At 51.6% G+C, this 57,405-nt stretch carries 53 protein-coding genes (1 of these 53 only partly in view); 13 read left to right on the top strand and 40 right to left on the bottom strand.

All coding sequences use genetic code 11. The annotated features are described in order from the left end of the window. The 4 genes from fusA to AC5OW4_RS01510 form a co-directional block, all read right to left on the bottom strand. On the bottom strand, positions 1-1,478 hold the 5' portion of the coding sequence (gene fusA / locus AC5OW4_RS01525) for an elongation factor G (protein WP_072685389.1). Its footprint begins 601 nt before the window's first position; only the first 1,478 of its 2,079 coding nucleotides appear in the window; it begins with the start codon at positions 1,476-1,478; its stop codon lies beyond the left edge, outside the window. Between the two features lie 39 nt (positions 1,479-1,517). Beyond that, a complete protein-coding gene (gene rpsG / locus AC5OW4_RS01520) occupies positions 1,518-1,988 on the bottom strand; it encodes a 30S ribosomal protein S7 (protein WP_006058545.1) in 471 nt (156 codons plus the stop codon). Positions 1,989-2,002: 14 nt separating this feature from the next. Then, positions 2,003-2,422, bottom strand: a complete 420-nt coding sequence (gene rpsL / locus AC5OW4_RS01515) for a 30S ribosomal protein S12 (protein WP_039864122.1) — start codon at positions 2,420-2,422, stop codon at positions 2,003-2,005. Between the two features lie 515 nt (positions 2,423-2,937). After that, complete coding sequence (locus AC5OW4_RS01510; RefSeq protein WP_195397579.1) at positions 2,938-3,960, bottom strand: MerR family transcriptional regulator; 1,023 nt, start codon at positions 3,958-3,960, stop codon at positions 2,938-2,940. Between the two features lie 216 nt (positions 3,961-4,176). On the opposite strand from AC5OW4_RS01510, the gene AC5OW4_RS01505 reads away from it, so the two are divergent. Then, positions 4,177-5,625 carry an FAD-dependent oxidoreductase gene (locus AC5OW4_RS01505; protein WP_072685387.1) on the top strand — a complete coding sequence of 483 codons (1,449 nt, stop codon included), beginning with the start codon at positions 4,177-4,179 and terminating at the stop codon, positions 5,623-5,625. 301 nt (positions 5,626-5,926) lie between these two features. On the opposite strand, the gene AC5OW4_RS01500 is transcribed toward AC5OW4_RS01505, so the two are convergent. The 15 genes from AC5OW4_RS01500 to AC5OW4_RS01430 form a co-directional block, all read right to left on the bottom strand. Next, entirely contained in the window at positions 5,927-6,325 is a 399-nt protein-coding gene (locus tag AC5OW4_RS01500) for a metal-dependent transcriptional regulator (RefSeq protein WP_072685386.1), read from the bottom strand. A gap of 363 nt (positions 6,326-6,688) precedes the next feature. Then, a complete protein-coding gene (gene feoB / locus AC5OW4_RS01495; RefSeq protein WP_072685385.1) occupies positions 6,689-8,683 on the bottom strand; it encodes a ferrous iron transport protein B in 1,995 nt (664 codons plus the stop codon). Then, the gene (locus tag AC5OW4_RS01490) at positions 8,683-8,910 is read right to left on the bottom strand and encodes a FeoA family protein (RefSeq protein WP_072685384.1); all 228 of its coding nucleotides are present in this window, start codon (positions 8,908-8,910) and stop codon (positions 8,683-8,685) included. Before AC5OW4_RS01490 ends, feoB begins: the two co-directional genes overlap by 1 nt. A 437-nt stretch (positions 8,911-9,347) precedes the next feature. Further along, on the bottom strand, positions 9,348-10,364 hold the full coding sequence (locus tag AC5OW4_RS01485; protein ID WP_308560107.1) for an HD domain-containing protein: 1,017 nt from the start codon (positions 10,362-10,364) through the stop codon (positions 9,348-9,350). Then, positions 10,361-11,215, bottom strand: coding sequence for a DMT family transporter (locus AC5OW4_RS01480; RefSeq protein ID WP_308560108.1), 855 nt, complete (start codon positions 11,213-11,215; stop codon positions 10,361-10,363). Before AC5OW4_RS01480 ends, AC5OW4_RS01485 begins: the two co-directional genes overlap by 4 nt. Further along, on the bottom strand, positions 11,212-11,919 hold the full coding sequence (locus tag AC5OW4_RS01475) for a YaaA family protein (RefSeq protein ID WP_308560109.1): 708 nt from the start codon (positions 11,917-11,919) through the stop codon (positions 11,212-11,214). The genes AC5OW4_RS01480 and AC5OW4_RS01475 overlap by 4 nt, the downstream gene beginning before the upstream one ends. Continuing rightward, positions 11,916-12,263 carry an arsenate reductase family protein gene (locus AC5OW4_RS01470; RefSeq protein ID WP_308560110.1) on the bottom strand — a complete coding sequence of 116 codons (348 nt, stop codon included), beginning with the start codon at positions 12,261-12,263 and terminating at the stop codon, positions 11,916-11,918. Before AC5OW4_RS01470 ends, AC5OW4_RS01475 begins: the two co-directional genes overlap by 4 nt. Positions 12,264-12,342: 79 nt before the next feature. Next, the gene (locus tag AC5OW4_RS01465; protein ID WP_308560111.1) at positions 12,343-14,118 is read right to left on the bottom strand and encodes a flavocytochrome c; all 1,776 of its coding nucleotides are present in this window, start codon (positions 14,116-14,118) and stop codon (positions 12,343-12,345) included. Further along, positions 14,115-14,867 carry a response regulator transcription factor gene (locus tag AC5OW4_RS01460; protein ID WP_308560112.1) on the bottom strand — a complete coding sequence of 251 codons (753 nt, stop codon included), beginning with the start codon at positions 14,865-14,867 and terminating at the stop codon, positions 14,115-14,117. The genes AC5OW4_RS01465 and AC5OW4_RS01460 overlap by 4 nt, the downstream gene beginning before the upstream one ends. Further along, positions 14,864-16,582, bottom strand: coding sequence for a sensor histidine kinase (locus tag AC5OW4_RS01455; RefSeq protein WP_308560113.1), 1,719 nt, complete (start codon positions 16,580-16,582; stop codon positions 14,864-14,866). Before AC5OW4_RS01455 ends, AC5OW4_RS01460 begins: the two co-directional genes overlap by 4 nt. Before the next feature lie 164 nt (positions 16,583-16,746). Further along, the gene (locus AC5OW4_RS01450; protein WP_308560114.1) at positions 16,747-17,991 is read right to left on the bottom strand and encodes a M28 family metallopeptidase; all 1,245 of its coding nucleotides are present in this window, start codon (positions 17,989-17,991) and stop codon (positions 16,747-16,749) included. Further along, positions 17,988-18,503, bottom strand: coding sequence for a GNAT family N-acetyltransferase (locus tag AC5OW4_RS01445; protein WP_072685375.1), 516 nt, complete (start codon positions 18,501-18,503; stop codon positions 17,988-17,990). Before AC5OW4_RS01445 ends, AC5OW4_RS01450 begins: the two co-directional genes overlap by 4 nt. 91 nt (positions 18,504-18,594) lie before the next feature. After that, positions 18,595-19,776: a DNA glycosylase AlkZ-like family protein gene (locus AC5OW4_RS01440; RefSeq protein WP_308560115.1), complete on the bottom strand. Its 1,182-nt coding sequence runs from the start codon at positions 19,774-19,776 to the stop codon at positions 18,595-18,597. A 73-nt stretch (positions 19,777-19,849) separates the two neighbouring features. Continuing rightward, positions 19,850-20,278 (bottom strand): flavodoxin domain-containing protein, encoded by a 429-nt coding sequence (locus AC5OW4_RS01435; RefSeq protein WP_072685374.1) that lies wholly within the window; start codon positions 20,276-20,278, stop codon positions 19,850-19,852. A gap of 189 nt (positions 20,279-20,467) precedes the next feature. Continuing rightward, positions 20,468-20,791 carry a cyclic-di-AMP receptor gene (locus AC5OW4_RS01430; RefSeq protein WP_006058515.1) on the bottom strand — a complete coding sequence of 108 codons (324 nt, stop codon included), beginning with the start codon at positions 20,789-20,791 and terminating at the stop codon, positions 20,468-20,470. 209 nt (positions 20,792-21,000) lie between these two features. Here AC5OW4_RS01430 and AC5OW4_RS01425 point away from each other — a divergent pair, with 209 nt between their 5' ends. Continuing rightward, on the top strand, positions 21,001-22,011 hold the full coding sequence (locus AC5OW4_RS01425; RefSeq protein ID WP_493676570.1) for an AraC family transcriptional regulator: 1,011 nt from the start codon (positions 21,001-21,003) through the stop codon (positions 22,009-22,011). A gap of 119 nt (positions 22,012-22,130) precedes the next feature. On the opposite strand, the gene AC5OW4_RS01420 is transcribed toward AC5OW4_RS01425, so the two are convergent. From AC5OW4_RS01420 to dtd, 5 genes are all read right to left on the bottom strand, one after another. Continuing rightward, positions 22,131-24,413, bottom strand: a complete 2,283-nt coding sequence (locus AC5OW4_RS01420) for a bifunctional diguanylate cyclase/phosphodiesterase (protein WP_493676569.1) — start codon at positions 24,411-24,413, stop codon at positions 22,131-22,133. Between the two features lie 240 nt (positions 24,414-24,653). Beyond that, complete coding sequence (gene ychF / locus AC5OW4_RS01415) at positions 24,654-25,754, bottom strand: redox-regulated ATPase YchF (protein WP_072685371.1); 1,101 nt, start codon at positions 25,752-25,754, stop codon at positions 24,654-24,656. Between the two features lie 128 nt (positions 25,755-25,882). Continuing rightward, positions 25,883-26,086, bottom strand: a complete 204-nt coding sequence (locus tag AC5OW4_RS01410; RefSeq protein WP_072685370.1) for a DUF951 domain-containing protein — start codon at positions 26,084-26,086, stop codon at positions 25,883-25,885. A gap of 3 nt (positions 26,087-26,089) precedes the next feature. After that, positions 26,090-26,944 carry a bifunctional methylenetetrahydrofolate dehydrogenase/methenyltetrahydrofolate cyclohydrolase FolD gene (folD, locus tag AC5OW4_RS01405; RefSeq protein ID WP_072685369.1) on the bottom strand — a complete coding sequence of 285 codons (855 nt, stop codon included), beginning with the start codon at positions 26,942-26,944 and terminating at the stop codon, positions 26,090-26,092. Between the two features lie 85 nt (positions 26,945-27,029). Continuing rightward, entirely contained in the window at positions 27,030-27,479 is a 450-nt protein-coding gene (gene dtd, locus AC5OW4_RS01400; protein ID WP_072685368.1) for a D-aminoacyl-tRNA deacylase, read from the bottom strand. Positions 27,480-27,761: 282 nt separating this feature from the next. Between dtd and AC5OW4_RS01395 the strand changes: the two genes are divergently transcribed. From AC5OW4_RS01395 to AC5OW4_RS01385, 3 genes are all read left to right on the top strand, one after another. After that, a complete protein-coding gene (locus tag AC5OW4_RS01395; protein ID WP_072685367.1) occupies positions 27,762-29,024 on the top strand; it encodes a replication-associated recombination protein A in 1,263 nt (420 codons plus the stop codon). 544 nt (positions 29,025-29,568) lie between these two features. Then, positions 29,569-30,606: a CAP domain-containing protein gene (locus tag AC5OW4_RS01390; RefSeq protein WP_072685366.1), complete on the top strand. Its 1,038-nt coding sequence runs from the start codon at positions 29,569-29,571 to the stop codon at positions 30,604-30,606. A 90-nt stretch (positions 30,607-30,696) separates the two neighbouring features. Continuing rightward, positions 30,697-30,930 (top strand): hypothetical protein, encoded by a 234-nt coding sequence (locus AC5OW4_RS01385; protein WP_493676568.1) that lies wholly within the window; start codon positions 30,697-30,699, stop codon positions 30,928-30,930. Positions 30,931-30,997: 67 nt separating this feature from the next. On the opposite strand, the gene AC5OW4_RS01380 is transcribed toward AC5OW4_RS01385, so the two are convergent. The 10 genes from AC5OW4_RS01380 to mutS form a co-directional block, all read right to left on the bottom strand. Then, positions 30,998-31,813, bottom strand: a complete 816-nt coding sequence (locus tag AC5OW4_RS01380; RefSeq protein ID WP_308560118.1) for an HAD-IIB family hydrolase — start codon at positions 31,811-31,813, stop codon at positions 30,998-31,000. A gap of 102 nt (positions 31,814-31,915) precedes the next feature. Further along, complete coding sequence (locus AC5OW4_RS01375) at positions 31,916-33,154, bottom strand: D-alanyl-D-alanine carboxypeptidase family protein (RefSeq protein ID WP_072685363.1); 1,239 nt, start codon at positions 33,152-33,154, stop codon at positions 31,916-31,918. 92 nt (positions 33,155-33,246) lie between these two features. Continuing rightward, entirely contained in the window at positions 33,247-33,588 is a 342-nt protein-coding gene (locus AC5OW4_RS01370; RefSeq protein WP_072685362.1) for a hypothetical protein, read from the bottom strand. Positions 33,589-33,828: 240 nt separating this feature from the next. Further along, the gene (locus AC5OW4_RS01365; protein WP_072685361.1) at positions 33,829-34,527 is read right to left on the bottom strand and encodes a Bax inhibitor-1/YccA family protein; all 699 of its coding nucleotides are present in this window, start codon (positions 34,525-34,527) and stop codon (positions 33,829-33,831) included. 13 nt (positions 34,528-34,540) lie between these two features. After that, positions 34,541-35,989 carry a phage holin family protein gene (locus AC5OW4_RS01360; RefSeq protein WP_493676567.1) on the bottom strand — a complete coding sequence of 483 codons (1,449 nt, stop codon included), beginning with the start codon at positions 35,987-35,989 and terminating at the stop codon, positions 34,541-34,543. Positions 35,990-36,415: 426 nt separating this feature from the next. After that, on the bottom strand, positions 36,416-37,150 hold the full coding sequence (locus AC5OW4_RS01355; protein ID WP_493676566.1) for a tRNA threonylcarbamoyladenosine dehydratase: 735 nt from the start codon (positions 37,148-37,150) through the stop codon (positions 36,416-36,418). Then, positions 37,111-38,064, bottom strand: a complete 954-nt coding sequence (miaA, locus tag AC5OW4_RS01350; RefSeq protein WP_493676565.1) for a tRNA (adenosine(37)-N6)-dimethylallyltransferase MiaA — start codon at positions 38,062-38,064, stop codon at positions 37,111-37,113. The genes AC5OW4_RS01355 and miaA overlap by 40 nt, the downstream gene beginning before the upstream one ends. After that, positions 38,061-40,064, bottom strand: a complete 2,004-nt coding sequence (gene mutL, locus AC5OW4_RS01345) for a DNA mismatch repair endonuclease MutL (protein WP_072685357.1) — start codon at positions 40,062-40,064, stop codon at positions 38,061-38,063. Before mutL ends, miaA begins: the two co-directional genes overlap by 4 nt. Positions 40,065-40,206: 142 nt before the next feature. After that, positions 40,207-40,560: a hypothetical protein gene (locus AC5OW4_RS01340; protein WP_072685356.1), complete on the bottom strand. Its 354-nt coding sequence runs from the start codon at positions 40,558-40,560 to the stop codon at positions 40,207-40,209. 119 nt (positions 40,561-40,679) lie between these two features. Beyond that, positions 40,680-43,211 carry a DNA mismatch repair protein MutS gene (mutS, locus tag AC5OW4_RS01335; protein ID WP_072685355.1) on the bottom strand — a complete coding sequence of 844 codons (2,532 nt, stop codon included), beginning with the start codon at positions 43,209-43,211 and terminating at the stop codon, positions 40,680-40,682. A gap of 97 nt (positions 43,212-43,308) precedes the next feature. Between mutS and AC5OW4_RS01330 the strand changes: the two genes are divergently transcribed. After that, entirely contained in the window at positions 43,309-43,842 is a 534-nt protein-coding gene (locus AC5OW4_RS01330) for a DJ-1/PfpI family protein (protein ID WP_072685354.1), read from the top strand. A 219-nt stretch (positions 43,843-44,061) separates the two neighbouring features. Here AC5OW4_RS01330 and AC5OW4_RS01325 read toward each other — a convergent pair whose 3' ends face one another. Beyond that, positions 44,062-45,747: an FAD-dependent oxidoreductase gene (locus AC5OW4_RS01325; RefSeq protein ID WP_072685353.1), complete on the bottom strand. Its 1,686-nt coding sequence runs from the start codon at positions 45,745-45,747 to the stop codon at positions 44,062-44,064. Positions 45,748-45,870: 123 nt separating this feature from the next. Between AC5OW4_RS01325 and AC5OW4_RS01320 the strand changes: the two genes are divergently transcribed. Continuing rightward, positions 45,871-46,755, top strand: coding sequence for a LysR family transcriptional regulator (locus AC5OW4_RS01320; protein ID WP_195397399.1), 885 nt, complete (start codon positions 45,871-45,873; stop codon positions 46,753-46,755). Between the two features lie 469 nt (positions 46,756-47,224). Here AC5OW4_RS01320 and AC5OW4_RS01315 read toward each other — a convergent pair whose 3' ends face one another. Together AC5OW4_RS01315 and AC5OW4_RS01310 are read right to left on the bottom strand one after the other, a co-directional pair. Next, entirely contained in the window at positions 47,225-47,848 is a 624-nt protein-coding gene (locus AC5OW4_RS01315; protein WP_493676564.1) for a hypothetical protein, read from the bottom strand. A 259-nt stretch (positions 47,849-48,107) separates the two neighbouring features. Next, a complete protein-coding gene (locus tag AC5OW4_RS01310; protein ID WP_195397401.1) occupies positions 48,108-49,643 on the bottom strand; it encodes a PTS sugar transporter subunit IIABC family protein in 1,536 nt (511 codons plus the stop codon). A 70-nt stretch (positions 49,644-49,713) separates the two neighbouring features. Here AC5OW4_RS01310 and AC5OW4_RS01305 point away from each other — a divergent pair, with 70 nt between their 5' ends. The 4 genes from AC5OW4_RS01305 to AC5OW4_RS01290 all read left to right on the top strand — a co-directional run bounded on the left by AC5OW4_RS01305 (position 49,714) and on the right by AC5OW4_RS01290 (position 53,365). Beyond that, a complete protein-coding gene (locus tag AC5OW4_RS01305; protein ID WP_195397402.1) occupies positions 49,714-50,139 on the top strand; it encodes a GNAT family N-acetyltransferase in 426 nt (141 codons plus the stop codon). Then, positions 50,136-51,332, top strand: a complete 1,197-nt coding sequence (locus AC5OW4_RS01300) for an FtsW/RodA/SpoVE family cell cycle protein (protein ID WP_195397403.1) — start codon at positions 50,136-50,138, stop codon at positions 51,330-51,332. The genes AC5OW4_RS01305 and AC5OW4_RS01300 overlap by 4 nt, the downstream gene beginning before the upstream one ends. A gap of 167 nt (positions 51,333-51,499) precedes the next feature. After that, a complete protein-coding gene (locus AC5OW4_RS01295; protein WP_195397404.1) occupies positions 51,500-52,876 on the top strand; it encodes a S41 family peptidase in 1,377 nt (458 codons plus the stop codon). Between the two features lie 21 nt (positions 52,877-52,897). Further along, the gene (locus AC5OW4_RS01290) at positions 52,898-53,365 is read left to right on the top strand and encodes a hypothetical protein (RefSeq protein ID WP_195397405.1); all 468 of its coding nucleotides are present in this window, start codon (positions 52,898-52,900) and stop codon (positions 53,363-53,365) included. Between the two features lie 137 nt (positions 53,366-53,502). On the opposite strand, the gene AC5OW4_RS01285 is transcribed toward AC5OW4_RS01290, so the two are convergent. Continuing rightward, entirely contained in the window at positions 53,503-53,697 is a 195-nt protein-coding gene (locus AC5OW4_RS01285; RefSeq protein ID WP_195397406.1) for a hypothetical protein, read from the bottom strand. A 342-nt stretch (positions 53,698-54,039) separates the two neighbouring features. Between AC5OW4_RS01285 and AC5OW4_RS01280 the strand changes: the two genes are divergently transcribed. Together AC5OW4_RS01280 and AC5OW4_RS01275 are read left to right on the top strand one after the other, a co-directional pair. Then, complete coding sequence (locus AC5OW4_RS01280) at positions 54,040-54,519, top strand: MGMT family protein (RefSeq protein ID WP_195397407.1); 480 nt, start codon at positions 54,040-54,042, stop codon at positions 54,517-54,519. Positions 54,520-55,064: 545 nt separating this feature from the next. After that, positions 55,065-56,429: an aldehyde dehydrogenase gene (locus tag AC5OW4_RS01275; protein ID WP_195397408.1), complete on the top strand. Its 1,365-nt coding sequence runs from the start codon at positions 55,065-55,067 to the stop codon at positions 56,427-56,429. Between the two features lie 114 nt (positions 56,430-56,543). Here the strand turns inward: AC5OW4_RS01275 and AC5OW4_RS01270 are convergent, their stop codons facing one another. Both AC5OW4_RS01270 and AC5OW4_RS01265 read right to left on the bottom strand, forming a co-directional pair. Next, the gene (locus tag AC5OW4_RS01270; protein WP_195397409.1) at positions 56,544-56,951 is read right to left on the bottom strand and encodes a hypothetical protein; all 408 of its coding nucleotides are present in this window, start codon (positions 56,949-56,951) and stop codon (positions 56,544-56,546) included. 23 nt (positions 56,952-56,974) lie between these two features. Next, positions 56,975-57,184: a hypothetical protein gene (locus AC5OW4_RS01265; RefSeq protein WP_493676562.1), complete on the bottom strand. Its 210-nt coding sequence runs from the start codon at positions 57,182-57,184 to the stop codon at positions 56,975-56,977. Positions 57,185-57,405 lie beyond the last annotated feature (221 nt).

The following is a 57,405-nucleotide window of genomic DNA, read 5'->3' as shown; positions in this document are numbered from 1 at the left end:
TTGCCTTCGCACTCGGCCGCCTGGCGAATCGTTTCACGATAAGCAACCTGCGGCGCGCCGACGTTGCATTCAACCTTAAATTCACGGCGCATCCGATCGACGATGATGTCCAGATGCAATTCGCCCATACCGGCGATGATCGTCTGGCCTGTTTCTTCATCCGTGTACGTCTTGAACGTCGGGTCTTCTTCCGCCAGCTTCGCTAACGCCAGGCCCATCTTATCGGAGTCCGCTTTGGTCTTCGGCTCAACGGACATCTGGATAACCGGTTCCGGGAAGACCATCGATTCAAGGATGATCGGGGCTTTTTCATCGCACAGCGTATCGCCGGTCGTCGTGGCCTTTAAGCCGACCGCCGCCGCAATATCACCGGCGAAGACTTCCGTGATTTCCGCACGGTGATTCGCGTGCATCTGAACGATACGGCCGAAACGTTCGCGCGTATCCTTCGTCGCATTCAGGACGTAAGAGCCTGCCGTTGCCGTTCCGGAGTAAACGCGGAAGTAAGTCAGACGGCCGACAAACGGGTCGGTCATGACCTTGAACGCCAGCGCCGCAAACGGTTCGCTGTCGTTGGCATGACGGGCTTCCTGCGTGCCGTCTTCCAGGTGACCCTGGATGGACGGGATATCCAGCGGGGACGGCAGGTAGTCGATAACAGCATCCAGCATCAGCTGTACGCCTTTGTTCTTATAAGCGGAACCGCACAGAACCGGGAAGAATTCCGACGAGCAGACGCCCTTACGGATCGCCGCTTTGATTTCAGGAATCGTTGGCTCTTCGCCTTCCAATACCTTCATCATCAGTTCATCATCGTAATCGGCTGCTTTTTCGATCAGCTCCGCCCGCAGCTGCTGCGCCTGTTCCAGCATATCCGCCGGGATTTCCTTGACTTCCATCTTGGTTCCCAGATCGTCAGCGTAGAAGATCGCATTCATTTCCAGCAGGTCGATGATGCCGCGGAATGTGTTTTCCGCGCCGATCGGCAGCTGGATCGCCGCCGCTTTCGCGCCTAAGCGATCGCCGATGCTGCGCACCGACATCATGAAGTCTGCGCCGGTCGCATCCATTTTATTACAGAAAACGATCCGCGGAACTTTATAGGTCGACGCCTGACGCCAGACAGTTTCCGTCTGCGGCTCAACGCCGGCTTTGGCATCCAGAACGGTAACCGCGCCGTCTAAGACACGCAGGGAACGTTCAACTTCAACCGTGAAGTCGACGTGACCCGGAGTATCAATGATATTGATGCGGTGGCCTTTCCAGGAAGCGGTTGTGGCCGCAGAAGTGATCGTGATGCCACGTTCCTGTTCCTGCGCCATCCAGTCCATCTGAGAGGCGCCGTCATGGGTTTCTCCCAGTTTATGAGTTTTTCCGGTGTAATAAAGGATACGTTCCGTTGTGGTGGTCTTGCCAGCATCAATGTGAGCCATGATTCCGATATTACGGGTATTTTCTAGCGAAAATTCACGAGCCATAAATTTCTCCTTTCGTAACTCTGCAGATTCTGCAGCCGCTTACCAGCGGTAATGAGCGAAAGCCTTGTTGGCTTCGGCCATCTTGTGGGTATCTTCCTTCTTCTTGACGGAAGCCCCGGTGCCGTTGGCCGCATCCATGATTTCCGCAGCCAGACGCTGTTCCATGGTTTTTTCATGGCGCAGACGGCTGTAATTAACCAGCCAGCGCAGACCCAGCGTCAGTCTTCTTTCAGAAGAAACTTCGATTGGGACCTGGTAGTTGGCGCCGCCGACACGGCGAACCTTCAGTTCCAGCAGCGGCATGATGTTGGACAGAGCCTGTTCAAAGACTTCCATCGGCTGACGTCCGGTCTTCGCTTCGACGATATCGAAAGCGTTGTACAGGATATCCTGAGCGACGTTCTTCTTGCCATCCAGCATCAGCTTGTTGATTAAGCGAGTGACCAGTTTCGAATTGTAAATTGGATCGACCAATACATCTCTCTTCGCAATATAACCTTTTCTTGGCATGTGTTATTCCCTCCTTATTTCTTAGCTTTCGGCTTCTTTGCCCCGTACAGAGAACGGCTCTGATTCCGGTTGGCAACGCCGGCGCAGTCCAGAGTTCCGCGGATGATGTGGTAACGGACACCTGGGAGGTCCTTAACACGGCCGCCGCGGATCAGAACAACACTGTGCTCCTGCAGGTTGTGACCGATTCCTGGGATATAAGCTGTAACTTCCATTCCGTTGCTCAGACGAACACGCGCGTATTTACGCAGCGCCGAGTTCGGCTTTTTCGGTGTCATGGTACCGACACGGGTGCAGACGCCTCTCTTCTGTGGAGATGCGATGGTGGTGGCCTGACGCTGCAGGCTGTTGTAACCTCTGTTTAAAGCCGGGGACTTCGATTTCCAAACCTTGTTCTCACGGCCCTTGCGGACTAACTGATTAATCGTTGGCATGGTTTTTCTCCTTTCGATCTTTTCAAGCACACACTTCCAAGCGTGCCATTCCTTGGCATAAATATAAGTTTCCACGCAGGAAACCCTTATTCGTAGCTAAGCGAGGTTAATTCTAGCGGATATTCAATGAATTGTCAACGAGAAAAGAACAACCTTTTTAGAAATTTCGCATTTCTTTTCCGGTTTCCCGCGCAATCCACTGTTTCAGGCGTTGCATTTTGCGGTTTTCTTCGTTTTCCAGCTCTTTTTGTATACCCTGAATCCCCTCTTTTATACTTTGATAGACACGAATTCCAGAAGATTCCCAATTATTTCCCAGTCTTTAACCCCCCCCCAGAGCCTCAAACATTTCTTTGTTTGCGTTGTTCTGCGTTCGTTGTTTTCCTTGCCGGTCTAAGCGATTGAAAGTTATTATTCCAATCGTTCTTTTTGCTTATCAAAAATCGCTGCGCCGCGGTCTTCGGCCAAGACGAGGTTACTCTTTCGCATACTTTTCCCATCGCAAAGCAAACTGCTTAATATAGCGAAGGCTTCAGCCACTCCCGCAGCTGTTCGACCGGGCAGGAAGAAAACAGGCTGCAGCTGAAGGTATAGACCAGAAACAAATCGGAGTCCAGACCTTGCCCTATTTGAAATTTTCCATGCAGCGTTGTCGTCAGGCGTTCGATTAACGGCAGCGACTTCGGATTTTTCCGGACATTTTCCAGAATCGTTTCCAACCGCTGCATGCACAGCGTGAAACGATCGCTGAACTCCATCATCAATCCCAGCAGCGCGCTTTGATAAAATTCCAGAGTCGGACGCAGAATCAGCTCATACAGCAGCAGCCAGACCGCCTGCAGATGTTCGTCTTCACTTAAAAGCTGACACTGGTTTAACAGCTCTGCTTCAAAGGGTTCCAGCGAATCCCCCTGCGACAGCCGCAGAAACAACGCGTACTGTGCTTCTGTCGACCGCTGAATCTGCTGCGCGCTCAGATGATAAATCAACTGCTGCAGGACGGTCAGATTTTCTTTAAACTGCACCTTCAGTTCAGAAGAAATCCGATCCCACAAAAATTGCCGGTAGGGATCAACCTCGATATCCAGAAACGGCGCTAATAATAAAATTGCGATCATCCGCGCGTCGGAAACCACCCCCAGCGAATCCGCCAGGCGATTTTTGGGCAGCTCGTCAAAGTGCTGACGCGGCAGTTTCAAAAGAAGCTCCGGCGTCGCGTTGCAGGGAATGCTCTCCAGAAGATAACGGATCACTTCCAGCTGGGCCGCCATTTCATTGATTTTCTGCTTTTGTTGATAAACATGGCGATGCAGGAAAAAATTTAACGAAATGGGATACCGGAACGCTTCATGGATCACTTCGATCGGCAGTCCCAGCCGGCGCAGCCGCTGAATAATCTTGAGCGTTTTCAGATCAACTTCACTTAAATCATAATAACCATTTTCATTTTTGGCCGGACAGACCAGTCCTTCCTGAATGTAAAAATGCACTGCCTTGCGGCTTAATCCCGTTTTCTTGCAGGCTTCATGAACGCGCATGAAAAATCACCTCAGTCAAAGCATACCCGTACAGGACAGTTTTTTCAAGGAAGAATGTGAAAATAATAATTAAATGTTCAGAAATGAGGACAAGTTGCGGAAATAAGCGAAAAAAAGACAGTAAAAATCCGGCTTGACTGTCCCGGTGACGGATGTTGTATTCTAAAAATCAGAAAGAAAGACTCATCATAACATGAGTTAAAAGAGGAAAAAGAAATGCGAATGAAGAAGTTCTTCCTGCCCCTTCTGGCAGCGCTCCTGTTCGCAGGATGCAGCGCAGCGCCAGAAGCGCAGACCCCAACTGTAAAATTTGATGCGGAAGTCGACTACCTGATCATCGGCGGCGGCGCGGCAGGCATTGCCAGCGCGGTTGAAGCTGCGGATCAGGGCGTTGAAAACATCATGATCGTTGAAAAAACCGGAATGCTGGGCGGCGCGGCCGTTTACTCCGGCGGAATCTTCGGCGGCGTGGAAACGGAAGTCACCAAAGCGCTGGATCTGCACGTGAATGTTGAGGATGTGATTGCGGAGCAGCAGCGGGAAAAGCACTACATTCTGGATGAAGAATTAACCCGGCTAACGATTGAAAGCGCCGGCAAAACGATCGACTGGATGATCAATACGCTGGGCGTTCCGTTTCAGCCGGAGGTCATCGTTAAAGACGGTTACGGTACGTTCCCGACCATCCATCTGGTCGAAGGCGAAGGTTCCGGCTTGCGCGAACCGTTTGAAAAAGCTGTTGCGGATCGTTCCATCGACGTGCGGCTGAATACGGAAGCCAAAGCCTTAATCATGGAGGAAGGCCGTGTCATCGGCGCGGAATGTGTGAACGAAAACGGCGAAACAATCCGGATTAAAGCCAGGGCGACGCTCATGGCTACCGGCGGATACAGCGCCAACGGGGATTTGATGGCTGCCGTGGCCGAGCAGAACCGCTATTTTCAGACGTCGAATTTAGCTTATCAGACCGGCGATGGTCTGGTGATGGCTGCTGCGGTGGGCGCAGGCGTTCAGAATCTTGATCAGATTCAGGTCTATCTGCGCGAGGTTGAAAACCGTACGAGCCAGTTCCCATATATGTTTACGATCTTTGTCGGTCAGGATGGCCGCCGCTTTATGGATGAGAAAAGAACGGCGCAGACCTGGAATCAGGAAATCAAAGATGACGTCGTTGATCTGTATGGAAGAACCGGCGTCGATTATTTCTGGAGTCTTGCCGACGAAGCATCGCTGGAAATGATGCAGATCGCAGACGCGGCTAAGGATCATGAAGGCGTCGTCGTTGCGGATACGCTGGATGAGCTGGCGCAGAAAACCGGAATCGACGCGGAAACGTTAAAAGCCACCGTTGATCGCTGGAACTCCTTTGCGGCAAAGATGGAAGATGAAGATTATGGCCGCACCGCGCAGTTCTGGTTCCCGATCTCAACGGGCCCGTACTATGCGTTAAAGACGACGTTCTTCTCCAGCGTTTGTCATGGCGGGATCACGAAAAACAGCAGCGCTCAGGTTACGCGGATTGACGGCAGCGTCATTGACGGCTTGTATGCCGCGGGTGAAGTGACCACCGTGACCAATTCCAACGGTTATACCATTTCCAACGCGATCACGTTTGGAAGAATCGCGGCTCAGCATGTCGCTTCTTCAATCCAGGAAGTGAAATAAGCTTCCCTGCACCGCTGTTCTATAAGAATCAGCGAAACAGACGCATCGCAATCTCAGTGATTGCGGATGTTTCATCGAAAAACGTCGTTCTATTATCAGAAACGACGTTTTTTGTTTTTACCTTCAACGATCCAAAACAAAAGGACCGCAGAAAAGGATCGGACACATGCCTGCTCTGTCATCGGCAATGTTCGCGCAATCCCGGCTGAATTTGACCTCCCGAATGTTTTGCGGCGGCCTTTTTGCGGCGACCGATCTTGCGCGGCACCATCAGAAAAGCGGCCTTCGCCGCTTTCGTGAATTACTTGTTTTTCTGTGCGTTGCGTTCCAGCGCCTCAGTCAGGAAGATCCGCAGTTTGTCCATGGTTTCATCGCTGACACAATGTTCCATATGACAGGCATCTTCCTCCGCTGTCGGTTCGTCGACTTCCAGCACTTCCGTCAGAAATCGTTTAAACAAAATGTGCCGGCTGTAAACTTTTTCGGCATATTGGCGGCCGGATTCGGTCAGGTGGATCGTACCGTAAATTTCCTGATGAATGTAGCCGGCATCCTTCAGGACGCCCATCGCCTTATTGACGCTGGGCTTGCTGACGTGAAGCATGGCGGCGATGTCGCTCATTCTGACGCTCGGGTTGCGCTGTTCCAGAATCAATATGCTTTCCAGATAATTCTCTGATGATTCATTAATTCGTTCCATAATGATCCTGCCCTCGCTTTCTGCTTTTTATTATAACAAATCCTTTGAATCAGAACAACTAAACCGCTTTCTTTCTTCGCAAATTCCAAGCTTGAATCCCAAACTGAACCGGCAGCCCCAGCCTTTGCTCGCGCGGGTACAGCGTCGGCCAGACGGACAGGTTAAACTGCGTCCGGCGGTCTCAGATCCTGAACCCCCCACAATATCAGCTGTAAGCAGCCCGCAGTGCATTCTGCGTCGTGCTTATTTTTCTTATGATGGAAACAGAACGTTTTCATCAGGCTATTCCCCCTCGCAAAAAGGAATCCGAATCGGATTCCTCAGCCCTTTTTTGAGATTGTCTTGGCAGCAGAAATTATCGACTTATATAAATAAGGAAACGACATGGTACACGACAAAGGAAACGCAATAGGCCACGCTGATTTGAAAGCCCATCGACTTGAGCGTATATTTCCAGCTGCCCGCCTCCGAGTGAATCGCTGAAATGGCCGCGACGCATGGCGCGTAAAGCAGCACAAACGTCATGAACGCGATCGCCGAGGCCGGCGTGAAGACGCGGGTCAAAACGCCTGAAAGCTGCGAAACATTGCCGACGTTGTACATGACCGCCATCGACGAGACGACGCTCTCCTTCGCGATCAGCCCGGAAATCAGCGCGATCGCCGACTGCCAGTGGCCAAAGCCCAGCGGGATCAGCAGCGGCGCGATCAACCGGCCGATCGTCCCCAGAATACTCGAAGTCGGATCCGCCACCATCTGCAGTGTGAAGCTGAAATTGGTCAGCACCCACAGCAGCACCGTCATCGAGAAGATGATCGTTCCGGCTTTGATCAGGAACCCCTTGGCCTTCTGCCACATGTGGATCATCGTGACCTGAAACGACGGAATCCGATACGGCGGCAGCTCTAAAATAAATGTGGATTCATTCTCTTTAAACACCGTATGGCGAAGCAGGAAGCCGCAGCCAATCGCAACCAGAATGCCCAGCACATACATGCTGAAGATCGCCACGCCGGAATGTTCCGGAAAGAAAATCCCGGCAAACAGGGCATAGACCGGCAGCTTCGCGCCGCAGGACATAAACGGAATCAACAGGATCGTCATCTTGCGGTCCTGTTCATGTTCCAGCACCCGCGAAGCCATGACGGCCGGCACTGTACAGCCAAACCCCATCAGCATCGGAATGAACGCCTTGCCATTCAGACCGATCTTGCGCAGCATCCCATCCATCAGAAACGCCGCCCGGGACATATAACCGCTGTCTTCCAGCACTGACAGAAATAAGAACAGAAGCATGATCTGCGGCATGAACGACAGCACGCTGCCCACCCCGCCGATCACCGTGTTGACCAGATCCAGCGCCCACGGCGCCACGGCCATCGAAGTCAGCGCCACTAACAGATTTGCTGCGAGCACGTCGTTGATCAACGTTTCAACCCAGCCCTTCAGCCCTTCGCCGATCGGGCCGAAGGTCACGATGAACATTAAAAATAAGATCAGAAAGAAAACCGGAATCCCCAAATACTTGTTGGTGACGATCATGTCGATGCGGTCGGAAACCGACGTCTCGCTGTCGCTCTTTTTTACGCATTGCTTCATCATCGCTTCGATCAATGCGTAGCGCATGTCTGCGACCGCCATGTCGATTTCCCGTTGTCCCCGCTGAGCGCAGAATTGCTTCTGCAGCGACTCCAGTTCGTTCAGCTGCGCTTTGGACATCCGCAGATCGCGGACGATCACCTCGTCGTTTTCCAGCATTTTCATCGCATAGAACTTGTCGTGGACATGATCGTGCCGGCAGGCTTCGCGGATCACGCTGATCTGTTTCAGGATCGCTTCTGTCGCCGGATCGTAGTCCAATACCGAGCTGTGTGTGTTGTGAACCAGCTCATGAATCAGTTCTTCCATGCCGCTGCCGTTTTTCGCGCTGATTGCGACAACCGGCGTATCTAACAGCGCTGCCAGTTTTTTCAAATCTATCGTTATGCCTTTGCCCTTCAGCTCGTCAAGCATGTTCACCGCGATGACCATCGGGATGCCCAGCTCCTTCAGCTGTAAGCTCAGGTACAGGTTGCGCTCGATGTTGGTGCCGTCAACGATGTTTAAAATCAAATCCGGATGTTCGTCCATGATGAAATCACGCGCGACGATTTCCTCCATGCTGTAAACGGACATCGAATAAATTCCCGGCAGATCGACCAGCGTGATTTCATGCTCCTCAATCTGAAAGGAACCTTCTTTTTTCTCAATCGTAACGCCCGGCCAGTTGCCGACATGCTGCCTGGAACCGGTCAGCCGGTTAAACAGCGTCGTTTTTCCGGAATTCGGATTGCCTGCGAGGGCGACTTTAAAATTCATTAACCGACCCTCCTGACTTCTATCGTTTTCGCCTCGTCTTTGCGCAGCGATAATTCATAACCGCGGCAGCGAATCTCAATCGGATCGCCCAGCGGCGCTACTTTTCTGATAAACAGGACAGTGCCTGTGGTAATTCCCATATCGATCAAACGTTTGCGGATCGCCCGTTCCCCGCTGACGCCGAGAACCTCCGCTTTTTCGCCGACCTGACAATCAAATAAGGTCATGCCATTCCTTCTTTCTAACTGTTCCAGTACAATTTTAGCATGGTCCCCAGCCATGTCAACGCATTTAGTTAAGATTAACTAACTTTATTAGCGTAAGGCAACTTCAGTGTTGTAAGTTGCCCGCAGGCAAGGGGGAAGCAAAAGTAAAAGAAGCTCTCTGCCGCCAGCGAAAGAGAGCTAAGATTTTGATCATCCTGATTGATTTTCCTGGGGGGAAATTGTTAGGAAATACAGGGGGTGAGGATGATCAATAAGAGGAGGCTGCGGAATTTTCACCTTTCCTTTGAAAGTGAAAATCCGGGACCGCAGCGAACTTGATACACATGCAGGAGAGAGGAGATTTTAGCTGCATTTAAGTTAGTATTATTTAACTTATGATTAAATGTTACCACAGGATAACTGTTCTGTCAACAAAAAAGGCAGATTCTTTTCTGCCGTTATTTTTCGTTGGAAATTTCTTTCAGCCAGATCGTTTGATCCTGATGCAGAAACGCTTCGATCTCCGCCTTATAAAACGGATCAAGCTTGCTTAACCGCCCCTGATTCAGCACCAGCGGATCGATCCAGCGCCGCTTCGCTTTGACCTGCAGCCAACCTTCCTTTTGCCCCGGTACGACCGCCCGGCGCAGCTGATGCAGCTGGCAATAGGCGTCCCATGCCTTACAGCTTTGATCCTCCTGTTTCAGCCTGGCAATGACCTGCGGTTCACTCGTCATCAAGTCCTCCAGCGACAACACGCGGCGATGCAGTGCAGACCGGATTAAATCCGCCAGCCGCTGCATGGCATAGCGATCCTCATCCGCGACATAAATCCAGGAATTGATCAAAGCCAGCCGTGCGAATTCCCGTGCCCGCCTGAAGGAGCGAAACACCAGCTCCGGCTGACCGTGTTCATCATGAGCGACGATCAGATCCGCATAGATCGCCCGCAGCCGATCCAAAGGATAGGCTTGAAACGCCAGCGCGTTGCCCAGCGTATATTCCAGCCGGTCTGCCGACAGCTGCGGCGAATCGTTATCCGCAATCGGATAGTGATGATAATCGCACACCTGTTCCGTACTCAGTCCGGCGCGAGTTAACAGCCGCTGCAATTCCGGCGACTGTTCAATCACCCGGCGCGTCGGCCCTTCCGTCGATTCCTGCGTCAGATGATCCTCGTTGAGGAAGTCGATCACATGCGCGAACACCGGCGTGCTGATATCATGAAGCAGCGCCGCGATTGTCTGAGCCCGATCCTGCGTGAAATGCCAGACGATCAACGCGGTTCCAACGCTGTGTTCATAACGGAAATAGGGTTTCGTCAGATGGCGATAGATCGGGTACCGGGTATATTCCAGCCCGCAGTTCATGCCAATGTCTTTCAGCCGCTTCATTGCGGGGATTTCCATCCACGGACGCAGCCATTGTGGAAAAGAACTGACATACACGGGATAAAGCGCACCTTCTTTAATCATCCGCCGACCTTCTGATTATGCCGGTACAACAGCACCGCAACGGCGATGATCAGTGCGTAGCCGACAAACGACAGCGCATCCGGGATCTGACCAAAGACAATCCAGCCCAGGATTGCCGAGAAGACGACCTGGGAATAATCGAACACTGAAATTTCCTTGGACGGGGCATAGCTGTATGCCGCCGTCACGCTGAACTGGGCGCAGGCCGCGGCCACCCCCGCTAACAACAGCGAGATCAGCTGAAACAGCGTCATCGGCGCGAAGCTGAACACCAGATACGGCAGCGTCACCAGACAGGAAAAAGCGGAAAAGAAGAAGACGATCAGCGGTCCGCGCTCGCCGCGCTGACTTAGCCCGCGCACGCACGTGTACGCACTGCCGGCGGCCATTGCTCCCGCAAAACCGACTAACGACGGCACGATCTGTTCGATCCGCAAGCCCGGTTTAATGATAAACAGACTGCCGACAAACGCCGCCACAACGCTCAGCTTCTGCACGTTATCGGCTTTTTCCTTCAGGAACAGCGCCGAAAAGATGATGACGAAAAACGGCGAAAGCTTGCTTAACATCGACGCGTCGGACATCACCAGATGATCGACCGCATAAAAATTGCACAGAATGCCGATCGTACCGAGCGTCGAGCGCAGGATCAGCAGCGGCAGATTCTTTTTCTGGAATTCAAACCCCTGATGACTGCGGACCAAGATCGCCGCCGCAACCCCGGCCGCCACCAGATTGCGGAAAAAGCTTTTCTGAATCGACGGCAGATCGCCGGATAATTTGACGAACAAATTCATGACCGCGAAGAAAAATGCGGACAATAAAATAAACTGAACCCCTTTGTTTTTCATTCCTGTTCCCCCTCTGCAAACACCCAGACCTCCGCCGTGGAAAGCTCCCTCTGGTAACGATAGCCCGCCACGCTCAGCAAGCGCACGTCCGCGCGCCGCGTGATCCGCTGATTGACGATCTGACGCGCCATCCTGCCGCGCAGCTTCTTCGCTTCCATCGACGGCGCCTTCCGGCCGTTCTTCACAAACTGTACCGTCACCGCATCGGAAACATCGACCATCCGGGCATACTCCTGCGACGCCAGAATCAGTACCTCCTCGCCATCTAAGGCCTGCCTTATAAGCGGCTTCCACAAGGTTAACGGCGTCAGCGTGCCGGCTTTATCGAGCGGATCCAGCCGGTACGGCCGAATGAAATCCAGCGGTCTTAACAAACCGTAATACGCGGATAAAATCCGCAGGTGTTCCTCGCAATAGCGCCAGTCCTCCGCGCTCAAGGTTTCTGCCTGGAAATTGCGGAATGCTTCCCCATGAAAAGCGGCCAGCGCGGCGGCCGCCGGCTGCGGCTGATTCATCCGCGCTTTGCTTTCCAGCGCTGCTTTTTCCGAAAGCTTAAACTGCTTTTGCCATTGATCGACGGTCAGTTTTTTCAGTTCCTCATGAAGCAGCTCTGTCGTTTCCATGTACTGCGGAGTCTGCCCGGCAGGCACATCCGGCAGCGGCTGCCTGCGGAAGGTTTTGGCCGGCGATAACAGAATCTTCATACTAACGCGGCGTAGGCCTCGGCCTGATAGCCGACTAACACCTTGTCTTCCTTAATTAACAGCGGACGTTTCACAAGCATCCCGTCGCTGGCCAACAGCGCGATCATCTCATGTTCGCTCATCTGCGGCAGTTTTTCCTTCAGCTGCAGCGACTGATACAGCCGGCCGGACGTATTGAAGAATTTCTTTACCGGCAGGTGGCTGAGCGCGATCCACCGTTCCAGTTCTTCCGCGGTCGGATTTTCCCGGGAAATATCGCGTTCTTCAAACGACAGCCCCAGCTGATTCAGATGTTTCTTCGCTTTCATGCATGTACTGCATTTCGGGTAGCATAAAAATATCATGGATTTCCTCCTGTATCCTTCATTCAAATCAATGTCTTTATTGTAGCGGAAAGCCGGGTTGATTTTCAATGCTAACGATCTATTTCATCGCCAGCGCGCTGCGGGCTGCGATCCGGCCGAACGTCACGGTATCGGGAATTGAACAGGAGCCCAAACGGTTTGCGCCGTGGATCCCGCCCGTCACTTCCCCAGCCGCATACAGGCCCGGAATCGGGTGGCCTTCGGTATCAAGGACGCGGGCTTCGGTGTCAATCTGCACACCGCCCATCGTGTGATGGACGGACACGACGGCGGAGAACATCATATACGGACCTTCCCCTAACGGCTGCAGCTGATCGGTCCGGCCAAAATCCGGATCCTGACCGGCTGCGGCGTATTGATTGTAGCGATCCACCGTCGCTTGCAGCGTCTTAACCGGAATGTCGAAGAATGCCGCGCATTCTTCCAGCGTCCCCATCGCCAGCACGCCCTGGTCATAACAACGCTGCACCTCCGCTTCAATCATTTCATCCAGCTGCATCTCGTCGACAACCGACTGCTCGATCAGTTCATAGATCATCGCACCGGTCTGATTCAGCGCAGCTTCGGATAAATTATCGCGCGTTTCCTTTTCGTCGACAAACCGCTGCCCTTCCTTATTGACTAACAGCGCGTTGGCGGTCAGGCGGGCGTAATCAAGAAAATAATAGTTGCCAGTAGCCGGATTGTTGACCGGATAGAGCTGAATGTATTCCATTCCCACCAGATTCGCGCCGATCGCTTCCGCCATCCGCAGCCCGTCCCCGGTGATCGCCGGGGAGTTGGTCGTCGGGATGCTCGCGTCGAGCTTGTTCCAATGTGTGTCATACTGCATCCGCATTTCCACGTTCGCGCCGAAGCCGCCGGTCGTCAAAATGACGCCTTTGCGCGCGTAAAAGCGCAGCGGCCGGCCGCCGCGGGTGGCCTCCACGCCGATCACCCGGCCTGTTTCATCCTGCAGGAAACGCTCGGCGCGGGTGTTGTACTCCACCTTTACGCCTGACGCTTCCGCCTTGCGGATCAACGTTTCCACATACTGCGGACCATCGCCGATCGGCCACAGCGTGCGCGCCACAGTATGCCCGCCATACCACGACTGATGATCGCGGTACTGCACGCCGACGGTATCGCGCAGCCACTCGGCGTTGCTTAAAGCGTTATCCGCCAGAATCCGCACCAGCTCCGGATTGCCGAGATTTTTCCCGCCCTTCATTAAATCCTCATAAAACAATTCAGGACTGTCGTTGTCGATGCCCTCCTGAAGCTGCACCCAGTTGCCTGGCGCGGCAAATTCCCCGCCCGACATCCGCGTATTACCGCCGCCAAAGGACATTTTTTCCACAATGCAAACTTCATCATGGCTTTGCGTCAGCGCTTCGATTGCCGCTGCGAAACCCGCGCCCCCACCGCCGACGATCAGCACGTCGCATGCGATTTCCTGTTCCTCGTTTTCCTCGTCGCTCCAGCCCAGCTGATCCTCGCGGATCCCGGCCTGATCGAGCGCATCCTGTACGGCTTCCAGAAAACCTTTTGACGTGTACGTCGCGCCGCTGACGACCTCGACCTGAAGCGAGTTCTTCGACAGAATTTCATCGCTCATCTGCACCATCGCCGTATCGAAGCCCGGGATTTCATTATGCGAGAGAATCTCGATGTGCTGGATCTGGTTGCGGTCGATCATCACATCGACCTTGATCTCGCCCTGCTTCCCCTGACCCGTACCGGTAAATGTCCCGCTGATGCGGCCCTGTTCATCCATCTTCCCCTTTGCGGCTGAAGAGGCAGTGCAGCCGGAAAGCGCCAGACACAAGGCCAGCGCGGTCAATGCCCGCTTCATTCAGAATCCCCCTTCGTCACTTCGCCGCGGTATTCTTTGGGCGAAAGACCTGTTTGCTTCTTAAAAATCCGGGAGAAATAAAACTGATCGCTGTACCCGCACCGTCCGGCAATTTCCTTGACCGGCAGTTCCTTTTGGGCTAACAGCTTCTGCGCCAGCTCCATCCGCAGGTCGGTGATCAATTCCACCAGCGTCTTGCCCGTCGCGGTTTTCACAAGCTTGAACAGCGTCGAATGGCTGATCGAAAATTGTTCCTGCAGCTTCTCGGCGTTAAGATCCGGATCGGTAAAATGTTCATATAAATAACGGATCAGGGACGCCGGCTCCGGCTCGGCTTCCTTCACCTGGCGGATCAGCTTGCGTTGTTCCATGCGCTGCTGAAAGCGCGCCACGGACTGACGCAGCGCGTCTTCCAGCTCCTCATCCTCCACCGGCTTCAACAAATAGAAATCGACGTGATGCTGGATCGCTTTCTGGGCATAGCTGAAATGATCGTAGCCGGAAAGAATCAGAATCACGCAGTCGGGATCCTGCGCGCGGATTTGTTCGATACACTCCAGCCCGCTCATTAATGGCATGTTGATATCCAGAACGAGCAGATCGGGCGTCATCTTCTCATAGTATTCCATGACCTGCCGGCCGTTTTCCGCAGCCGCGACCACCTGAATTCCCAGATCCAGCGATTCGATCTGACGGATTAAGCCCTTGCGGATATTTTCTTCATCGTCCCCGACCAAAGCGCGGATCATACCGATTCCTCCTTTCCTTTCACCGGCAGCGTCAGCGTCACGCACGTGCCGACGCCAGGGGTGCTGTCAATGCTCAGACGAGTTTTTTCGCCATATTCAATCCGGCAGCGGCGCAAGACGTTCTGCAATCCGTAATGGCCTTCCATCTGTTCCTTTTGCAGCGCTTCGCGCAGCGCCGTCAGCGTGGCTTCATCCATCCCTACGCCGTCGTCCCGCACCTGAATTTCCAGCCGATCCCCGATCAAGCGGGCGCTGACCTGTATTGTTCCGCCGTTCTCCTTGGGTTTCAGCCCGTGATTGATCGCGTTTTCCACTAACGGCTGAATCAGAATTTTCAGCATTGGCAAATCGCGCGCGTCCTCCGCCAGCTCCAGCGTGGAATTCAGCTTCTGACCATAGCGGATTTTCTGCATCGTCAAATATGCCTCGGTATGTTTGAATTCCTGAGCCAGCGTAATCTTTTCCTGACCGTTGCTTAAAAAGATCCGGAAATAGGTCGACAGCGAGGTGATCGCTTTGGCCACCTCGTCGGCGCCCTGAGCCTTCGCCATCCATTTGAGATTATCCAGCGTGTTGTACAGGAAATGCGGTTTGATCTGCGCCTGCAGCACCTTCAGCTCAGCCTGGCGTTTTTCCGCCTGTTCCTGATAAATCCGATCGATCAGCGAAATGATCTCGTCAAGCATCGCGTTGTAGGATTGACCCAGCGAGTCGATTTCATCATGCGTGCCCGGCAGCGTGTAGTAGGCGTCCAGCGTACCTTCCTCGACCTTTTTCATCCGTCCCTGCAGCGAGCGGATCGGCTTGAGCACCCACTGCACTAACGAAGCGCCCATCACGATGTTGATCAACAACAGCACGCAGAACAGAATCAGCACGCCGATTAAAATCTGATGGGTTGAGCGGCCGATCACGGAGTCCTGCACCAGCGTGCAGAATACCCAGTCGTCATATTCCGTAACCGGCGAAACAAACAACGTCGCCTGCTTTCCCCGGGCGTCGCGGACACGGAACTGGTCGGAGCTGGTAATCGAGCGCATATCCAGCTGATCCAACGCGCTGCGGGAAAGAACATTTTCAACGAAATATTCCTCGTCGGTCGTGATCAGGTCTTTGTTGCGCGTCATGACCCAGCTGCGGCCTTCGTAGATCTGAACCGGATTGACGATTTCCTTTAAGCGCACTGTCGGGATCGCCGCGCAGATCAGGGCTTCCTTGATCCCCGTGCTGCCTAAAATCGGATAGTAAAACAACATCACCTGACGGTGTTCGGGATTGGTCACCGGCAGCGACAGAATAAATTCACGGTCATTCTGATAGGCTTGTTGGTAGTCGGTGTGATCCATCAGATTTTCCACAGCGCTGGAGTTGATCCAGCAGAAGCCGTTTTTCCCGATATAGGAGAACGTTTCCATCGTTTCCCCATTCTTCTTGTAAAGCTCGGTGAAGCGGTCGATCAGCGGCGTAATCTCGCGCACATCCATTGAGCTGAATGCCGGAATCGCGGCGATCGTGCGGTATTCCACCGCCATGCGCTTCACCCACATGCTGACCTCGTTGGCCTTTGATTCGACCATCTGGCTGATTGCGAAGCGGGTCTGGGTCATCGTCCGGGGGCGCACCGCAAAGCCGATATACGCCCCCAGCGCGGAAAAGACCAGCAGGCTGGCCAGCGAAAAAAAGAAAATGATTTTATGCCGGATGCTGAACTTCATCGCGCTTCCCGTCCCCTTCATTTTCTTTATTTTACCATAAATCGACAGCCGCACGGCAGGAATTGCGTAAACGGGAAGAGCTTTTTGTCTTCATGGAAAGTGATGCGTCACTGCTGTTTTTATATGAAAAAGCGGCGCTTTGCGGCAGCCGCTTTCAGATCCTGTTATTGCTTTTCCGATTTCTTGTTCAGATACGCGTCGATCTTCTTTTTCTGATCCTCCGGGATCGTCCGTTCAATCGGGAAGACGGCGCTTTGATCGAGCTGATCCAGAAAATTCAGCACCAGCTCCGTCGTTTTTTCCAGACTTTCAGGGCTGAGATAGCGCAGGACGTCGTGACGGTTGTGGATATAATTGGCTCCCTTTTCACCAAAACGCATAAAGCTGACCGACGGAATGCCCTGATCGGAAAACGGCACTTCGTCGCTGGAGTACACGTCGCTTTTGACTTCCAGCTGAATCCCGGTCTGGGCAGCATAGGTTTGCACCATCGCTTCCAACGACTGCGGGCCTAAGCACCAGGCGCTGTCATGACCCAGAATTGCGCCGGCCACGTCGACGTTCAGATTGAAGCGGATCGCTTTTAAATCTTCCTCATGGGTGTCGACATAAGCATGCGAGCCTAACAGCCCGCGTTCCTCGCTGCCGCACCAGATAAAGCGCAGCGTGCGGTTGGGATGATGGTCGTGGTAGTGCTGAAGCAGCGCCATCAGAATCACGCTGCCCGCCCCGTTGTCGTAGACGCCGGTGCTGTATTCGACTGAATCATAATGCGCCGTCAGCACGATCACATCCTCTGGCCGGGTTAAGCCCTGAATCTCCGCAATGACGTTCTGCGAAACCGCCGGTGCAGATTTCTGACGCACGACCAGCGTGACCATTTTCGGGTTTTCCTGAACCAGCCGCATCGCGTCGTGTATCGACATGTTCACGCCCGGCAGTTTCCCCAGCTGTGCCAGCTTTTCCCGCAGCTCGCGATGGGCGATATCCGTGGCTTCCTCCTCATCGCGGGCTTCGCCGTTATAAGTGATAAACCCCACCGCGCCGCTTTCAATCAACGCCTGATACAGCTTATAGTTCAGATAACCGTTGACCAGCACGATCTTCCCGCTGGCCTGCTGGAGACTGACAGGCCCGGGGATTTCCATATAATAGAACGGCGCGGTCAGGCCGCTTTCGTCGGTTTCCCCGCAGTTGCCATAGGCTGTGACCGGATAGCTGTTCTTTTCGGTAGCGCAGCGGACTTGTTCGATCTTCCAGCCGGGAACCTCAAACATTTCCAGCCGGGCTTTTTCCCCGCGTTCCTCAATTTCATCCCGCAGAATCTCCGCCGCCCGTTTTTCCTCTGCCGTGCCGCTGACTCTTACAAAGCCGATCTTTTGAAGTAATTCCCATTGCGTTGTGCTCATTTCTCATCTAACCTCTTTTCATAAGCGACCCTCAGACTCAGATCGCGATGCAGCTGAATGACGCCGCAATATTGATAATGGTGTTTTTCCAACAGCCGCCGCATCGAAGTATTGTCCTGATGCGTGTCGATTTTCAAACTCTCTACCCCACGCTGCCGGCACATCTGTTCCGCCTGTTCCAGAATCCAGCCGGCAATCCCCTGACCTTTGAGCTTATCGTCAACCGCGATCCGGTGGATTACGGCATACGGCCTCTCGGTCAGCCATTGGCCGCTGACCATCGTCGTGTAATTTTCGTCCGGCGCAAAAGCGATCGTCGCGCAGGCAGCTACCGCGCCGTCAAGCTCGGCGACATAGGCGGTTCCGTTTTGAATATCCCGGCGCAGAGTCGCTTCGTCAGGATAGCCATCCTGCCACTGATCAATTCCATGAGCTTTAAAATATGCCTGAGCTTGATGCAGAATCGTCATGACCGCCGGCAGATCTTCTTCTTTCGTCACCCTGAATCTCATCGTGATTCCCCCTTTTCTCCTATTGGATATGCTTTGTTTTCGAGCCGGGAAACCGGGCTGTATCAGCCAGCCATTCCCTGGCATGTCTGGCTTATTCCAGAAACCGGCAGGTTTCCAGTGTCCGGCCGAGAAACTCCTGCAGCCGGGCCATTTCCCTGTGAATGCAGGAATGCTCCGCTTCGTTCAGGGATTCCCACAATGTAACCTGCACGGCTGCCTTCTCCCGTTGAACGCGCGCATTCCAGAATCCGACAATCCGCGTATCTTTGAGAAGGACGCCGGGACTGCCGACTGTCCGCCAGACTTTCTTCTGCGCCGCTTTGTCCGGCAGAATCCAGCTGCGCTGAGGCAGATCCAGAAACGGATCGTGCGGACCGAGCAGCTGAATCTTGGATTCCTCCGGCGGCAGACTTACCAACAGATCAAGATCCGCTTCCAGCATCCATCCGCGCTGCCCTTCCACTTCGATTTCCACCCGCTCCTCTTCAGTTAAAGCCCACAGTCGTTTTGCCTGAGGCAGGCCGCATCCGCTCCAGCGGGCAAAATCCTGCACCGTCGCCGGGCCATAACAATGCAGAAACTTTTCCACAATCCGCGAAGGCTGCGCCTGTAAATCCAAAGCTTGTCCAAGCTCGGCAGCAGGACTGGTAAACGACGGCTGATTCCCCTGACGTTCTCCCATCATCACGCGGCCTTCCAAAGCACATTGTCGAAGCAAATACGACACGGCCGCTTCCAGTAGCGTCTGTTTTTCCGCTACCAGCGACGGGGCATCCGCCCGTTCACGGATGGGATCCGGCAAATACGGCTTCATGGCTTCGGCTAAAACATGATCAAGCCGGGCTTTGCTTACGATCCGGTTGTGCTCCAGCACCGCGCAGGCCCGGCGCAGCGCTTCCAGCAAGACATTGCGGTCAGCGCCTAACGCCTGCGCGGTATAGGACAGCGGCTGCGCGTAGATCGGCACTTCCTCCGGCTGCGCCGCCAGCGCGCTTAAAAACGTTCCCGCTTCCGCAAGCGGAAATATCGTCGGCGCACCGCGCAGACTCCACGTCTGCATCAGACATTTCGTTTCGATCAAATCCTGCCGCAGATCGCTGCGCTCAAGTTCCGCAACCCGCACCGCCATCGCCAGTTCCCAGCTGCCGGGCGGACTGTTGACGATTCCGCAGGCCGAAACCGCTTCAAGTCTTTGTGCCCGCGGCAGTTTCTCATCTAAATGATGAGCGTGCCGCTGATGGCGCAAGGCTTGTTCTTTCGTCATCGTGCGCATGGCTGATCCCTCCGTTCATGCTTTCAGTGTATCACAAAACGCAGCGGGCTGACACCATAAGAAAAGCGAAGATTCACTGCGCCAGCAGGATCTTCGCCCGTTGCTTTCCTTCTTCCAATGCCGCTTCCGCCGGTGCGCCCTCAAACACAAAACCCTCGCCGCACAGCTCGCCGCCCGTCAGCCTTGTCCGTTCTTCCCAGGGTTTCATGTACGCACCCGCACCCCAGCCGTAAGAGCCGAACAACAACACCGGTTTGCCCCGTAAATACGGTTCTATCTGGGCCAGTGCCGGCAGAAACTCGTCGCCATCCAGCTCCTCGACGCCATGGGCCGAACAGCCCAGCGCCCAATGTGTGATCGTCGGCAGCTCCGCGGCAGGCAACGCCGAGGCCGGACACAGAACCACCTCCGCGCCTTCTTTTCGCGCCTGTTCCGCAATCGCCTGAGCCATCTGTTCTGTATTGCCGGTCGATGACGAGTACATCACCATACATTTTTTCATTTTGATCCGTCCTCCTGCTTTCAGGATGGATCGTTTTCTTCTGTTTTAAACAGAGTTTCCCGAGAACTTTTCCCCACTCCCGATCTTCCGGATTTTACTGCATTCCCAAGCCTTCTTTTTCAATGCCTGTCTTTTGAATCAACCAAATGAAAAAACGGAAGCTTGTTGCCTCCGTTCTTTGATTCAGGATTACAGTTTCAGGAATTTCTCAACATCCAGCACGAAGATTGTGGCCCCTCCGACCTGGACTTCAACCGGGAACGAAGCATAACGGCCAATATCGTAAGAAGCGGTTGACGGAACGATTTCTGTTCTGCGCTTACTTTCATTGCCGATAATTTCAATCGCCTGATCCACTTTATCGTCATCTGTACCGACGATCATCGTTGTATTGCCTGCCCGCAGGAATCCGCCGGTCGTCGCCAGCCGGGTCACCTGGAAATTGGCTTTGGTTAAAGCAGAAGAAACACTGGAACTATCATCATTCGAGACAATGGCTAAGATCAGTTTCATAATCAAGGCCTCCTTTTATATATCTCTATTTTACCATATTTTGCCCGCCTTGAAATCCCTTTTCAATGATTTTCATAGAATCTTTATCCTTCTTTCAGAGCCGGCCCGCTAAGCCGCAATCCCGCTTTTCTTTCTGTTTTAATCCAGTTCATGAAGCGTTAAAAAAAACAATCCGGCGCTGCGGCAGAACACAAAAGAGATCGGAATCCATGAAACAAACAGCTTTTCATGACGGCAGAAAAGCCCTGTCCTGCCGTTTCGATCATTTTTATAATCTTTCAAGGAAATTCTGGTATACTGATTTCAAGGAAGTGATCGGCATGTCCAACGAACTTTTTCAATATATGATTCAATCCGATCCGCTGAGCGAGCGGCTTTACCATTACCGCCTGAAAGCGTTTTGCGCCGGCCGCATTTTAGCGCAGGCTGAGGAAAATCCGCAGTCCTACGTCCATTTGTTCCGCGTCAATTACGTTGTCCGCGGCAAAGCTCTGCTTTTGATTGACGATCAGGCGCTTCCCGTCCATGCCGGACACGCCGTGATCATTCCTCCGCGCGGGATTTTAACGCAGGCCAATCCGAAGGAAGAAGTGGAAACCTACTTCATTAACTTTGACGTCAGCAATCTGACGATGCGCAGCGAATTCATGACGCGCTTGTTGGAATGGTTCCCCTTCTATCAGGTCCGCGACAACGATCGCCAGATCCTCCGCTACTTGCTGGAACGGATCTTTGACGAAGCCGCCGATGCTGAAATGGGTTCCTGTCTGATCGTTCAGAACCTGTTCTGTTCGCTGCTGATCAAAATGGTGCGTATGGCCCAACAGGGAAAAGCCGTTTTGACTCTGCGGCCGATTCCGATCAGTTCCACTCATTATCTGATCAGCCGGGCCGTCAGTTATGTCTATCAGCACATCGGCGATCATCTGATGGTAAAAGAAGTCGCGGACAGCCTGAATATCAGCGAGATCTATTTGTACAAACTGTTTAAGGAACATACCTCGCAATCGCCGCAGAATTTCATTCTGGAATATCGTCTGCATTTAGCGCGGGAATACTTAAGCAATCCGGATGTTCCGATCAAGATGATCGCGCAGCAGCTGGGCTTTGCGAACGCTGATTATTTTTCAGCCAGCTTCCGCAAATATACCGGATGTTCGCCCTCCGTCTATCGGCAGCAGCTGTTAAGCTCCAACGAAATGCTGCTTAATCCGGAATGAATTAAGAATCAAGGACAAACCATGAGGTTGTCCCTGCGGCTTTATCGCAGAAGTTTCCTGTAATCCTAAGTTACGATAAAACCCACCTTGCGAGTGGGTTTTTGCGTTATGTTTTTACGTTAGCGCCGTGATCCGACCGCCGCTTCGCGTGTTTGGCAGTTCTGTGGCTGATCCAGTTCCTCCCGCAGCACCTGATCGAAGCTCGCCAGCGGCATCGGTTTGAAATACACATAGCCCTGGACGATATCGCAGCCGGCAGCCTTCAGGAACTCCACCTGTTCCGCCGTTTCCACCCCTTCCGCAATCGTTTTCATCTGCAGCTCATGCGCCATCGTCAGAATATTGCGGATGATGATCCGTTCGCGGCCGATATCCACAGATTGGCGGAAAAACAGAATATCAAGCTTCAGCACCTGAATCGGAAGATTTTTCAAAATATTCAGCGAGGAATAGCCGCTGCCAAAATCATCCAGCGAACAGATAAATCCCCGCCGGCGCAATTCCTCGACGACGTGCAGGAAGATCTGATCGTCTTTTAACATCACGCTTTCCGTAAATTCCAGTTCCAGTAAACCGTCGGGAATCGCATAGCGCTGCTTGACCGCCGTATACCAGTCAAGGAAATCATCCTGAAACAGATCCAGCCGCGATACATTGACCGCCAGGTTGATCGGCGGGCGTCCTTCTTTGAGATAGGCGTGCAGCCAGGCACAGGCTTTTTCAAACATCAGCCGGTCAAGCTGGGTAATCATGCCGTTGTGCTCAAACAGTGGAATGAACTGATCGGGCGGAATCAACCCTTTCTCCGGATGAATCCAGCGCGCCAGACATTCCCCGCCGACGATCCGGCAGTCCTGCTGAATATTGACCTTGCCTTGGACGTACAGTTCGAATTCCCCGCGTGCCAGGGCTTTTTTTGCCTGAGCTTCCAGCTCGGATTCCCGCAGCGTCTGAGCGCGCAGCTGCGGGGTGAAGAAAGCGAATTGATTGCCCGGCTGATCTTTTACTGAACGATGGGCAATGTTGGCCCGGTTGACCATCTCGTTCACCGACAGCGTTAGATCGTCTTCGCAGACAGGGAAAAAGCCCATGCACAGTTCCAGATGAACAAGCGCAGAATGTTCGTTAAGCTGTTGATCGAGCTGCACTAACAGCTGGTTAAACCAGGCGGCCAGCCGCTGGGGGTCCAGAGTCTGCCGCAGCCCGGCAAAATTATCGCCGGACACCCGGCAGAACAGCTCGTCCTTCTCCAGCGACGCTTTCACGACGGCGGAAAAATCACGCAGCAGTGCATCGCCCTGTTCATAGCCGAACAGATCGTTGAAATATTTGAACTTTTTGATATCGCAGTACCATACGGTACAGCCGCTTTTGAGCAGCGCCGGAACGTCTTTCTGAAACGAGGCAAAATTGCCTTCCTGCGTTAACGGATCCTGATACGCCAGGGTTTCCAGCGCTTTCTGATTTGCCTGCATACTGCGGTTCTGCCATTCCATCAAGAGTAAAAAAATCATAGCGGCCAGCGTGATGACAAGCGTCATTCCCAGCGAGGTTTTGTCATAATTTTTATGCAGCGCCGCCGTTGGCACCGCACAGAACAGATACCAGCGATTTACGCCCAGCGGCACCAGCTGCGCAATCGCCGGCTGTCCGGTAAAAGAGCGGTAGCGCAGACTTCCGGCGTGTCCCTCAGTCAGCCAGTTCCGCAGCGTATCCCGCGTTTTATCCGTGAATTGTCCCAACTCCGCCAGTGTCTGCTTCCTGGCCTGCGGCTCATGATGCGGGCGCATCAATACAGCGCCGGTTTCATCCACAAGCAGGCTGTATCCCTCGCCGTTAAGCAGCGGCGCATCCAGAATAGAGCTGTAAACATCCATCAGATTCTCCGCGATTAAAACACCGGTCGGTTCGCCGGCGTTGTTTTTAATCAACATTCCATAGCTGCCCATCCATTCCTGTTTTTCATCCAGCTGCGGGTTGGAGAGACTGCGGCCTTCCCTCACCGTCTGCTGAAAAAAAGGTTCCCGGCCTACTTGTTTTTTCAAATGATGATTGCTGCGGATATCGACCAGATCCGCATTGCCGCTTAAATCGGCATAGCCCATCCGGACGAACTGATTCTGATTGTTGATCGTTTCCAGAATGGCGATCATCCGCTCCGCGTCGTTGATTCCCGTTTCCCCCAGCACGATCGCCAGCGCTTCCAGCGTTTGAAAATCACCGTCAATCTGTTTGATCATCGTGTTCTGCAGCTGGGCGGCGGCATTGTCCAGATATTGAACGCTGTCGTTTTCGCTCTGCGTGCGCATATACTGAACATACCCCAGACTGCCCGATAAAAAGCACAGGCAAATCCCTATGATTGCAATTTTGGTTTTTTTCTGGGCTGTTTGTGGATTCATTTTTTTTACCAACCTGTTGTTTTAATTTTACCATAGACCGTTGTTCCATGACAAGGAATAACCCGTAGGGAAGTCCTCAAAAGCGCACAGAATTGAACAAAGTTCCTGATTTTCCCAAACCGATTTCGTTTCTTTCCAAACAAAATGGGAAGTCGGTTGGCAAACGCAGTTTCCACGCAAAAACATCCCGCGATGAAGCCGGGATGTTGCTTGCATTAACAATCAATGAGGATATTCAGCTTAAACGTTGAAGCGGAAATGCATGACGTCGCCATCCTGCACGATGTAATCCTTGCCTTCCAGCCGCAGCTTGCCCGCCTCTTTTAAGGCGGTTTCACTCTTATACGTCATCAAATCGTCATAGCTGTACGTTTCCGCACGGATAAAGCCGCGCTGGAAATCGGTGTGGATAATCCCGGCACATTCCGGCGCCGTCATGCCCTCGCGGAAGGTCCAGGCGCGGACTTCCGGTTCGCCGGCGGTGAAGTAAGTCTTCAGCCCTAACAGATGATACGCAGACTTGATCACGCGGTCCAGACCGGATTCAGGAATTCCCAGCTCTTCCAGAAATGCCAGCTTCTCTTCTTTTTCCAATGACGACAGTTCTTCCTCAATCTGCGCGCAGATCGCGATGACATCGTTGTTCTCCGCTTCGGCATACGCCTTGACCAGCTTGTAGTAAGCGTTGTTTTCCGGATCGGCGATGTCGTCTTCCGACATGTTGGCGACGTAGATCATCGGCTTGGCGGTCAACAGCTGATAGCTTTTGGCAATCAGCGCTTCTTCCTTGCCTAATTCAACGCTGCGGGCCGCTTTGCCTTCGCGCAGCGCTTCGACCAGCTTGCTTAACACTGCGTATTCTGCGGCGGCTTCTTTATCTTTCGCCTGGGCTTTGCGTTCGACCTTGGTGATCCGGTTTTCCACCGTCTGCAAGTCGGCCAGCGCCAGTTCCAGATTGATGATCTCAATGTCGCGGATCGGATCAACGGAGCCTTCGACATGCGTGATATCCGGGTTGTCAAAGCAGCGCACGACATGGCACACAGCGTCGACCTGACGAATGTGGCTCAAAAACTGGTTGCCCAGACCTTCGCCTTTGGACGCGCCCTTGACCAGACCGGCAATGTCCGTAAATTCGAAAGTCGTGCGGATAATTTTCTTCGGGTTGAACAGCGCCGCGATGTTGTCGATGCGCTCATCCGGCACTTCGACGACGCCGACGTTGGGCTGAATCGTTGCGAACGGATAGTTCGCCGCCTCGACCTGGCTCTGGGTGATGGCGTTAAACAGGGTGGACTTGCCAACATTGGGCAGTCCGACGATACCTGCGGTTAATGACATAAGTTTTTCATCCTTTCACTCACGCGGCTTCTCAAGCAAAGCTGGCCGCGGAAATCCTTTATTAGTTTACCTTTTTTCAGTCTGATTCTCAAGATGCAGCGGACGGTCAGCGGCAGAAAAGACGGATTTTACTCCGCCTTGTCCGCTTTCTCAATCAGTTTTTTACATTTCCGCTCAAATTCCGAGCGGGGAAACATGATCGCCGCACCGCAGCCCAGACATTTGATCTTGATGTCGGCGCCCATGCGGATGATCTTCCAGTATTTTGATTTGTGGCAGGGATGTTCCTTCTTCATCTCCACAATGTCGTTTAAATCGTAATCCGTAATCATTGGTTATTCCCCTTCATGGTGACGATAAGCCTTCAGCGTATTTTTCAGCAGCATCGTGATCGTCATCGGCCCGACGCCCTTGGGAACCGGCGTGATGAATCCGGCCTTCGGCTCGACTGACGCAAAGTCCACGTCGCCGACCAGTTTGCCTTCAGCGTTGCGGTTGATGCCCACGTCGATCACCGCCGCGCCTTCCTTCACGTAGTCCGCCGTGACCATTTTGGCCCGGCCGACCGCGGCGATCAGGATATCGGCTTCCGCGCACACCTGCGCAAGATTTTCCGTTTTGGAATGGCAGATCGTGACGGTCGCGTTCTCATTTAACAACAGCCGCGCAACCGGCGCGCCGACCAGATTGCTTCGGCCCAGCACGACCGCGCGCTTGCCTTCCGGATTAATTCCCATCCGATGAAGCAGCTCCATACAACCCAGCGGCGTGCACGGCACAAAGCCGTCTTCTTTTAAATGCAGCTTGCCGACATTGATCGGATGAAAGCCGTCGACATCTTTGTCCGGCCGGATTTCGCGAATCACCTGCGCGCTGTCCAATCCCTGAGGCAGCGGCAGCTGGCATAAGATGCCGTCGACCGCCGGATCCTCGTTCAAACGCCGGACCACCGCCATCAGTTCAGCCTGAGAAGTCGAAGCCGGCAGCTTGATCAGCTCCGATTCCATTCCAACCTGCGTGCAGGCTTTTTCCTTGCCGGTGACATACGAAAGCGAAGCCGGGTTATCCCCAACCAGAATCACTGCCAGCTTCGGCATCCGCCGTCCGGCAGCCCGCAGCGCCCCGATTTGTTCGCTCAGTTCTGCGCGGATGTCTTTTGATACTTCAGAGCCATAAATCACCTGTGCCATCGTCTTCCTCCTTGATCAGACTTTCCGTCTGTTTCCTGCTTTCTTTGCCCGCTTTTGTTTCAAGCGGCTTTAAGACCGCCCGCGCTTAAAATAATTCGCGGCTGTCCAGAATTAACGTCACCGGCCCATCGTTGAGCAGCCGGACTTTCATCTCGGCTCCGAAAATGCCCGGCTTGACGACCAGGCCTGTCTTTCGCAGCGCGTCGTTGAACGCGTCGTACAACGGACTGGCGATCTCCGGCCGAGCTGCCTGATCGAAGCTTGGACGCCGGCCTTTCTTACAGTTGGCGTACAGTGTGAACTGGGAAATCGACAGCACCTGTCCGCCGATTTGCTCAATGGATAAATTCATTTTACCATTTTCATCTTCAAAAATGCGCAGATCATGTACTTTCGCAGCCATTTTCTCAACGGTTTCCGCAGTGTCGCCGTCGACGATTCCAACTAACAAAAGATATCCCTGCTGAATTTCATTAACAAGCTGCCCGTCGATCGTGACGGACGCTTCACTCACCCGCTGCAAAACTACTCTCATGACTTCCTCCCTGATAAGAAACCTTTCTCATTTTTAGTTTTCTGTCTTTCTTCTCTTTAATTATAACGGAAAACCGTTGCACCGCAAGCACAGAGAGGATGCAAAGCGGTCGTTATCAAACAGAATCAGTTCTCACTCTCGTTTCTGTTTTCCTAATTTCTCTGCGCAAACTCCTGAAAAGCACGATTCTTCCGGACCTGCCCAAGCACTTCGGCTGCCGGAAAGAAGAAACGTTTCCTATTTTGTTTTCAGATGGTAAAATAAGACGAAGGAGTTGATCGCATGAAACAACCTTTAGCCTTTCGAATGCGGCCGGAAACTTTGGACGAGGTGATCGGTCAGCAGCATCTCATCGGACCCGGGCAGGTGATCCGGCGCTGTATTGAACAGGGCCGGTTGTTTTCGATGATCTTTTACGGGCCGCCGGGGACGGGCAAAACGACGCTGGCCTCAGTGCTGGCCAACGAGCTGCATCTGCCTTACCGGCTGTTCAACGCCGTCACCGGCAATAAAAAAGAACTCGACACCATTTTTGAGGAAGCTAAATTTTACGACGGACTCGTCTTAATCATCGACGAAGTTCACCGCTTAAATAAGGACAAGCAGGATCTGCTTCTGCCGCATGTGGAAAACGGGCGGATTATCCTGATTGGCGCGACGACCTCCAATCCGACGATGGCGATCAATCCGGCAATCCGTTCCCGCTGTCATTTGTTCGCGATCAAGCCGTTAGAAACCGACGATATCATCGCGGCGCTCAACCGTGCGGCAGCCAGTGAAAAGGGCTTAAACGGACAAGTCAGACTGGATCCGAGAGCAGCCGAACTGATCGCCAGCTATTGCGGCGGAGACATCCGCTATGCCTTGAACGTCCTCGAGCTGTGCGCGATCGCCAGCGATGAACCGGTGATCAGCCCGGAACTGGTGCGGCAATATGTCCAGCGGCCGGTACAGGGCATCGACAAGGACGGCGACGGACATTACGACGCCGTCAGCGCATTTCAGAAAGCGATCCGCGGCAGCGATGTGGACGCTTCCTTATATTATCTGGCGCGGCTGATTCAGGCGGGTGATATGGACTCGATCGAGCGGCGGCTGCTGGTCATCGCCTATGAGGATATCGGGCTGGGCAATCCGGCCGCAGTGGCCCGCACGATCTCGGCGATCGACGCCGCCAAGCGCGTGGGTTTCCCGGAAGGCATGATTCCCTTGGGCGTTGCGGTGATCGACTTGGCGCTGTCCCCAAAATCCAAGTCAGGCGAACTGGCGATCCAGGCCGCGATGGCGGAAGCGGAAGCCAGCGATCCGCCGGTGCCGGCCTATCTGCGTTTCACCCCGGTCGGCATGAAGGAAGAAGACAAGTATCCTTATGATCGTCCCGATTTGTGGCACAAGATTCAATATCTGCCCGACGCGATCCGAACCAAACGGTTTTACCAACCGCAGGCCACCTCGGCCTATGAAAAACAGCTGGCGGCCAACTATGAATCATTAAAACGCTATGTTCGCTCCAAAAATCTGGCAGAATTGAAGCGGGGAAAATAACCCGCTGCGAATTTCCGCTTCGCTCACGTTTTAACAGGTCTGGACGTCTTCGCAACGATCCGGACTTTTTCATTTTCGGTTATGCACCGTCTCAAAATTTCCACCCGCTTCGGTTATGCTTATCGCATCTCAAGCTTGGTTTTCAGCTGAATTTTCAGGCTGCCCGCACCGCCCTTTCACCCCGAAAATGCAAGCGGTGCCATCACAAAAATTGAAGGTTAAAAAATCTGATATTTTTACCTTTTTTCAAGAAGAATCTTGACCGATCGCCCGCATTGGAAATCTGACAAAAACGTCATTTTGTCTGCGGATTCACTCAGAATGAGTCGGTTTTGCTAGTCATTTTTGAAGAAGTGTCTACGGAATTCTTAAATTTTTATGAATTTCCGGGAAAGAAAAACGAAGGAATTTTCTCCCATTTTTAACAAAAAGGCCTTCAAATGTGGGATTTTCATGTGAATTCTGTGAAAATTTCCTTATTCAATTTGCCATCGAAATTATTTCATTATACAATAATCATGGTCGTGAACCGAAGGAGGAAATTATGACTCAAAAACATAAAGCTCTTTCCAGTTCATTAACGATCGTTACCTTGCTTACATGCTTTACCACTGCGGCGATCACTTCTCCGATCCGAGCCGAGGGTGAATCCGAAGCAGACGTCAAGCCAACGATCCGTCTGGAAATTAACGACCTGAATGCCGCTGATAAAATTAAAACAGCGTTATTTCAGGAAGCCGCTGTCAGTGTCCCGGCCGAAGAAACGACATTGATGGCCCCGGCCGCTGATCTGACGAATGCCGAAATTAAAATCGATCAGTTAGACTTGAGCAAAATTGGACAACAGGATGTCATGGTTCATTTGACGCTGAACAACAGCGCTGCGCAGAACAGTCTGCTGCAGACAACCTTGTCGCGCGAAGTGACCCTGGACATTCAGGATACAACCGCTCCGGTCATTGAATTAAAGTATCCGCACATCCGTTTGGAATACGAAGAGGAATGGAATCCGCTGGATTGGGTGGAATCTGTTTCCGACAACAGTCTGGAACCGTTAGACATCCAGCAGCTGTGGGTAGAGAATTATGTCGACGCTTCTCAAAGCGGCGAATATGAAGTTTATTTCTCGATCGCTGACGCTTCCGGCAACGTGGGTTTTGCCACGCTGGGCGTCCAGGTCAAGGAAAAACCGAAGCCGAAATCCAGCGGCGTGGTCGCTGGCGACGCGATTACATCCATGTTGAACCTGATCAACAATGCCCGCGCCGATGCCGGTTTGGATCCGTTGTCGCTGGGCGATGAAAACGCGCAGGCGGCGATTGGCGTCCGCGCTTCGGAAGCGGCAGGTTATGTTTCCCACAAACGTCCGGATGGTTCCCATTATAAAACGGCGTTTGATGAATACGGCGTTTCTTACAGTCATCCGCTGGAGATTCTGACCTACGCCGGCAGCACTGTGCAGGATAAATTCAACTGGTGGATGAATTCTTCAGGCCATCGGGCGATCATCCTGAGCAGCAGCTCGACAAAGATCGCAATCGGCTACTCCGGTAAGATGTGGGCAGCGATCGCCTATCAATAACAAACCCGGAAAGGGATGTTCTTCTTGATGAAGATCATCCTTTTTTCTTTTTCCTCGAGGAACACGCTGTAATAAAAGCAGACAAGGGACGTGATCGGAAGGAAGGTTTTTGATTTGAACGGCAGTCCGCATGTAAAAAACCGCACCTGTACGACGCCGCAGGAGATCGAGAAGCTATTCCATCAGGAAAGCTTGCAGACGATAAGTCAGCTCCTCTGCAGCATGCGCGATCTTCTGCCATGTCTGAAATCGGGCAGGACTCAGCTGCCGATGCTGGGAAAGGATCGTCCGATTGTGATCCATTTCATTGGCCATCTCCCCTGAAAAAAAAATCTGGATGTCCAGATTTTTTTACTTATGCCTGTGATCTCTCTTTCCGATGGATAACCGTTTACCCCGCCGCTTTCCGCGCCAGTGCCAACGCCTGCGCCACCGTTGCGACGCTGCAGGAAGCCTGCGACTGAATAGCCGGGGCCGCATGGTCGATGCAATAGCTTAACGGAATGACCTTGAACATCGACAAATCGTTTTCATTATCCCCGACCACCGCAATCTCCTCTTTGTGAATTCCTGCCGCCCGCGCCAGTTCCAGAATACCGCTGCCCTTGTTGATCCCGACCGGACTTACGTCCAACATATCCACATCCGAAGCCGCAATCTCAAACCGACCGTCAAAGGCGGCGTGCAAGAGCCGCGACGCTTCGCTGTGCTGGGCGGGTTCCACAAACAAGCTGATCTTTGAACAGCGGCCCGAGCGCGAGGCAAAATCCGCAAATTCCAGCCGCCAGTTCTGCCGGATAACCGGACTGTCCGGCGTTAACCTCTGGGGATAAGTCGCTTCGCTGCCAAAACCATAGGAACCGCCATCATCCCCGCGGGTGATCAGGGAACCGTTGATCCGATGTTTCTGAATGAATTCTGCCAGTTCCGCAAAGTCGTCAAACTCCATCCAGTGCTCGTTAATTTTTTCTCCGTCTTCATTTAAAATGATAAACCCGTTCATTCCGATCGCCGCGACCGGAACCCCCAGTAAACCGCTGATCAGGGTCTGAGCGTCCGCCCCCCGCGAGCTGGCGATCGCCACATGCCCGCCTTCGTTGACAAACGCCGTCAGAGCTTCCCGGTTTTCATCACTGATCCCGGCTGACAGCTCGTTTCCAATTTTCAGCAATGTTCCATCCAGATCGGTAACCAACAATTTGAGCATTTTCTGTCCCCTCTACCTTTTTTCTGTTCCTTATCATTCTCTTTGCTTTTCATTGTACCTGAATTTGCCAAAAAGAAAAAGAGGTTTTCCTCTTTCCCTTACTCACAAACGCCGGCGGCTTATTCGCCCCAGAGCTGCGATGAAAAACAATCCCATGAACACGGCGAACACGCCGACGCTGAACAGATCCAGCCCTTTTCGGATGATCGGCCAGGTCGTCGCCTTGAAGCTGATATCATTGACTGCCAGTTCCTTCTCCATCGCCTGCCGGGCAATTTCCACGCCGTTTTTATTCAGGATTGCGTAAGCCTGAACCGTGTCCGGATCCTTTTCATTCTCGACGATTACGCTGGCGGTATACTGACTTTCATCGTCGTCAGCCTGCGCGAGAATCTTGAAATCATAGCTCATTGTAAACTTTGCCGTGGCCCACAGCTGCCCGCGCTTTTTGATCTCCACCGTCTTTTCTTCAAAGGAAGAGGCGGGAATGGTGATCTGCTTGTAGTTGGCAAAGCCATAATCGAACAATGTCCGGGTATCGGTATAGCGGGCGTTCTTGTTGGAATTCTTCAGAACGACCGCGATCAGATTCACGCCGTCTTTGGAGGCGGTGGTCACGATCGTGTAGCCGGCATCTTCCGTCCAGCCGATCTTGCCGCCGGTGGCATATTCATAGAAAAACTCGCCTTTTTTCAGCATATCGTTGCCGGAAGCGAAGTAACGGACGTCCTTCTGCTTGTTCGTCGGCTGCATTTCATATTTCACCGTGCCGAAGATCTCCGCGAAATCCGCGTTCTGAATCGCCATCCGGGTAATCATCGCCATGTCGTAGGCGGTGGTGTAATGGTCCTCATCCGGCAGACCATGCGCGTTGGCAAAATGGGTGTTCTTCGCCCCGGCCGCCGCAGCCGCCTCGTTCATCATCTCCGCAAATTCGCTCTGAGATCCGCCGATCGCTTCGGCCAGAACGTTGCTCGCGTCATTTGCACTGGCCATGATCGCCGCGTAACAGGCGTCTTTTAACGATAATTCTTCGCCATAATCCAGCCAGATATGACTGGATTTGCGGTCGATGTTGTCAATCGCCGTATCGGTCGCTGTCAGGATCTGATCGGGATGCCCCTGACTTAAGGCAAGATAAACCGTCATAATTTTTGTAATACTGGCAGGATAATGGCGATCGTCAGCGTTTTTCTCATACAGCACCGCGCCGCTGTCGGCGTCGATCAAAACCGCCGATTCGCCATCCAGATTCAGTTCTTCTTCGGCTTTGACCGGCATCGCCGGGATCATGCCGATGACCAGCGCCCAGGCCGCCAGTGCTCTTATCCATTTTCTCACGCTCATCCCACCTTTTGTTCTGTTTCGCATAGACTTCTTTATTTTACACCATAACCGCCGGCCTGGCGAGACGAAAATAACCGCGGCGGCGGTTATTGGCGAAGCTGTTCAAATAAACTTTCTGTTCGTGTTCCTTCGTTTTTAAGCACCCGGATCAATAACAGCCGGTCAATTCCAGACGGACTGGCTACGGTCAGCGCCAGATCAGGTTCCGCCTCCAGAGCTTTCCCGGATGTCGGATCCGCCTCCACGCGGCTGGCGTTCAAAAACGGCTGCACCTTGCGGATTTGCGCCCGGGGCAAACAAAGAATTTGTTCACCCTCAATTCGAAGTTCATTGTCCGTAATCGTCAGAACGGCCGATTGTGAGTCCATTTTCCAGTCGTCCATGACTTCGACAAAGAAGCGGCTGACTGTCCGGCTTATGTTTTTCATCTTATCCTCCCTTTTTTACGACGCGATTTTCAACATACCCATTCAAACGTGTCTTTCCTTATCTCTATTATTGCAGAAAGAGAGCGAAAAGGGTAGTCATTTATGGCTTAAACTTGATCCCCCTGCCGTTTTCCAATCGTCATTCGGACTTCGAACAGTATTCAGCTGAAAAAGGAGTCCAAGCCATGCAAAAAAAGCTGACCTCTTCGCAGGAGTCAGCTTTCCAGATCAGCCTGGCTGTCAATTTTTCTGACTGCGGCCTAAAATCCGCAGAACATACAGGAAAATATTGATGAAGTCGAGATACAGATCCAGTGCGGAATAGATGGAAATCTTATCCAGCATTTCCGGTTCCGATTCGCAGGCATAATACATCGCTCTCATCTTCTGCATGTCGTAGGCGGTCAAGCCCAGGAAAATTCCGATCATGATATAATTCATCACCATCGAAATGGCGTCCAGATTGATGAACCAGCCGACGATCGTGATGACGATCATCGTGATCAGTCCGGCCATCAGAATCGGGCCCAGACCGCTTAAATCTTTCTTTGTGGTCATGCCGATGACGGCCATGCTTCCAAACATCAGCGCGGTGAACCCAAAAGCGATAAACATCGTGCCGAAGCCATAGGCCAGCGGCAGAATTGAGAACGTAATACCGGTCAGCGCCGAATACGCAAGAAACAACAGCTTCGCCGTCGAAGGCTGCATTTTAGCCAGCTTGCCGGTCAGAAAAATAACCACGCCCAGCTGTGCGACCAACAACACCAACGGCGCCAACGAGAACGAATAAATCGTAATCCACAGCCCGCTGAACAGAGTAAGAAAAGCAACAATCGCCGTGACGGCCAAACCGGCAGTCATCCATAAAAACGTATGGGTGAGATGCTGCGAAAGGCTGACGCCTCCTAAGGACGAAACAACTTCCTGACGATCCATAATATATCCTCCTTTATTTCATAGAAATCGAAGACAACGCCGTCTCCGATCCGTTGTTATTAGAATACCACTCAATGACGCCGCGATCAATATCCAATACTGCGCGATACTTCGCCGAAGCTCGGTCCAATCCCTGATTTTCATCCTCATTGACATAGCTCAGCTCATTTTCATCATAAAACATCAATTCCTCAGACGAGATCTGCGAAAGAACGTTGGAATAATATTCCGCCATGCAGATTTCCTCCACGTTGTCCTCGCTTACATCTTCCGACGCTAACAGAATATCGCTCCAGCTGCTCTCCTCGTCGCCATTGAGCGTGAATTGATAACGAGCTTCCGTTGCGGCATAGCTTAACGAGTAATATTCTGCGACAGAATAATCGTAGCTGCTGGCAGCCCCTTCGACATAGTCGTTCAGGAAACAGTATTCATAAGGCTTCGCCAGCGGAATTTCAAGAGTGCCTAATTCTTTGTTGTTTTCATCGTAGACCACCATCTGACCGTAGAAGAAATACGGTGTTCCGTTGTAAATGGCGAACCTCGTCTGATTGTTTTCACTGGATACAATCAACGGTTCAATCGAATCCTCATCGCCGTCTGTCTCGACGATCAACCCTTTGGCAATCTGCTGGAACTGATCGTCTTTGACCGTTGCGATATACGCGTCAACCTGACGGTCTTTCGCCTTTGGTTTCTGCGGCTGGCTCACGATATTCGGCGTTGTTTTCGGCGCGGATGTGCGCGCTGGCAGCAGGTTATAGATTACAGAGAACACGACGACCATTCCAACAACGCCCAGGATCGCCGCAATGGTTTTCTTACCACTTTGGCCCTGCTCCTGCCGCAGAATCCGGTCCCGGCGAGCCTGACGATCTTCCACAGCCGGATTGACCGGTGTCTTATCGGCAAACTCTCCGGCTGTATTTTCCGGCGTCTCCAACGGCGGGAACCACTGATCCAGCGCATCGGTAACCCGCTCGAAATCGCCCTTGCGGCTGCAGATAATCTTATACTTTTTCTTCGGTCCGACAAACAACAGAATCATCGGATAGGTGCGGCCCTTCTGATAGTAGCTCGTTTCCTCGACATGGCCGATACTGCGGCGGTGCAGCGCGAAATTGGAACCGTACAGACCGCTGACAATCCAGTTCTTACTCATCGAAATCTCTTTGGTCACGAACTCAAATTCTTCCTCTTCGTTCAATTCGATTCCCAAATCCTCGCATTGGCGCTTAACCATTTTGCCGATGCGCAGATACGGAACGCTGCCGATTAGTACGAAGATCAACATGATTATTCCGAACATCAGCACCATCGCCACAACCATCATCAGCGCCTGCTCGACGCCTTCGCCAAGCATGATCAGCCCGAAGACGGCGGTGACGCCGAAAAAGATGGCTGCCAGCAAGGCAAGCGTCTGCGCCATGCCCCGGCGGGCCAGTTTCTTGATTTGCTTCATAAAATACCCCCTCAACGGTGGTATTATATCGAAAACTGACAGCGATGAGTACACTTATTTCAGTAATTTCATCCTTCTTTCGTAAATTTTAATCCTTTGTTCAGTTTTTAATCCTTCCGACGTTCAATTTCTTGAAAACAACCTTCTTTTTGGCTTATTTATCCCTGACGAAGAGTGAAGAATGTTTCTTTGCCGAATGAGTAAGAAGAAAAAGACTTGCCGCCTTTTGCCCGATCAGTTCAGGCAAAATCACAGACAAGCCTTCTTGTTTTTACTATTTCCACCGTTTCCTTTGAATTTTCATTGTCCTTATCAGCTTTACTTTCGCAGGCTGAAAAGCTCAATCTGGCAAACTCATTGGGAAATCCCGAGAAGAATGCGGCTCTTCCTTCAACCGGAACCGCTGAAAGCTTTCGTTCTTTCCGCCTATTCTTCGATGGAATTGATCAGTGCCTGAAACACCACCGAAGCGCAGGTCAGCCCGGCGGCGGCCGGCACAAAGATCGTACTGGCCGGCGGATATTTCTGCTTCAAGGTTTGTCCTTCGGCGTTGACCAGCTGATTCTGCGTGCGCGGCAGCTCCCTGGACCAGACAACCGGAATCTTCGCAGTGAATCCCCGCTTGCGCACCATCTGGCGAAGGGCCCGGGCAAGCGGATCATTGCAGGTCTTATCCAACGTCGTGACGGTCAGCTGGGTCGGATCAAAGCGATTTGCCATTCCCAGCGAGCTGATGCACGGCACAGAATGACGCTGCGCCATTTCAATCAACGCCAGCTTGCTTGACAGCGTGTCGATCGCGTCGATCACGTAGTCGATCTTCTGATCGAACAGGCTCTCGCTCTGCTCGTTGAAAAACGCGTTCACCGCTTGGACTTCGCATTCCGGGGCAAAGCTGCGGATGCGCGCGGCCATAACTTCGGTTTTCGATTGGTTCAAAGTATCCAGCGTGGCGATGATCTGCCGGTTGAGATTGCTGGGGGCGACCGTGTCCGCGTCGACCAGAATCAATTTTCCGATCCCGCTGCGGCCCAGCGCCTCCGCGGCATACCCGCCGACTCCGCCGATGCCGACGATCAGCACGCACGCCTGCTTCAGCCGTTCGATCGCCGCCGGACCGACTAACAATTCCAGTCTTTGCAGCGGTGTTTCCACGAGCATTCCTCCTTCAGCCAGTTGGCAATTTCCTCCACGGCCTGTTCTTTCTCGCCCGGCTGATCGACCGCCGCCCAGCGGATCGGCGTCTGCCGGGTAAACCAGGTCATCTGGCGGCGCGAAAATTGCCGGGTATGCGTTAAAATCTGTTCCCGCGCCTGATCGATCGTTTCCCGGCCTTCAAAATAGCCGCGCCATTCCTTATAGCCGATGCCCTGCATCGACTGATCGTCAAAGCTGACGCCCTGCCGCAATAAGCCGCGGATTTCCTCGATCAGCCCGGCGGCGATCATTCCGTCGACGCGTTTTTCAATCCGCTCTATCAGCGCCTGCCGTTGGCAAGTCAGACCGCAAATGAACGTGTCGTACATCATTCTGTGTTCCTGCCGGCTTTCCAGCTCGCTTTTCGGCGTCTGCGCCAGTTCGTGAATCACCAGCGCGCGGATGATCCGGCGCTTATTATGGGGATGAATCTGATCCGCGGTTGGCGGATCGACCTGTTTCAGCCAGGCATACAGCTCGGCTTCATCGCGTTGTTCCAGTTCTTCGCTCAAGCTTTGCGCGCGCGGATCCTCGGGTTGAAACTGATAATCATACAGGGCCGCTTTGATATACAAACCCGTGCCGCCGACGATCATCGGCAGCTTGCCCCGGGCGCTGATCGCTTCGATCGCTGCACGGGCTTCCCGCTGAAAATCCGCGACGCTCGTTTTTTCTTTCGGATTCCGCGTGTCGATATTGTAATGCGGCACGCCCTGCTTTTCCGCTTCGGTAATCTTCCCCGATCCGATATCCAGCCCGCGGTAGACCTGAATCGAATCGCCGCTGATGATCTCACCGTGAAACCGTTTCGCCAGTTCAATCGAAAACGCCGTCTTGCCGACGGCGGTCGGACCGACGAGTACCAGCACTTTCTTCATCGCTGGAACTCCTTGATCAGCTGCTTTTCCGTGATGGTGATGAACGTCGGACGGCCATGCGGGCAGTGATACGGCTGTTCACAGCGCGCCAGCTGTTCGATTACCTCCTGCATTTCGCCTAACGACAATACGCGGTTGAAACGGATTGAATGATGGCACGCGATCGTTGCCAGCCGGTGCCGCTGCAGATCCTCCGCACGGACTTCGCGGCCGTCTTTCCACAAATCCAGCACGTCCTGTAAGAACGCCTGTTCGTCAATTTCACTCATCCAGGCCGGCAGCTGACGGCAGATCAAACTGTTCTGACCGAAGTTTTCCAGATGGATGTGCATCGGTTCCAGCAGTTCGTTCATTTCCTGCAGCCGGGCCGCCACGGACGCGCTGCCTTCCAAAATGATCGGCACAAGCAGCTCCTGCATTAAAGGCTCCTGATCCAGAAAGCGCTGCTGGACTTCTTCAAAATGGACACGTTCCTGCGCGGCATGCTGATCGACAATATAAAGCGCGTGTTCGTCCTGAGCGAGAATGTATTTGCCATGCATCTGAGCCAGCACCTGCATCTGTGGGAAGGTTTGTTTTGGAACTGAGCGCAGCGCTTCGGCCGAAGCTTCTGTCGACTGAACCCGGGGATCCAGCGGCTCCGGCTTTGACAGCTGATCGGAAAGGCTGTCCGCAGATGAGGTCTTTGCGGTTGGCTTCGGCGTTGTTAGCGACGATCCTTCCCGGTTTTCCACCTCTGTTTTTTTAATCAGGGCTTCAGGCTCCGCTGGCAAGACTGCGGATTCTTCCGCTTTTCCAGCAGCTTCCGGATTCTGCGTTATTTCCCGGGAAAGCGACGCGGTGATCTGTTCCCGTTCGCGCTGTTCGCTCATCAGGGCCGCCTGTCTGCGCCATTCGTTAGCTTCGACGGAATCCTCGCGCACCTGATTGGCGGGAACAGCCGCGGGCGTTTCAAACAGCTGCGGCATTTCCACTTTCTCCCTCGGCGTTTCCACGCGCATGACCTCCGGCGCCTGCATGTGCTCGCGCAGGGTGCGGGTCAGCGTATCGCGGATTAAAAATTCCAGCTGCTGCTCCTTGGAAAGCCGGATTTCCCATTTGGATGGATGGACGTTCACATCGCACAGATGGCTGTCCATCTCGATATCCAGCACAACAATCGGATAGCGGTCCTGCGGAATATAGTTCTTATAGGCTTCCAAAATCGCTTTCTGAATCCGGTAGGAGCGGATCATCCGGCGGTTGATAAAGACCGTCATGTAATTGCGGCTGGCGCGGGTCTGCGCCGGCAGCGCCATCAAACCGCGGACCGTGTAATCGAAGTCCTGCCCTTCCACCTCGATGCACTGACGGGCCAGATCGCGGCCGTAGATGATCGCCATAACTTCCAGCAGACTGCCGTTGCCGGCGCTGCGGAACACTTCCTTGCCGTCGTGGACAAGCCGAAACGCGACGTCCGGATAGCTCAGCGCAAACTTCTGAATGACGTCGAGGATCAGCGAGGTTTCATACGGAATCGACTTGAGATGCTTCAGCCGGGCCGGTGTTTTCTGAAACAGGCCGCTGACCGTGATCTGCGTTCCCTGATTGCAGGGGTAAGGCCGCGCGGACTGGCGCTGACCGTAGCGGATTTCCACACGCGTGGAATCTTCGCCGTTGTTGGTCAAGAGTGTCAGATTGGAAACGGAAGCGATCGAAGGCAGCGCTTCACCGCGGAAACCCAGCGTGTGAATCGCCCACAGATCTTCCGTCGTCTTGATTTTACTGGTGGCATGCCGTTCAAAGCACAGACACGCGTCTTCCCGATCCATCCCGACGCCGTTGTCGATCACTTCCATCAGCTCGGTGCCGCCCTGGTTGATGTTAACTTCAATCCGGGTCGCTTGCGCGTCCAGCGCGTTTTCAACCAGTTCTTTGATGACGCCCATCGGCCGTTCGACGACCTCCCCGGCGGCGATCATGTTGGTTAAATGCGCGTCCAGCTGCTGTATTTTTGCCATCGTGGATTCACCCTCCTGTTCTGTGAAGCTGTTTCCGATTGATTCCCCGAGGATGCGATAAATTCAGGGAACCGGTCATCCTTTTCAAGTGCTCCGGCGAACTGCCGGTTTGCCTTATCTTTTATTGTCCATGCCGCATCTTTTATTGTCCATGCCGCAGAAACTCGTAAAACGCGAAACCGATCGAGATGATCGTCAACAGCCCGACGATCATTTCCGACAAACTGTTGGCGTACTCTGCCTGCGTCGGATCGGCCAGCGCCAGCACCAGAAAATACAGGCACCAGATAAAACCGAGGATCAGCATCGCAAAGGTGACATAGGTCAGAATCCGCGAACCTACCTTCCAGCGCCGGCGGCCTTGTTCCAGCTGCTTAGGCGTATAGGTGAAATCCGGATGGTTGCGGCGGCGCAGCGTCTGCCGGACTGCGCTGGCGATCAAGCCGAGAATTAAACCCTGACTTAACGCCAGGCAAAGCATTCGAAACATCTTCATCGCTTTTCCTCGTTTCTGGTTTTACTTTCGTTATTTTCGGTTTTACTTTCGTTATTTCTGATTTGACTTTCGCTTCTTTCCCACGGCGAAAGCGGCGTGAGACTGATCGCAGTCAGCTGTTATGCTTTCTGCGCTTCCTTCAGTTCCTGCTGCAAATCCATGATCATCTGCAGCGCCTGAATCGGCGAGAGCTGGTTGGGATCGACCATTTCCAATTTATCGAGCACGCCCTGTTCCTTGACCGGCGCTTTGACCATTTCGACGATGCCCAGCGACTGCTGAACGACGCGTTTTTTCGATTCGTATTCCGCTAACAGATCGCCGGCCCGTTCCAGCACCGCTTCCGGCAGCTTTGCCAGCCGGGCGACGTTGATGCCATAAGACCGGTCGGCTTTGCCTTTTTTAACGCGGTACATAAAGGTGACATCGCCATTGTCCTCATGCACCTCGACATGCACGTTCTTCACCACCGGCAGACTTTCATCCAGACTGGTCAGTTCATGATAATGTGTGGAGAACAGCGTCTTCGCGTGGATGCAGACGGCGATGTATTCGATCATGGCCTGAGCCAGCGCCATGCCGTCATACGTGGAAGTGCCGCGGCCGATTTCGTCAAACAGGATTAAGGAATGCTCCGTGGCCTGAGATAACGCGTTGTTCGCTTCCGTCATTTCCACCATGAACGTCGACTGTCCCGACAGGATGTCGTCGCTGGCGCCGATGCGGGTAAAAATCTTATCGAAAATCGGCATTTCACATTTCTTCGCCGGCACAAAGCAGCCGATCTGCGCCATCAGGATGATCAGCGCCACCTGCCGCATATAGGTACTTTTACCGCCCATGTTCGGACCGGTAATGATCAGGATCTGATTTTCTTTATCCATCGCCAGACTGTTGGAAACATAGCGGTTAGGACTGATCTTTTCCAGAATCGGATGGCGGCCTTCCTCAATTTTCAGCTCGTCCTCCGTGAAGAGGGGACGAACGTAGCCGTTATCCGCGCTGATCGAGGACAGGGCGTAATAGACGTCCATATTCGCCAGCATCAAGGCCAGCTTCTGCAGCTTCGGCAGATAGCTGCGGATCTGTTCCAGCAGATTGGCAAACAGCTCGGTTTCCAAACGAATGGAGCGCTCCTCCGCATGCAGGATCGCGTCTTCCTTTTCTTTCAGCTCGGAGGTGATGTAGCGCTCGGCGTTGGTCAGCGTCTGCTTGCGGACATAGCCGTATTCTTCCTTCACCTGTGCTGATGCGCCCTTGGACACTTCAATATAATAGCCGAACACCCGGTTGTAGCCGATTTTCAGTGTCTTAATTCCGGTGCGCTCGCGTTCGTAATTCTCCTGTTGGAGAATCCAGGTTTTTCCTTCCTTCTGGGCATGACGGTATTCGTCCAGCTGTTCGCTGAAGCCTTCCGCAAACATCCCGCCTTCCTTCACGGACACCGGTGGATTCTCAACGAACGCTCCGTCCAGCAGCTCCGTCAGCGACAGGCAGCAGTCGACGTCCCGGTATTCCTGAAAAACCGGCGCATCCTGAAACAGCGCCAGGATTTCCGGCACCTGGCTCAGTGTTTTCTGCAGACGCTGGCAGTCGATTGCATTGGCAGAACCATAGGCCACTCTGGCAATCAGCCGTTCCATATCATAGATCTGGTTCAGCTTGTCCTTGAGATCCTCGCGGACAAGATAGTTTTTCATTAAGTATTCGATCCGGTCCTGGCGGAACAGGATTTTCTTTTTATCTACCAACGGCCGTTCAATCCATTTTTTTAACAGGCGGGACCCCATTGCGCTCTGGCAGCGGTCGAGAAACGACCACAGGGTCTCCGATTTGCTTTGCGTGCGCAGCGGAGCGACCAGTTCCAGATTCTGCTGGGTTGAGAAGTCCATATACAGCACGTCGTTTTCATTCTCAATTTCGACAGTCTGAAGATGATGCATCATCCGCTTCTGCGTTTCGATCAGATAATTGAGCATCAGCCCATAGGCTTCCCGCTGCGCCCCGTCGCTCACTTCCTCGCACAGCGGCAGGTATTCCTCGCCGATCTGGTCTTCGGCGCAATAGGAAATTGCCACGGCGGACAGATCGCGGACTGCACGGATAAACTTCTCGTCGAAGCCTTCCTTCACGACGATCTCGCGAATATTGTTTTTCAGCAGCGTCTGCTGCAAATGGAGAATATTGCGCGGAATATGCGTTACCGTCGTTTCGCCGGTCGACATTTCGCAGATCGACAAGGCGAATCCATATTGATAGTCCACAACAGCCGCCAGATAAATGCTGGAGCGTTCGTCAAACAGCTCGTCGATCACCGTGCCGGGCGTCACGACCTTGATCACATCGCGCTTGACCAGTCCCTTGGCTAAAGCCGGATCTTCCATCTGTTCGACAATCGCCACCTTGTAGCCTTTCTGAACCAGACGCTGTATATAGCCCGTCACGGCGTGAAACGGCACGCCGCACATCGGCACGCGGTCCTTCACCCCGGCGTTTCTGCCGGTCAGCACCAGGTCCAGCTCACAGGACGCGATCTTGGCATCCTCAAAAAACATTTCATAAAAGTCGCCCAGACGATAAAAAACCAGGGCGTCCTGATAATTCTTTTTAACCTCGAGATACTGCTGCATCATCGGCGTATATTGTTCCATACTTTCACCTCTAAAAAAACTGTTCTTATTATACCATCATTTTTTCTGCAGGTCAGGGGAGTTTTGGGTTTATAATAAGGAAAATGGAGGTGCGGATATGAGAATTTGCACGATTTTAGGCAAGGGCTATGAGGAGATCGAAGCGATCGGCACGCTGGCGTTATTGAAGCGCAGCGGACTGGAAGCGGATCTGTTTGGAATCAGCGGAGAAAAGACGACGGGCAAGCATGATCTGCCGATCTGCGGCCTGCTTCCGTTATCCGACTTGAACCCTGAAAATTATGATTGCCTGCTGCTGCCGGGCGGGCCGCATTATGCTTTGTTGGAAAGCAGCGAGGATGTGAAACAGATCATCCTGAAATTCAAAGCGCTGGATAAGCCGATCGCGGCGATCTGCGCGGCGCCGACGATTCTGGGACATCTGGGCTTGTTGAAAGGGAAGCGGTACACCTGCTTCACAAGCATGAACGAGGACTTCGGAGGTACCTATGTCGATCAATACACTGTCACCGACGGCAATCTGATCACCGGCCGCAGCGCGGCGGCCACGATTGATTTCGCGTTTGCGATCATTGAGAAGCTGCAGGGAACCGAGCAGAAAGAATTCATTCAGAAACAGATTTATTATTGATCAGGAAGGCTGCAGGCAGCCGGACTTTCATCGAAAGCCTGAATTTTGATGCGAAGTGTCATCAAATCGCAAAAGACACCCGGACTGTTTTTCATCCCGGGTGTCTTTTCATCATAACGAGAGCTCCCCTTCCTGTGGCGTTCTCCCCATCGTTAAAGGCCACGGATCTATCCCTTCGTGGCCTGATTAAAGCTTGAATCTATTTTTCTGATCAGTCGCTCAGACGGAGCGCTTGGCTGCATTTTTGCCCGCCAGGCGGCCGAAAGTAGCTGTTCTTCCAGCAGCCGCACCGGCCAGAAGATTCGGATAACTGGTGGCGAAATAACCTCCAGTACAGTCGCCTGCAGCATATAAGCCTTCAATCGGCTGCATGTTTTCGTCCAGGACATTCATGTCGCAGTTAACCTTAACGCCGTCAAACGTATTGATGAAATAGCCGCCGCTCATGCGGATGCCTTCAAACGGCGCTTTGCGCATCTGCGAAAGCCGGAATGCTTCCTTGCCGAAATCCGGATCCTCCTGATTGTCGTATAATTCATTGTAGCGCTGACAGGTTGCGACGAAGTTTTCTTTGGGAAGTCCAAGTTTTTCAGCCAGCTCTTCTAACGTATCTGCGCTGACAATATAGCCGTCTTCGCGAGCCTGCGGCAAAACTACGCCGTCGATGTACTGAATCGGCATAACCGGTTCGGTACCATTGGAATGCGGGAACATTCTGGAACAGCCGTGAGTATCGAAGCGTTCAATATCCGCAACATAGTCAGCATCCCAGACCATGCAGTAGGTATGATGAGGAAGATTCAGCGAATCATGCAGGATATGATCGTAAAAACCACTTTCATTTGTAAAACGTTGACCCTTCAAATCAACCTTCAGGAATGGCTGTGAGCCCATCCAGAACATATAACCTTCCTCATTGCCGACCGCATCCGGCTTGATTGCGCCGCGATCGAAAACAACGGAGCCATGAACGTCATCCATTTTAGCTCCGGCCCACAGCATCGCTTTAATTCCTTCTCCTGTCGATCCCGGGAAAGAGCTGTTGTTGTTGTCATAAAGCAGTGTTTCCGGCTGGAGAGCCTGCAGCATTTGCGGATTCAGGCTGTAGCCGCCAGTGCAGACAATAACCCCTTTGTGGGCAATATATTTCACAAAACCGTCTTGCGTCGAAGCAATGACGCCGGTTACCTTTCCTTCTTCCTTGATCAAAGCTTCCATTTTGGTTTCATAATGGATCGTTAATCCCAGGCCGCTGGCGTATTTCTTTAAAACGCGGGCGGAATTGTTCGGATCGTAGGCGTTGGTTCCCAGCTGCAGCGTGTGACCCGTGTCAAATGCTGCATAACGCATCTTTTCTGTTTTCCCGTCAATTTCGTGTAGAAACTGCCAGCCCTCTTCATTGAGCCGCTCAGTAAACCAGTCGATCATCTCGCCAGAATGGTCGGCCCAGGTATTATACAACCGCATATCGCCATATCCGTTCGATACGCGGTACAGTTCAGTGATCACTTCCAGCCGATCCGGATTATCGTTATTGGCAATCTGTTGTTTGGAATTGATGGCTCCCAACGTATCGCGGATCCCGGAGCCTCCGAATTCTTCGCTGAATTTTTCAATTAAGATGGTTTTGGCTCCTTCTTCGACCGCCGCCGATGCTGCAAAAAGGCCCCCGTTTCCAGCACCAATGACTAAAACATCCGTTTCATAGGTTTTGACGAAATCGCTTTCCTTGAATTCCGGAGCCTTGCCCAGCCAATCGGAAGCGGCAGGTGCTTCAGTAGGAGCCGGCTGCTGGGAAGCGTCTTTGTTTTCGCTGGAACAGCCGGCAAGCAGTCCCGCGGCGGCAAGACCTGCCGCAGACAATGCAGCGCCTTTGAGAAACTCACGGCGTGATACAGTTTTCATGATCTTCTTTCCTCCTCGTTTGTGAAAAAATCATCCAGTTAGAGGATAACATCTTTTCAACCAGGACAAAAGCAGTTATAATGATCACACAAACGCAGGAAAAACCTGCGGTTGGAGGAGATTATGGATATTCAATCGCTGCGTTATTTTTCCGCAACTGCACGAACGCTGAATTACACAAAAGCGGCGCAAGAGTGCTATATCAGTCGGCAAGCGCTTCGTCAGCAAATACAATTCTTAGAACTCGAGCTTCATTGTCGTTTGTTTCAAAACGACCACAACCGGATCACATTAACCGCCGAAGGGAAATATCTTGCCGAACAAAGTCTTCCCCTGTTGAAAGAGTTTGACCTGCTGCAAAAGAAAATGGCGGCCCTGAATCCGCAGTTTCATCAGCTGCAGCTGGGCATCTGTTCCTCGATGATTCCGTTTCAGTTTCAGGTCAGCGACGCTGAATTTTCAGCTTATGAAAAGCGGGCAGACCTTCATATTGAACGGCACTTTTTAGAATTGGACGAATGCCTCAGCCAGCTTCGCAAGAAGCAGCTGGATGCGGCGCTGATCTTTCAATTTGATGATGACATGTCAGAATTCAATAAATTTCCAATTTTTGAATGTCCGGTTTATTGTACGCATAGTTCCAAACTGGACTTTAAAAAATCCTGCTTAACCCTCGATGACATTTTGCCCTACCGCTTTTTCGGCATGGGCAGCCTTGAAAATACATATCCGCCCCTGTTTCGCGACCTGAAGAAAAGGGGACAGTCTTTTCTATTTGAAAACAGCCCGAATACGATTGAGACTTTTTATCGAATTTCAGCGAATGAAGGCATGATTTTTGATCTTTTAATCGAAGCCTTTCCGCTGCCGGGATTAACCATGACGCCGTTTCGTGATTATCACTGGTTCGTTGGATTGCTTGTGCGGCGAGACTATGTGAACCAGAAAGCGGCTGAAAATCTGGCTGACTTTTTGAGATCACGATATCCACAGAAAAGACAGATGTAGTCCGGGATGAATAAACAGCCCTTCGTGCATCAGATTTCGTTTCCCTGCCCCTCAGTTTCCCCAAATACTTTATGAAATGGAAGTCTTAAAATTGTTATTATCCCGATCACGGGTAAATTTCATTTTTTGCTTTGTGAGCAGCAGTGAAAATATCGTTGATATTTTTGTCAGGCTAAAAGCGAAGTATCTTTCCCTGTCTTTTTAAAAATTGTTCATAGCATATCTATATTCATCGTTTCTCCAATATGCCGGAGTCGGGTGAACAGGAATACTATCGGCTGTTCATTAATAAAATCTTTGATCAGCTTCTTTGATCTGCATAGCAAGATTTAAAAGAAGCGAAACGATAATCCGGGATTCCCACAGGCAGCGGCCGCCTCTCTGCTTGTTTTGATTTTCGAAAAACATCTCATGCTTAACAGCTTGAGATCGTCCTCTTGCCTCTTTATGAATAAGAACCCAATCCTCATTAGTAAAACGATTTTTGGTAGATAGAAACCACGCTGTCAATGAGTTCCTGAGTTATTTCGATTTTAGTATAATAGCGAAATATTATAGCTCTGTTTTCGAAAAGCAGATAAATTGTATTATTCGGTATGCCATAGGATGTGAGTTCAACATCAAACGTCTGACTTGAATAGGCCAATTCCGATCCCCATTGTTCAGCGTCTAATTCATGCATATCTTCAAGATAGTGTTCAAGATCTTGCTTTTGAAACGTATTTTGATGAACGCTTATTCCCATCTCACGCAGATAGCCAACCACAGGATTTATATTTTCTTGGTAATCAACCACTTGAACATTAAATCTAACATGTTGATTGGCAGCCGGATCCATTCCCAAGAGGATACATTCAACTCGTTTATTTCCTAATCCATCAGTCCAGCTATGATTTTTTTCTACGCTTTCATCCATAAAGCCAAAATCCGATAGATGAATTATTAGCGGAGTTTCCTGGCTTATAGATTGATTCCTGGTCATTGCCGTAAAACCATAAGTTGCTAAGAAATATACCAAAAAACAAAGAGGAACCACTCTAAGGTGCCGAACTTGATCATAAGACCATCCATGACGATATAAGAAGTTTTTCATTTTTTACCCTTCGATTATTGTAACTCTATTGTTTGATTGCGTGTTTGGAACTATCCAAAAGATAAGCTTCAGGAATCTTGATTAAGCCTGTTTTTTAATAGCCAAGTTGATTGGCGAAGCAGGATAATCTTTTCCTCAGTCTACCTCCCTGTTGATTTTATTTTAGCATAAAATGATAAGATCCTTATTTTTTGTTTTGAATAAATAAAAAAGGGATTGTCCCGATCTCTCGTATCGTTTCAATCCCAAGTGTTTTCGATTATGCGCTGCGCTTCATTTCCTTTATCCGCTTGTTAATCTCATTTTTAATAATCGTGCTGCCGGCCCCAAAGTTAACGGAATATCCGGCACGGCTCTCTACCACCCGGCTGGCTCCCAAGCGCTGAATCTGTGAGAAGTTGATCAGCGAGGAATCCACAACCTGAATGGTTAACCGCGTCGGCGAGGAATGCATCATCTTGATGTTTTCCAATCCGCCTACCGCTAAGATAAAGCCTTCTACCCGCCGCTTGCTGGCGCCGGTATTGAATAAGTCCAATGCCAGATATTTGAAGTAGAAACGAGTGAACGCAAAGTAGAGCACAAACAGAATCACGCCGACCAGGAAAATCATCCGAATTGTGTGCTGCATATTGGGATTCCGCACATACAGCATAAAATCAAATAAGGTTCCCGGCATGGCGGTGACGGTGCTGCCGGTATAACTGAAGCCCAGTGTCACGCTCATCGACTGGAAGATACCGAACAACGCACCGGTCATGACCAGATGGAAGACAAATAACAACGGGGTCAGAATCAACAGATACAGCTCAAGCGGAAGCAGTGTGCCCGTGACTAACGACACCAGAATTGCCAGCAGGAAGAACAGACGAATCCGCCGTTTTTCCATTTTATCCGTAAAGATCGTATAGAATCCGATCAACATGCCCGGTACCGCAAACAGGTTCAAAACATAATACGGCGTGATCAGCCGGCCGACGCCGCTGGGCGTGATCAGACTGTTCATCTGCGCCGTCCAGATTCCCACGTCGCCCATGTAATTGACGCCTAAATTATTAATCCAGGTACCACCCTGTTCGCCATACCAGAACAAGGTGCGCATCAGCGCGCCGAGATTCAGATCCGCCAAGATCCGGTCCATGACGCCGTAAACAAACAGGTTCATCGGATTGGTAATATCGGTAGCGATGAATTCAAAGATCGTATTGAGAAGATTGAGCACGATCGGCCACAGCCAGACAAGCGCAAAGCCGGTGATCATACATAAAATCAACGTTAAAATCAAACCCCAGGTATCGCGGTCGACAAACGAGAAGAAACCATAAATCGACTTCGTCCGTGACTTGGAATACGCGATCCGCGATGCCAGAACGACCGCGGCGCAGGCAAAGAACCCCGTCTGCAGCGGATAGCGGGTTCGGTCAAACAGGGATGAAGAATAGCTTAATCCCAGAATCGCCGAGGAGGCCGACGTCGGCAGGCCCGCCGGCTGAAACAGCATCGTGATGACCAGCACCAGCACATAGCCGGTGATTCCGATCATGATCGGAACCGACGAATTGCTTTTCGTCGCTAAAAACTTTATCATGACAAAGAAAGGAAAATTGACGATAATAAAACTGCCCGTCCGTTTGAACAGATCCGCCAGCAGCAGGATATTGCGGTCGTTCACCGACCAGAACACCGATAAGCTCTGATTAGTAATCAAGGTTCCAAGCCCCGTCAGGATGATTGCCACAAACAGCATTTTCAATGGAAATTGAATGATTTCTAACAAAGAATGCCATCTTCTCATACCATCACCTCGCCTATTATGATACCATTATTGTACATCAGATTCAAATGAAAGGAGTGGTTTGACTTTCATGAAAACCAAGTTTGCTGAAACACAGGCGGATTTCTTCCGGATTGTCAGAATCCGCACAGAAGTCTTTGTCATAGAACAACAGGTCGACCTGCATATTGAACAGGATCAGGACGACGATACCGCCATGCACTGGCTGGTGGAAAACGAGGCGGGCGAAGCGGTTGCCTGCTGCCGGGGGCTGGACTTCGGCGAGGAAATCCATATCGGACGGGTAGCCGTCCTGAAGCCTTACCGTGGGCAGCATGTCGGAGCGTTGATGATGCGTGAGATTGAAAAAGATCCGCATCTGGCACGCTTTAAGAAGATCGTTTTGCATGCTCAGGCGCAAGTTGAAGGTTTCTATGCATCACTGGGATATACCACGGTGTCCGAGCCGTTTTATGAGGCCGGCATTCGTCACGTCACGATGGAGAAAGTGCTATGAGCCAACAGCCGGAACGGATCCACAAGAAATTCCATATCGACCGGACGCTGATGCTGCTGCTTTTAGCGATGACCTGCGTTTCGTTATTGGCAATCTACTGCGCCGATCCGATCATGGCGACGCGCTTGCAGGGTACGCATCTGTGGCTGAAACAGGGCATGTGGTATGCGATCGGCTTTCTGATGCTGGCCTTTCTGACGCGGTTTGGCAGCGACCGGTTATTTACCGGGGTCAAAATCTTTTACTGGATTCTGATGGTGCTGTTAGCGATTTTACTGGTGGATAAGTATGTGATCAACCTGCCGGACCGGTTTATCCGACCGATCAACGGAACGACGGCCTGGTATCAGATCCCCGGGTTGGGCACCTTTCAGCCCAGCGAGTTCATGAAGGTCGTGCTGATCATCATGGTTGCCAATATTATCCACGAGCATAACCTCGGGAAGACGGAAATGTCGTTTGCGAGTGATTTCAAATTGTTTTGGGAAGTCGGCAAGATCGCCGTCCCGCCGCTGATCCTGATCTTTTTAGAACCGGATACCGGCATCCCGCTGATCATCATCGTCAGTATCCTGGTCATGCTGGCGGTCTCGGGCGTCCGCAAGGAATGGGTCTGGCTGGGCGCGGCCGGTTTAGTCATCGGCTTCGGCGGACTGATCTTCATGTTCAAGTTTTATCCGAATCTTTTATCCTCCATCTTAGGCGGAGGTTATAAAATGCGGCGGATTTACGGCTGGCTGGAAACGGAGAAATACATCAATACCTGGGGCAACCAGCTGTATACCTCGTTATTAACGATCGGTTCCTCCGGCTTAACGGGCCATGGCTTCCGCGAAGTCCTGATTCGTTTTCCAGAGCCGCAGACTGACTTCATTTTCTCTGTCATTGGTCAGAATTTCGGATTTCTCGGCACGACTTCGGTCGTCGCGTTATTGACGGCGTTCGATTTAAAGCTGATCAGCATCGCCTCGCGGCATGATCAGCCGCGCGAGCGGTATATGGTCGCGGGGATGATCGGCATGTTATTGTTTCAGCAGCTGGTCAACATGGGCATGATCACCGGTTTGTTTCCAATCACCGGCATTACGCTGCCGTTTATTTCCTACGGCGGCTCAAGTATGTTGTCGTATATGATTCCGCTGGCAATCGTGTTCCAGATGAGTTCAGAAAACAAGAGCCGGCTGATGCACTAGCTTAAGCCCCTGTCCCAATGCCGGGAATGCAGAAAATGATAAACGGAAGATCAAAGCGTCTTCCGTTTTTTTGACATGATTTCAAGAGGCGTCCTCCTCCAATCCTTTCAAATCATATTCTTCAATGCTATGATACAATTAGAATTAACTGAAAAGGGGCTGTGCCAATGAATTGTATGCGAACTCTGATTTCAATCTTTCTTTGCGGTTTTCTTTTAGTCGGCTGTTCCGGTCACCCGACACCAACCGACTTCGTTCCTTCAACCAGCGAATATCTGACAGCTGATCAACGGATAAAATCCCTGATCGACGCTTATACGGCAGTGAATACCAACTCCGTCTGCTGGCATGATTCGCCTGATTTTTCCTATTCGGAAATGCTGGCCGGGTTAATACGCCAAGCCTCAAAACCGATTGACGTCTATGAATATTGTACTTTATTGGAGAAATTGACAGCCGTTACCGGCGACGCGCATAATCATTTTGGCTATAATGCGGCCATGTCGGACGCCTTTGGTTATCTGACTTACCAATTCAACTATATTGATCATCAGTATATCGTCACCGGTGTCAGTCCGACTTCACAGGTTCCGCTGGGATCCGAATTAGTCAAAATTCAAGGTGAGGATCCCGGATCTTATTTAGAGAAACAGATTGCTCCGCTTGTAGCCGCGCGGACTTCCCGTTTGAAGCAGAATAGAATGTTGGAACGTTTCGTCTATAACCGTCAAGGCGAAAGCGTCCAGCTGATCTGGAAACTGCCTGATGGCGAAGAAAAAATAACGAAGGAAGTTTTTGAAAAAGGGACGCGGAGAATCACCCAGACTTATGCGAAGCCGGAAATCACCGGTCACAAGGTGAAGATCCTCCATCAAAGCACAACCTACGACGTTCTGGTTCTGGAAGAGGAGATCGTCTATCTGCATCTGAAAGTCATGAGCGATCTCGGCAGTTCTTACTTTACAGAAGTATTTCCTCAAATCAAGGATTACAAGTATTTCATTATAGATATCCGGGATAACCTGGGTGGTTCTGATCTTGGCGCTTTCCAGCTGCTTTCCTCGTTTTATGATGAAATCCGAAATTTTCAAAGCTTTGAGCTGACTTCGGATATCGAAAGGATGGGAAGTCATTTTGCCAGCCATCCGCAAAGAGAATTCGTCTATACGCAGCCGGAAACTTGCGATCTGACTGACTTCAGGGAATCGGGGCTGGACCGAATCCAGGCTGATCGTCTTCTCCTGCTGACAAATTATAATACGATGTCCGCGGCGGAAAGCCTGGCTTTGCTTGCCTCCGATCTTGATTCTTTTCTCTTGATAGGGACGCCGACGGCTGGTTCTTGCGGACTTCGTTATGACGTCAGTCTGGAAGATCTCGGTTTTACCTTTGCCTTCACCTCAAAAGGTTCACTGGACTATGACGGACAATCGCTGTATGGGAAAGGAATCGAGCCAGACCTGCTTATCGAACAAACCGTTGACGATTTAAAGCAGGGGATCGACACCGTCCTGGAAGCGGCGATAGATCAAATTTTGCCATAACATGAAGAAAGAGGTGTTCCTATGTCGTGGAAATTCTCATTCCCAGGTCTGATCTATTTGACCGGCTTGTTTCTGCCTAATCTTTTCTGGACGCAGCACAAACCGCAAGGCTACGAAGCCGCGGTGGCGAAAGAAAAACCATCTCTGGTGCGTATGGAAAGAATTGGTCAAGTTCTGGTTACCGTGTCTGCCTTCTTCGAGAGTCAATCAGCTTATTCAGGATTTCTGGAACAGCTGTATTTTCTTCTGTCCCTGGCGATGATGCTGAGCTACGAAGGCTTCTGGATCCGTTATTTCCGGAGTCCGCAGACACTGCGGAATTTCTACGCCCCCTTTCTCAAGATTCCGGTTGCGGGCGCGACTTTGCCGGTCATGGCTTTTTTCCTGCTGGGAATCGCTATCCACAATCCATTACTCTGCGTATCTGTTGTGATTTTGGGTATCGGTCATATCGGAATCCATTGGAACCCTGCCCGAAATTGCGGATAATGCAAATTTTTCTTTCGCCTGTTTTGGTTTAAAAACTGATTTCAAAGCAATCTTGTCTGTTAATTGACCGTAAAAAAGGAAAGTCTTCGCAGCTTTCCTTTTTCATTTTAATCATGAGGATTGAGAACTGATTCCCTCTATAAGCTCATTGCAAAGAAATATCCGTCATGCGTCGCTTCCATCACCCGGCCGACGCGCTTGCAATCGCCGATCACCGCCGTCTGCGGCGTAATGCCGTAGAATGCCAGCGCTTCTTCCCGTTTGGATTTCATGCCGGCCGTCTTGATCACGGTATTCACTTCAACAGTTCCTGACCTTTTATTAAACGTCATCCCCAGTCTGACTTTCCCCTGAGTAGTGAGCGAACACCGTGCGGCAGTAACGTTCAAAGAAATCCGCGCAGCATGGTCGCATAAGGAATTGTATTACTCAACCATCTTCCATCTCAGGCATAGCTGACCGGCAGTCTCGACTCACCCGCATGAAAAGAATACGGATCTTTTCCGTTGTCATCCTGCTTCTTTCCAAACTGTGCGGGCAATTTGGATTTTCCCGCGGCGCGTCAAACAGTAACGAGAAAGAAAATTTGAGTTATGAAATAGTTGGAAATTTATAAAACAGTCTCATTGCAGGAAGTTACAAAAGCCGCTATGCTTAAGGCAAGAGGTGATTTTATGGCCAACGAAGAATTAAAAGATTTCAACGCCATGCTGCAGGACAAAAAAGACATGCCAAAAATTCAGATCATCACCGATCCCAAAAGTATTGAGAAATACGGTGGAAACCGGATGTTTTTTGCCCCGCCGATCGACTACGACCGCATGATGAAACGTGTGCCCTGGGGTAAGGTGATCACTGTCGGGACGCTTCGTGAATACTTCGCCCGAACCAGCGGCGCTGATTTTACAGAACCGATCACCGCCGGCATTTTCGTGTCGATTGCCGCCTGGGCCAGCTTCCAGCGATCAGAGGATGAAACACCCTATTGGCGGACGCTTAAAGCAGAAGGGGAACTGAACCCGAAATATCCCGGTGGCGTCCTGGCGCAAAAAGCAAAGTTGGAAGCCGAAGGACACACGATCGTTCGCAAAGGTCGTAAGAATCTTCGATATTATGTTCAAAATTACGAAGACGTTCTTTTTGACCTTGATTAAGACCTTCTCTTTCCTTCGTTGAAAATCGGGAATAGAGAAACTAATACAAGGCTAAGCGTTCAACCCCCCTGAACTATTCACCAGCACGCTCCGCGATACAATCAGCGCGATCAAACCGATTGCCGTTCAGCTTATCATTCTTTCCACTAAGTTTGATATCCTGATCCATGAAAGCAATGATCCTGTGCCGTTCATATCAGAAATTGAGGGGCTTCCTTGAAGTCAATTCAAATGAAGTAGGTGCTGAGCTCCTGCAACAAAATATTCTAACTTTTTATTTTATCATTGGATTTTCTCATTCTGTTGTGAATGAAAATTTCAGCTTTAAAGATACTTTCAGATTACAGACTCATCAACAATTCTACATCAACATAATTCTTCACAAAAACGATCAGATCTGATTGCCGGCGAAGACCTGAAGATTCTGTCGATGGAATAGAAGGGGTGCTTATCCGCTTCCCTATATCTCTTTCACGAATCTCAGCATTCTTTCACCTGCCATTTCCCGCTTCGTGATACAATAAGGAAAACAGGAGGATTTATGTATGGATATTAAAACCTGTGTAGAAAATCAGCGGGCTTATTTTAATACGCACGCGACATTGAGCTATGCGTTTCGTTTCGAAGCGCTGACGCTATTGAAACGCGTGATCCAGGAACATGAACTGGAAATCATGGAAGCTCTGAAACAGGATCTGGGAAAATCTAATTTTGAGTCTTATATGACCGAGATCGGCATGGTCTTTGAGGAACTGAATTACGCAAGAAAAAATTTAAAGAAATGGATGGGGTTCCAACGTATCCCGACGCCGTTAGCTCAATTTCCAGCTGTCAGCTTTACGATGGCTGAACCGCTTGGCGTGGCTTTGATTATGGCACCGTGGAATTATCCGTTTCAGCTGACGATGAGTCCGCTGATCGGCGCACTGGCCGCCGGTAACTGTGCGATCGTTAAACCGTCCGCTTATGCACCGGCAACCTCCCATTGTATTGCCAAGCTGCTGAACATCATTTATGACGAATGTTACGTTGCGGTCATTGAAGGCGGCCGGGCAGAAAATACCGAGCTCTTAGAACAACGTTTCGACACGATCTTTTTCACTGGCGGCGTCCAGGTCGGCCGGCTGGTGATGGAAAAGGCATCACGCTGGCTGACGCCGGTAACCTTGGAATTAGGCGGAAAGAGTCCGTGTCTGGTTGACGCATCCGCCGATATCGAACTGGCCGCACGCCGGATCATTTTCGGCAAGCTGCTCAACGCCGGACAAACCTGTGTGGCCCCAGACTACATTTTAGTGGATTCCCGTGTAAAAGAACCGTTGATCGAAGCGCTGCGTTCTGAAATCACACGGCAGTATGGTACAAATCCGACATTAAATGAAAACTATCCGCGAATCATCAATGAGAAACATGAACAGCGGCTGAATGAACTCTTGGCGGATCAGCCGGTTGTTTACGGCGGACTCTGGAACCAGCACAAACTCATGCCGACATTGGTCGTCGATCCGGATCCCAATTCAAGTTTAATGCAGGAAGAAATCTTCGGCCCGATCCTTCCGATTCTGACCTATACGCATTTCAGCGAAGCGCTGCGCTTTATCCAACAGCGGGAGAAACCGCTGGCCGCTTATCTGTTCAGCGAAAATCATAAACATCAGGATCGCTTCCTGCGCGAATGTTCCTTCGGCGGCGGTTGCCTTAACGACACGATCATTCATTTAGCGACCACGGCGATGCCTTTCGGCGGCGTTGGATACAGCGGCATGGGCGGTTATCATGGTTATGCCAGCTTCGCAGCCTTCTCCCATATGAAAAGCATCGTCAATAAATCAACATTCATCGACCTGCCAATCCGCTATCAGCCTGTTTCTCCTTGGAAAGCAAAGCTTGTTCGGAAATTCATGAAATAGTTAAGAAACAAACATTTGATTTTTACGCTCCTGTGCCAGGGTTCTTCCTTAATCCTGGCATTTTTCTGTAATTAGAACCTTTCTTCAGAAAACAGGAATTCACCTGAACCCAGGTTAACGGTGAGTTCTTTGATTTACAATCTGATGAACCTGTTCTGCCAGATCGTCAGGCGTTTTTATTATTTCATACCGCTCCGATAATAACAGAAGCTCATCGCCATTTAACTGTTGAAGCAGTTCAGCTTCTTCTTCACCCATCGGAATCCTGATACTCAGCACCTGTTGAAGCATCATTCTTTGTCTTGCTTCCCCTTTATGTTCACCGATCCGTTCGCCAATGCGTTCCCCTTGCTGTCTGCCTATGCGCTCTCCAATGCATTCCCCGATCTTCTTCCCTAACCGCTGCCCTTTTTCATAAATCTTCTGTTCGTCAATTTCATCAAACCGGGTCCGCATTAATGCGATGTCCAAGCTTGTACTTCTCAAAAACTCCATCCGCTGTTCTTCTGTCATTCTGATCATTGGAATCACCTCTGAAGATAGTTTTAAACCTTGACCGTCAGCTTAGGCTGTGGGGTTGAGTTCGTTCTCTGATTTACAATCTGATGAACCTGTTCTGCCAGATCGTCCGACGTTTTTATCATTTCATACCGCTCCGATAATAACAGAAGCTCATCGCCATTTAACTGCTGAAGCAGCGCCGTTTCTTCTTCATCCATCGGAATCCGAATACTCAACATCTGTTGAAGCATCATTCTTTGTCTTGCTTCCCCTTTACGTTCCCCTTTGCGTTCTCCAATGCGTTCCCCTTGCTGTCTGCCAATGTGTTCTCCTTGTCGCCTGCCAATGCATTCCCCGATCTTCTTCCCTAACCGCTGCCCTTTTTCGTAAATCTTCTGTTCATCAATTTCATCAAACCGCGTCCTCATCAATGCGATAGACAAACTTGTGTTCCTCAAAAACTCCATCTTCTTTT

It is taken from the genome of Holdemania sp. (assembly GCF_986127675.1).
The sequence above is the reverse complement of the archived record's forward strand: the minus strand, read 5'-3'. Positions and strand labels throughout refer to the sequence as shown.

Bases quoted from the DNA above. Each gene is read 5' to 3' on its own strand.
- rpsG (WP_006058545.1), bottom strand. From the start codon at position 1,988: ATGCCAAGAAAAGGTTATATTGCGAAGAGAGATGTATTGGTCGATCCA.
- rpsL (WP_039864122.1), bottom strand. From the start codon at position 2,422: ATGCCAACGATTAATCAGTTAGTCCGCAAGGGCCGTGAGAACAAGGTT.
- AC5OW4_RS01510 (WP_195397579.1), bottom strand. From the start codon at position 3,960: ATGCGCGTTCATGAAGCCTGCAAGAAAACGGGATTAAGCCGCAAGGCA.
- AC5OW4_RS01505 (WP_072685387.1), top strand. From the start codon at position 4,177: ATGCGAATGAAGAAGTTCTTCCTGCCCCTTCTGGCAGCGCTCCTGTTC.
- AC5OW4_RS01500 (WP_072685386.1), bottom strand. From the start codon at position 6,325: ATGGAACGAATTAATGAATCATCAGAGAATTATCTGGAAAGCATATTG.
- feoB (WP_072685385.1), bottom strand. From the start codon at position 8,683: ATGAATTTTAAAGTCGCCCTCGCAGGCAATCCGAATTCCGGAAAAACG.
- AC5OW4_RS01490 (WP_072685384.1), bottom strand. From the start codon at position 8,910: ATGACCTTATTTGATTGTCAGGTCGGCGAAAAAGCGGAGGTTCTCGGC.
- AC5OW4_RS01485 (WP_308560107.1), bottom strand. From the start codon at position 10,364: ATGATTAAAGAAGGTGCGCTTTATCCCGTGTATGTCAGTTCTTTTCCA.
- AC5OW4_RS01480 (WP_308560108.1), bottom strand. From the start codon at position 11,215: ATGAAAAACAAAGGGGTTCAGTTTATTTTATTGTCCGCATTTTTCTTC.
- AC5OW4_RS01475 (WP_308560109.1), bottom strand. From the start codon at position 11,919: ATGAAGATTCTGTTATCGCCGGCCAAAACCTTCCGCAGGCAGCCGCTG.
- AC5OW4_RS01470 (WP_308560110.1), bottom strand. From the start codon at position 12,263: ATGATATTTTTATGCTACCCGAAATGCAGTACATGCATGAAAGCGAAG.
- AC5OW4_RS01465 (WP_308560111.1), bottom strand. From the start codon at position 14,118: ATGAAGCGGGCATTGACCGCGCTGGCCTTGTGTCTGGCGCTTTCCGGC.
- AC5OW4_RS01460 (WP_308560112.1), bottom strand. From the start codon at position 14,867: ATGATCCGCGCTTTGGTCGGGGACGATGAAGAAAATATCCGCAAGGGC.
- AC5OW4_RS01455 (WP_308560113.1), bottom strand. From the start codon at position 16,582: ATGAAGTTCAGCATCCGGCATAAAATCATTTTCTTTTTTTCGCTGGCC.
- AC5OW4_RS01450 (WP_308560114.1), bottom strand. From the start codon at position 17,991: ATGAGCACAACGCAATGGGAATTACTTCAAAAGATCGGCTTTGTAAGA.
- AC5OW4_RS01445 (WP_072685375.1), bottom strand. From the start codon at position 18,503: ATGAGATTCAGGGTGACGAAAGAAGAAGATCTGCCGGCGGTCATGACG.
- AC5OW4_RS01440 (WP_308560115.1), bottom strand. From the start codon at position 19,776: ATGCGCACGATGACGAAAGAACAAGCCTTGCGCCATCAGCGGCACGCT.
- AC5OW4_RS01435 (WP_072685374.1), bottom strand. From the start codon at position 20,278: ATGAAAAAATGTATGGTGATGTACTCGTCATCGACCGGCAATACAGAA.
- AC5OW4_RS01430 (WP_006058515.1), bottom strand. From the start codon at position 20,791: ATGAAACTGATCTTAGCCATTGTCTCGAATGATGATAGTTCCAGTGTT.
- AC5OW4_RS01425 (WP_493676570.1), top strand. From the start codon at position 21,001: ATGAAACAAACAGCTTTTCATGACGGCAGAAAAGCCCTGTCCTGCCGT.
- AC5OW4_RS01420 (WP_493676569.1), bottom strand. From the start codon at position 24,413: ATGAATCCACAAACAGCCCAGAAAAAAACCAAAATTGCAATCATAGGG.
- ychF (WP_072685371.1), bottom strand. From the start codon at position 25,754: ATGTCATTAACCGCAGGTATCGTCGGACTGCCCAATGTTGGCAAGTCC.
- AC5OW4_RS01410 (WP_072685370.1), bottom strand. From the start codon at position 26,086: ATGATTACGGATTACGATTTAAACGACATTGTGGAGATGAAGAAGGAA.
- folD (WP_072685369.1), bottom strand. From the start codon at position 26,944: ATGGCACAGGTGATTTATGGCTCTGAAGTATCAAAAGACATCCGCGCA.
- dtd (WP_072685368.1), bottom strand. From the start codon at position 27,479: ATGAGAGTAGTTTTGCAGCGGGTGAGTGAAGCGTCCGTCACGATCGAC.
- AC5OW4_RS01395 (WP_072685367.1), top strand. From the start codon at position 27,762: ATGAAACAACCTTTAGCCTTTCGAATGCGGCCGGAAACTTTGGACGAG.
- AC5OW4_RS01390 (WP_072685366.1), top strand. From the start codon at position 29,569: ATGACTCAAAAACATAAAGCTCTTTCCAGTTCATTAACGATCGTTACC.
- AC5OW4_RS01380 (WP_308560118.1), bottom strand. From the start codon at position 31,813: ATGCTCAAATTGTTGGTTACCGATCTGGATGGAACATTGCTGAAAATT.
- AC5OW4_RS01370 (WP_072685362.1), bottom strand. From the start codon at position 33,588: ATGAAAAACATAAGCCGGACAGTCAGCCGCTTCTTTGTCGAAGTCATG.
- AC5OW4_RS01365 (WP_072685361.1), bottom strand. From the start codon at position 34,527: ATGGATCGTCAGGAAGTTGTTTCGTCCTTAGGAGGCGTCAGCCTTTCG.
- AC5OW4_RS01360 (WP_493676567.1), bottom strand. From the start codon at position 35,989: ATGAAGCAAATCAAGAAACTGGCCCGCCGGGGCATGGCGCAGACGCTT.
- AC5OW4_RS01355 (WP_493676566.1), bottom strand. From the start codon at position 37,150: ATGCTCGTGGAAACACCGCTGCAAAGACTGGAATTGTTAGTCGGTCCG.
- miaA (WP_493676565.1), bottom strand. From the start codon at position 38,064: ATGAAGAAAGTGCTGGTACTCGTCGGTCCGACCGCCGTCGGCAAGACG.
- mutL (WP_072685357.1), bottom strand. From the start codon at position 40,064: ATGGCAAAAATACAGCAGCTGGACGCGCATTTAACCAACATGATCGCC.
- AC5OW4_RS01340 (WP_072685356.1), bottom strand. From the start codon at position 40,560: ATGAAGATGTTTCGAATGCTTTGCCTGGCGTTAAGTCAGGGTTTAATT.
- mutS (WP_072685355.1), bottom strand. From the start codon at position 43,211: ATGGAACAATATACGCCGATGATGCAGCAGTATCTCGAGGTTAAAAAG.
- AC5OW4_RS01330 (WP_072685354.1), top strand. From the start codon at position 43,309: ATGAGAATTTGCACGATTTTAGGCAAGGGCTATGAGGAGATCGAAGCG.
- AC5OW4_RS01325 (WP_072685353.1), bottom strand. From the start codon at position 45,747: ATGAAAACTGTATCACGCCGTGAGTTTCTCAAAGGCGCTGCATTGTCT.
- AC5OW4_RS01320 (WP_195397399.1), top strand. From the start codon at position 45,871: ATGGATATTCAATCGCTGCGTTATTTTTCCGCAACTGCACGAACGCTG.
- AC5OW4_RS01315 (WP_493676564.1), bottom strand. From the start codon at position 47,848: ATGAAAAACTTCTTATATCGTCATGGATGGTCTTATGATCAAGTTCGG.
- AC5OW4_RS01310 (WP_195397401.1), bottom strand. From the start codon at position 49,643: ATGAGAAGATGGCATTCTTTGTTAGAAATCATTCAATTTCCATTGAAA.
- AC5OW4_RS01305 (WP_195397402.1), top strand. From the start codon at position 49,714: ATGAAAACCAAGTTTGCTGAAACACAGGCGGATTTCTTCCGGATTGTC.
- AC5OW4_RS01300 (WP_195397403.1), top strand. From the start codon at position 50,136: ATGAGCCAACAGCCGGAACGGATCCACAAGAAATTCCATATCGACCGG.
- AC5OW4_RS01295 (WP_195397404.1), top strand. From the start codon at position 51,500: ATGAATTGTATGCGAACTCTGATTTCAATCTTTCTTTGCGGTTTTCTT.
- AC5OW4_RS01290 (WP_195397405.1), top strand. From the start codon at position 52,898: ATGTCGTGGAAATTCTCATTCCCAGGTCTGATCTATTTGACCGGCTTG.
- AC5OW4_RS01285 (WP_195397406.1), bottom strand. From the start codon at position 53,697: ATGACGTTTAATAAAAGGTCAGGAACTGTTGAAGTGAATACCGTGATC.
- AC5OW4_RS01280 (WP_195397407.1), top strand. From the start codon at position 54,040: ATGGCCAACGAAGAATTAAAAGATTTCAACGCCATGCTGCAGGACAAA.
- AC5OW4_RS01275 (WP_195397408.1), top strand. From the start codon at position 55,065: ATGGATATTAAAACCTGTGTAGAAAATCAGCGGGCTTATTTTAATACG.
- AC5OW4_RS01270 (WP_195397409.1), bottom strand. From the start codon at position 56,951: ATGATCAGAATGACAGAAGAACAGCGGATGGAGTTTTTGAGAAGTACA.
- AC5OW4_RS01265 (WP_493676562.1), bottom strand. From the start codon at position 57,184: ATGATGCTTCAACAGATGTTGAGTATTCGGATTCCGATGGATGAAGAA.